We start from the raw sequence: 41925 nt of genomic DNA on the forward strand, positions 1-41925 counted from the left end.
GGCAAGCAAATCGTGTGTGCTGCCATGCGTAAGCTCCTGCACCTCGCCTACGGCGTCCTCAAATCGGGCACCGCGTTCGACCCGAAAAGGGCCCTTGCCTGCTAGGGGGTAAGACGGTATCTACGGGCAGCACGATGTGCGGCGATAGCGGATTAGAGGTGCGTCAAGCCGCTTCTGCATGTGAGCCCATCGCACGTCTTGCGTCCAGCGCTGGGCCGCGCCGCCGATGCCGCGATTCAGTGACGCTGCATGCCGCGCGGCCGTCCCTGCGCATCGAAGTCGATGCCCACGGTGACGCGATCGCCTTGCACGCCGTCCGGCATCCAGCGCAGGCGCCCGCGTCGGCCCACCAGCACGTACACGTGATCCACCTTGTCCGGCGTGGCCTGCAGCGCCTCGCCCTGTTCCTTCAGGGCCGTGGCCACCCGGTAAGCGCCCTCGAAATCGATGTCCTGCAGTGCGGCGGTGTCGGTGGCCGGCTTGAGGAACGGCCCGAACACGCGCGGATTGACCGGTGCGTCCTTGTGCCAGACCTCGTCGTGGAAGCTGTATTCGTCCACGTGGTCCGGCTGTGCGGGGTCCAGCAGCTCGAGTCCGATGCGGTTGTCGTAGAAATGCACGGCATGGAAGACGCGCAGGTCGTGGCCCTGCAGGGCGGGCAGGTCCGCCAGCGCCTGCCGCGCCGCGCGCAGCCGCTCGGGGTCGAACAGCAGGTTGCCGCGTGGTGCCGGCGTCGGCTGCGGTTCGGTGTCGGCAGCAGGGGCGGCCGGGGACGCCGCCAGCGACTGCGGCTTGGAGGGGGCCCGCAGGGCGGTCGCCGGGTCCGTCGCCTGCAGGCGCGATCCCGTCTGCAGGGTGGCGCGGATGGTGTCCCAGGCGCCGCCGGCGAAGGCGAGGCCGCCGAGCAGCAGGACCACGCCGGCGAAGACCACTGGGGTAGGCGGTGTCTTCATGGCAGCTCCAGGTCGGCGCGGGTGGGGTGTTGCGGGTCGTACAGTACCGACACCGTGTCGCGCGGCAGCTGCCCGACGTCGATCAGCGACACGAATCGCCGCAGCGTCGCCTCGTGCTTGTTGCCCGACGCGTCCTCGAACGCCACGCGGAACTCCACCTGCGGCTGTTCGTTGAGGGTGGTGCCGGTCTGGCGCACGTCCAGCACCCGTGCCCGCGCGCGCAGGCCGCGGTACTTCAAGGTCTCGTCGGTGGAGTTGCTGCGAATCACGCGCAGGATCACGCGCAGCGCCAGCACGTAGCCGTTGAGCACCAGCGCACTCATCAGCAGCGGGTGGTTGAAGGACAGGAAGGTCCAGCCCAGCCCGCGGTTCTGCAGGCGCCAGGCCACGACGTAGGCGGCGCCGACCAGGACCACCAGCAGCACCGCGCCGGCCGCGCGGCGCCACAGGCTGGCGCGGTCCAGGGCCGGCTCGGCGTCCTCCAGCACCAGGTTCGGGGTGGCGCCCGGCGTGGTGCTCAGCCGCAGCGGCACGCTGCGCCCGCTCTCGAAACGGCGTTGCGCCGGCTTGCGGTCCACGATCAGCAGGGTGTCGCGGATGGGCGTGCCGGACAGGTTGTCGAAGGCCAGGGTCAGCGACAGCTGCGGCCATCCTTTCACTTCGACCCCGGTCGGGGCGGCGCGCTCGATCAGCGCCTCGCGGCGCACACCGTGGGTGAGGAGGTGGCGCACGCGTTGCAGTGCGCGTCCGGGCATCAGCAGCAGCGTGTCCAGGTAGGCGTAGAGCAGGTGCAGCCACAGGCCCAACGACGGCGCCAGCAGGGTCAGCGCCCACCCGGGCGAACTGGGCTGGGCCAGCACGCGTGGCCAGTCGCTGGCGAAATAGAGGATGCAGGGGAAGGGGATGGCGAAGAACAGCAGAAACGCGAGCCAAAACCAGGCGAACAACTTCACGATGCGCGGGGGATGCGGACGACGGGGGCGGGAGGGTAACCCATCGATCGCTGCGCTCGCGCGAAGGCCCGGGCAGCGATTGACCCCGGCCCGGGCCGACGCCTAGAATTGCCAGTTCCGCCGGAATAGCTCAGTCGGTAGAGCGGCGCATTCGTAATGCGTAGGTCGCAGGTTCGACTCCTGTTTCCGGCACCAGTTGCACCCAGAAGGCAGCCGCGAGGCTGCCTTCCTGGTTTCTGCGATGCCGCTTTCTGCGACGCAGGTCCGTGCGTGCGACCGCCTGCGACGCCGTGTCGCAGCCGGGTGCGGCAATGTGTCGCACATAAAAACGCGGCCTGGCGCCCGCCCGGGCTTGTCAATGACTTCCGGAGTTGCGGCACGGCAGCATAAAATGCGTCGTTGATCGCGCATGCCGGCCCGGATGCCGCGGCGGACGCGGGACAGCCCCCTCTACGGCGCCCCGCCTCCCGCTCCCGCGCGGTTCGCATCCCCTACGCAATTGGATCGTTCGATGATTCCGTTGAAACAACTCCGGCGCTCGCTGCGCTCCGGTCTGTCGCTCCTGCCTGTGCTGTTGCTGGCCGGCTGCGACGCGGCCATCCTCAACCCCAAGGGTCAGATCGGCCACGACGAGAAGACGCTGCTGATCACCTCGGTGGTGTTGATGCTGCTGGTGGTGATCCCGGTCATCGTGATGACCCTGGCCTTCGCCTGGCGCTACCGCGCGTCCAACACCAAGGCCCGCTACGAGCCGAACTGGTCGCACTCCACCGCGATCGAGGTGGTGGTGTGGTCGATCCCGTGCATGATCATCCTGGTCCTGGCGGTGCTGACCTGGCGCTCCTCGCATGCGCTGGATCCGTACAAGCCGCTGGATTCGGACGTCAAGCCGATCACCATCGAGGCGGTGGCGCTGGACTGGAAGTGGATGTTCATCTATCCGGAGCAGGGCATCGCCACGGTCAACGAGATCGCGTTCCCGGTCGACACGCCGCTGAACTTCAAGATCACCTCCGACACGGTGATGAACTCGTTCTTCATCCCGCACCTGGGCACGCAGATCTATGCGATGGCCGGCATGGAGACCAAGCTGCACCTGATCGCCAACGAGCCGGGCGAGATGTTCGGCCTGTCGGCGAACTACAGCGGCCACGGCTTCTCGAAGATGGGCTTCGCCGCGCATGCCACCGACCGCGCCGGCTTCGACGCGTGGGTGGCCAAGGTCAAGGCGTCGCAGAAGACCCTGGACCAGGCCGAGTTCCAGGTGCTGGCGGCCAACCGCAACGACAAGGCCGCTTACCCGGTGACGTACTACGCCTCGGTGCAGGACGGTCTGTTCAAGTCGTTGATCGACAAATACATGATGGGCAAGGGCCACAAGATGGAAGGCCACGACGCTCATCCGGCATCGGCTGCTGAGCCGGTCGCCATGTGCACTTCTGGAGACAAGTGATGCTAGGCAAACTCACGCTCGAGGCGGTTCCGTACCACGAGCCGATCATCATGGCGGCCCTCGGCGGCGCCGGCCTGCTCGGCCTGCTGGTGGTGGCCGCGGTCACCAAGTACAAGCTGTGGGGCTACCTCTGGAAGGAGTGGTTCACCTCGGTCGACCACAAGCGCATCGGCGTCATGTACATCGTGGTGGCGCTGGTCATGCTGCTGCGCGGCTTCGCCGACGCGGCGATGATGCGCACCCAGCAGGCGATCGCGCACGGCGGCAACGAAGGCATCTTCCCGCCGCACCACTACGATCAGATCTTCACCGCGCACGGCGTGATCATGATCTTCTTCATGGCCATGCCGTTCATGACCGGCCTGTTGAACCTGATCGTGCCGCTGCAGATCGGCGCGCGCGACGTGGCGTTCCCGTTCCTGAACTCGCTGAGCTTCTGGCTGTTCGTGGCCGGCGCGGCGCTGGTCAACATCTCCCTGGGCGTGGGCGAGTTCGCGCAGACCGGCTGGCTGGCCTACCCGCCGCTGTCCGGGCTGGAATACAGTCCAGGCGTCGGTGTCGACTACTACATCTGGGCGTTGCAGATATCAGGCCTGGGCACATTGCTCACCGGCATCAACTTCTTCGTGACGATCATGCGCATGCGCGCGCCGGGCATGACCCTGATGCGTATGCCGATCTTCACCTGGACCGCGCTGATCACCAACATCCTGATCATCGCCGCGTTCCCGATCCTGACCGTGGCGCTGGCGCTGCTGGGTGCGGACCGCTACCTGGGCACGCACTTCTTCACCAACGACGGTGGCGGCAACGCCATGATGTACGTCAACCTGATCTGGATCTGGGGCCACCCGGAGGTCTACATCCTGATCCTGCCGGCGTTCGGCATCTTCTCCGAGCTGATCGCCACCTTCAGCCGCAAGCGCCTGTTCGGCTACACCTCGATGGTGTACGCGACCTCGTGCATCGGCGTGCTGTCGTTCATCGTATGGCTGCACCACTTCTTCACCATGGGCTCGGGCGCCAACGTCAATGCCTTCTTCGGCATCACGACGATGATCATCTCGATCCCCACCGGCGTGAAGATCTTCAACTGGCTGTTCACCATGTTCCGCGGCCGCGTGCACATGACCGCACCGGTCCTGTGGACCATCGGCTTCATCATCACCTTCGTCATCGGCGGCATGACCGGCGTGATGCTGGCGATCCCGGCGGTGGACTTCGTGCTGCACAACAGCCTGTTCCTGATCGCGCACTTCCATAACGTGATCATCGGCGGCGTGGTGTTCGGTTACCTGGCGGGCCTGACCTACTGGTTCCCGAAGGCGTTCGGCTTCAAGCTCAACGAGACGCTGGGCAAGGCCTCGTTCTGGTGCTGGATCATCGGCTTCTTCGTCGCCTTCATGCCGCTGTACGTGCTCGGCTTCATGGGCATGACCCGGCGCATGAACAGTTACAACCATCCGGAGTGGGCGCCATGGCTGATGGTGGCCGCGGCGGGTGCGGCGATCATCGGCACCGGCATCTTCCTGAACCTGGTGCAGATCGGTTACAGCATCTGGAAGCGCAAGGACAACATGGACCTGACCGGCGATCCGTGGGACGGCCGGACCCTGGAGTGGGCGACCTCCTCGCCGCCGCCGTTCTACAACTTCGCGGTGCTGCCGCACATCGACGACCGCGATCAGTTCTGGGAAGACAAGCTCAAGGGCAAGGGCTGGCCGCGTCCGGCCAAGTACGAACCGATCCACATGCCGCGCAATACGGCGGCGGGCTTCTGGATCGGCGCCTTCAGCATCGTCCTGGGTTTCGGTCTGACCTGGCACATCTGGTGGATGGCGGTGATCGGCCTGGTCGGCATGATCGGCAGCTTCATCGCGCGCACCTTCGATGACGACATCGATTACTGGGTCCCGGCGGAGGAAGTGGAACGCATCGAGAACGCGCGTTTCGCCCTGCTGGAACAGCAACACGCGGCCAACGCCGCAAAGGCGGTCTGAACCATGGCTTCCACGACGCTCGATCCCCACGCCGCCCAAGCGGGCGGCCACGACCACGACCACGAACACCATGACGCGGGCGGCAACACCGTCTTCGGGTTCTGGGTCTACCTGATGAGCGACTGCCTCATCTTCGCCGGCCTGTTCGCCACCTACGCGGTGCTGGCCGGCGCGACGGTGGACGGCCCGACCGCCAAGGAACTGTTCGACCTGAAGTTCGTGCTGGTGGAAACCTTCCTGCTGCTGTTCAGCAGCCTGGGCTTCGGCCTGGCGATGATCTCGGCGAACAAGCGCAGCATGGGCGGCCTGTACGGCTGGCTGGCGGTCACCGCGGCGCTGGGCCTGGGCTTCCTGGGCATGGAACTCTACGAGTTCCATCACCTGATCGAAGAGGGCGCCGGCCCCGGCCGCAGCGCGTTCCTGTCGGCCTTCTTCACCCTGGTCGGCACCCACGGTCTGCACGTGGCCTCGGGCCTGCTGTGGATGACCGTGCTGGTGATCCAGATCGCCAGGAACGGCCTGACCCCGCGCAACATGACCCGCCTGGCGTGCCTGAGCCTGTTCTGGCACTTCCTGGACGTGATCTGGATCGGCGTGTTCACCATCGTCTACCTGCTGGGAGCGCTGTAATGGCCAACCATCATTCCTCCGACGCGCACGCCGAGCACGGCCATGGCGGCGGCCTGAAGTCCTACCTGGTCGGCTTCGTGCTGGCGGTGATCCTGACCGTGATCCCGTTCGGCATGGTGATGAGCGGGGCGTTCCCGCGCGGCGTCACCGTCATCGTCATCGCGGTGCTGGCCGCGGTGCAGATGCTGGTGCACCTGATCTACTTCCTGCACATGGACCGTTCGGCCGAACAGCGCTCCAACGTGCACGTGGGCCTGTTCTCGCTGCTGATCATCGGCATCGTGGTGGTCGGCTCGCTGTGGGTGATGCACAACCTCAACGTCAACATGATGCACTGAGCGGGCATTCCTGCCGCGCAACGCAACGGGCCGCCAGGCGACTGGCGGCCCGTTGCGTTTGCGGCGATGCAGTCGCACTGGCGATGTCCGCAGGAATGCGCCGGGATCACGCCAGGCAGGGCGTCTCGGCGAGTTCGCACAACGGCAGCCAGGTCAGCACGCCGTCGCGGTTGCGGATCAGCAGCCCCAGTTGGCCGTGTTGCTGGAGTGGCTGGGCGTAGACCGGCGCGGGGCTGGGCGCGTCACCGTATGCCGAGGCCGACACCGAGAAGGCGCTGGCCAGCAGGGTCTGCGGCCGCGCCGCGCGCAAGGTGGCGACCAGCCCGGCCGGATCGCCGTGTCGCAAGGCATGGCGGCACAGCGCCAGCAGGCAGGCATCGTCGTCGTGCGGATCGGCAGTCGCCGGCGCGGGGGCGTCCTCCATCGCCGCACGTGCGCGCTGCAACAGGCGCCGCAGGTGTTGGCGCGAGGCGCTTTCGCTGCGCGCCGACAACGCCGCCAGGTCGGCATGGCTGAAGTCGAAGGCCTCGGCGAGCAGCAGCATCGCCATGTCGCCGGCCGGCAGCGTGCGCACCAGCGTCGCCACAGCCTGCGCCACGTCCGCGCTGTGGAGGGCGTGGCGCTCCGGCCCTTCCGGGTCGTCGGTGACGGACAGCGCGTGTTCCTGTGCGATGCGCTCCAGCAAGGCCCGGTGGCGGCCGCGGCGGCGCAGGCGGTCGATGCACAGATGGCGCAGCACGGTGGTCAGCCAGGCGTCGCGGCCGCCGGCAGGCAGCGGTCCCCGCGCGGCGCGCAGATAGGCCTCCTGTACCAGGTCCTCGGCGTCCTTGCCCTGGCCGAGCCAGCGGTGTGCCAGGGCCAGCAACTGGCGGCGCAGCGCGTCGTCGCTGCGCGCCGCCTGCGCGTCGGTCGGGAATGTCACGTCGCGGCCCCGTCGTTCGTTGGGAGGGAAACCCACCATACATGGAGACAGGCCGATGCTGCGTTCCGACGAGACCTCCCCCGCCGCGCCCGCCGCGCTAGCGCCGTCCGGCGCCTTCCTCGAGGAAAAGGCGTTCCGCGCGCGGACCTTGCTGCTGTTCGGCACCATCACCGACGCCAGCGCCTACCAGACGGTGCGCCACCTGCTGGCGCTGGATGCCGAGTCCGATGCGCCGATCGCGATGATCGTGTCCTCGCCGGGCGGTCATCTCGAATCCGGCGACGCCATCCACGATGCGCTGCGCTTCATTTCCGCGCCGGTCGACATGATCGGCTCGGGTTGGGTCGGCAGCGCGGCCACGCACGTGTTCCTCGGGGTGCCGCGCGAGCGCCGGGTGTGCCTGCCGCAGACCCGGTTCCTGATCCATCAGCCCAGCGGCGGCGCCGGCGGCCCGGCCAGCGACATCGCCATCCAGGCCAGCGAGATCCTCAAGGCGCGTGCCCGCATCGCCAAGGTCATTGCCCGCGAGACCGGCCAGCCGCTGGAGCGCGTTGAGGCCGACATCGAGCGCGACTGCTGGATGTCGGCGCAGGAGGCGATGGACTACGGCCTGGTATCGCGCATCGTCGAGCGGCGCAGCCAACTGGCCGGGCGCTGAGCGCGCTCTCCGCCACGTGCCACAGGCGCCGTGCGCCGGGCATGACCTATGGCATGGCACGCGGCGGCGGCGCAGGCATAGCATGGGGGTTTGCCTGTCCGCTGTCGTTCGCCCCCCTGGAGACCCCATGAACAAGTCCACCGCCTGGATGGCGCCGTTGCTGCTGGCCGCCACTGTCGCGTTCCAGGCCTCGGCGCAGACCGCCCCGCCGCGCGATGTGCCGTTCGCCGGCACGCTGAAGATCGAGGTCGATGCCACCGATCTGGCCCATCGCATCTTCCGCGTGCGCAGCACCATCCCGGCCACGCCGGGGCCGATGACCCTGCTGTACCCGCAGTGGATCCCCGGCAACCATTCGCCGACCGGCCCGATCGACAAGATCGCCGGGCTGGTGATCAAGGCCAACGGCAAGGTGCTGCCGTGGACGCGCGACCAGTACGACGTCTATGCGTTCAAGATCGACGTGCCCGCCGGCGTCAGCGAAATCGTCGCCGAGTATCAGTTCCTGTCCTCGCAGGGCGACGGCCAGGGCCGGGTGATGATGACCCCGGAGATGCTCAACCTGCAGTGGAACACCACCGCGCTGTATCCGGCCGGGGTGTACGCGCGCAACATCAAGGCGCAGGCCAGCGTGACCCTGCCGGCCGGCTGGAGCTATGCCACCGCGCTGGAGACCGCCACGCGCAGCGGCGACACGGTGACCTTCAAGCCGATCGATTTCGACGACCTGGTCGACTCGCCGATGTTCGCCGGCAAGTATTACAAGCGCATCGTGCTGGACGCCAAGGACAAGGCGCCGGTGGCGTTGAACGTGTTCGCCGACAAGCCCAAGTCGCTGGAGGCCAAGCCCGCGCAGGTGCAGGCGCACGTGGCCCTGGTGCAGCAGATGGACAAGCTGTACGGCGCGCGCCACTTCGACCACTACGAGTTCCTGCTGGCGCTGACCGACAAGCTCGGCGGCATCGGCCTGGAGCACCACCGCTCCAGCGAGAACAGCGGCCCGCTCGACTACTTCACCGACTGGGATCAGAGCTGGGAGATGCGCGACTTGCTCGCGCACGAGTTCAACCACTCCTGGAACGGCAAGTACCGCCGCGGCGCCGACCTGGCCACGCCCAACTTCAATGTGCCGATGGGCGACAGCCTGCTGTGGCTGTACGAGGGCCAGACCCAGTTCTGGGGCGAGGTGATCGCGGCGCGCGCGGGGCTGTGGACGCAGGACCAGGCCCGCGACATGCTGGCCAACGTCGCCGCGGTCTACCAGCGGGGCCGTCCCGGCCTGGCCTGGCGCGCACTGCAGGACACCACCAACGATCCGACCATGTCGATGCGCCGGCCACGCGCCTACCGCAGCTACCAGTTGAGCGAGGACTATTACTCCGGCGGGCAGATGCTGTGGCTGGAGGTCAACGCGAAGCTGCGCGAGCTCAGCGGCGGCAAGCGCTCGCTGGACGATTTCGCCAAGGCGTTCTTCGGCATGCACGATGGCGCCTGGGACGTGAACACCTACACCTTCGACGACATCGTCGCCACGCTCGATGGGATCGCCAAGTACGACTGGGCGAGCCTGCTGCGCAGCCGTCTCGACGACCATGGCTCGCTGGTGGGCGGCATCGAGGCCAGCGGCTGGAAGCTGGTCTATACCGATCAGCCGAACGCGGCCAGCAAGACCTCCGAGGCGCGCAGCAAGAACCTGGACCTGAGCTATTCGCTGGGACTGAGCCTGGACGAGCAGGGCCGGGTGCAGGCCGTGCTGTGGGACAGCCCGACGTTCAACGCCGGCCTCATCGCCGGCAACCGCGTGGTCGCAGTCGGCGGCCGCGAGTACAGCGCCGAGGCGCTCAAGGATGCGATCACCGCGGCCAAGGGCGGCAGCACGCCGATCGAACTGCTGGTCAAACGCGGCGACCGCTACGACACCTTGCGCATCGCTTACTACGGCGGCCTGCAGTATCCGCACCTGGAGCGCATCGCCGGCACCCCCGATCGCCTGAGCGAGCTGTACAAGGCGCGTTGAGTCGGCAAATGCCCCCGCCCGGCGTCGTCACGCCGGGTGGCGGGGAACGGCGTTTGCGTTGTGCTGTGCGATAAGTGATCGATCGCAGTCGCTGCGTTGAGGAAGCATGCGGTGTATCTGTCGTAGGAGCGGCTTCAGCCGCGACGGGGCATGACCGGTAACGCCCGTTCGCGGCTGAAGCCGCTCCTACGGAAATGCGGGGTTTACCGGCTCGCCGAGGCCGCTGGGCGAGCGCGGCGCACCGCCGTCGCGGACGCTGAGACCGCCAGCCACTATGCTGATGCATTGTCTGAGCGGACCAGAAGCAGATGGCGAAAGCGAAAACGGCCTATGTCTGCGGCGAGTGCGGCGCCGAATACACCAAATGGCAGGGCCAGTGCGCCGAGTGCGGTGCCTGGAACTCGCTGAGCGAGATCGTGCTGGAGAGCGCGGCCACGGCCAAGGCGCCGGCTGCGGCGCGGCGCAGTGGCTGGGCCGGCAAGGCCGAGACGCCGAAGATCACCGCGCTCAAGGACGTCGAGCATCGCGACCAGGCACGCGTGTCCACCGGCATCGGCGAGTTCGACCGGGTGCTCGGCGGCGGCCTGGTCGAGGGCGCGGTGGTGCTGATCGGCGGCGACCCGGGCATCGGCAAGTCGACCCTGCTGCTGCAGGCGCTGGCGAAGATGGCCGGCACCCTGCCGGTGCTGTACGTGACCGGCGAGGAATCGCTGGGCCAGGTCGCCGGGCGCGCGGTGCGCCTGGACCTGCCGCTGGACGGCCTCAACGCGCTGGCCGAGACCGGCATCGAGCACATCCTGCAGCACGCCAGCGCGGCGCGGCCCAAGCTGATCGTCGCCGACTCGGTGCAGACCCTGTGGACCGAGGCGCTGACCGCCGCGCCCGGCTCGGTGAGCCAGGTGCGCGAGAGCGCGGCGCGGCTGGTCCGCTATGCCAAGGAGACCGGCACCGCCGTGTTCCTGGTCGGCCACGTCACCAAGGAGGGCGGTATCGCCGGCCCGCGCGTGCTCGAGCACATGGTTGATGCGGTGCTGTATTTCGAGGGCGAGAGCGGCAGCCGCTTCCGCCTGCTGCGCGCGTTCAAGAACCGCTTCGGCGCGGTCAACGAACTGGGCGTGTTCGCGATGGGCGAGAAGGGGCTGAAGGAAGTCTCCAACCCCTCGGCGATCTTTCTGTCCGGCGGCAGTGCGCACCAGCCCGGCAGTTGCGTGATGGTGACCCGCGAGGGCACCCGGCCGCTGATGGTGGAGGTGCAGGCGCTGGTCGATGCCTCGCCGCTGTCCAATCCGCGGCGCGTGGCGGTGGGCCTGGAGCAGAACCGGCTGGCGATGCTGCTGGCGGTGCTGCACCGCCATGGCGGCATCGTGGTCGGCGACCAGGACGTGTTCGTCAACGTGGTCGGCGGCATCCGCGTGCAGGAAACCGCAGCCGACCTGCCGGTGCTGTTGGCGGTGCTGTCGTCGCTGCGCGACCGGCCGCTGGCGGAGAAGACCATTGCCTTCGGCGAGGTCGGCCTGTCCGGCGAGATCCGCCCGGTGCCCAATGGCGAGGACCGGTTGCGCGAAGCCGCCACGCACGGCTTCAAGCGCGCCATCGTGCCCAAGGCCAATGCGCCCAAGACCGGCACGGTCAAGGGCATGGAGGTGATCGCGGTGGAGCGCCTGGCGCAGGCGCTGGAAGCGGCCAGCGAATAGGCCGCAGGCGTCGGCAGGCAGCGGCTCGCCGTCCTCGTGTGCTGTGTTACTTCGAATCGTGGCGTGGTGGCGTGGTGGCGTGTGCGCTAGTGCTGCCCACGTAGACTCGCCCGCCGCATCGCGCGGCCTGGTGTGGAGATTTTCTCTCCGTACCGTCAGCCACGCTGCATCCGCTCGTTGCACGTCGATGCGCGCGCCCCGCGACGGGCCGCAGCCGGCGCATCATCTTCGGTAAGGCGAACGGCGCGCGTCGCTACGCGCGCCGTTGCCGTTGCCGTTGCATTGCCGAGGGCGCGATGGCGCCGCGGTTCCGTCAATCCTTGCGGTAGATCGCGCCGAGCTTGTCGATCTCGTCGCCGTCGCGGCCGGTGAAGCCGGCGATGTGCCAGCCGCTGGGCGCCGTGAGCGTGTAGGTCTCGCTGGTCGGCGTGCCGGCGCTGAGCCTGCGGCCCTGGTTGGTGCGCAGGCTCAGCGAGAACAGCCGGGTGTGGCCGTTGTACTGGCCCACGCTCAGCGTGGCCGAGGTCAGCCGCTCGTTGCTGCCCAGGCGCAGCGTGACCGCGTCACCGCCGCTGCCACCGTGGGCCAGGGTGCTGCCGTTGTCCAGGCCCAGCGCGATGCCGTCCAGGCGCGAGGCGCCACGCAGGGTCACGCTGGCGATTGTGCGCTGCTCGGCGCCCTTGGTGATGTCGTTGAACGGCGTGCCGTGCGGGCCGCCGTACTGGTCGCTGGTGCGCACGGTGGTACCGACCGCCCAGCCGAACTGCGCGGCCAGCGGGTAGTGGTCGGACAGCGGCTTGCCGGCGCTGTCGTAGAAGTTGCCGTCGTCGAGCTTGTAACGGTTGGCGACCAGGGTCAGTTGCGGCGCGTCGCGGTACAGGATCTTGTCCACCACTTCGCAGTCGTTGGTCGGCGGAGTGCCGCACAGCAGCGGCGCGGCGCCGGCGGCCGGCACGCTGCCCTTGACCAGTTCCACCCACGCATCGGTCAGGCCATTGGCGGAAATCAGCGTGCGGATGTTGTCGTCGGCGCGGGTGTAGCGGGTGTTGGAGTCCATCATCACCAGCACCGCGTTGCCGGCCGACCAGGTCTGGATGAACTGCGAGAGCTGGCTGATGTTGGCGCGCCGCGCGGCCAGGTCGGCGCTCTCGGTGCCGGCGTTGGGGTGCGCGTTGTACACGTCCAGCAGCACGCCGTCGTCCAGGCGCACGCGCATGTAGCTGAAGCCCTTGGGGGTGAGGCAGTCGGTGCCGTTGCACTTGTCCCACTTGATGCGGGTGAAATCGTCGAAGCGGTAGTTGCTCAGCGTGTTGAGGCCGTCGCCGATCGCCGCGCCACCGCTGGTGGGCGTACGGTAGGGGTGCTGGTCGCCCGCGTACAACGTGGCGTGGTAGTTGAAGTCTTCCTGCACGTTGATCAGGCCGTACGGCGCCAGCTTCGGTGCGATCTGGGCGGTGTTGGCGGCCGGGTTGCTGCTGGAGATGCCCTGCGGCAGGCCGGCGACGTTGTAGGTGAGCACGTCGAGCACGCCGACGTCCGATTGCGCGTGGACCACGCCGGCGCAGGCCAGGCTCAATCCGATGCCGTAGCTCACGAGGGTGCGTAGATGCTGGATCATGAATCGCCTCTTGCGGGTTGGGAGGAACAGCGGGTGGCGCGAGCGCCAGGGGGCGGTGCCGGAAAGCACCGATGCCGCCGCGCGACCGGCCGGGGCCGGCGCACGTGGCGTCATGGGGTCAGGAACTGCGGATCGAGCGCGGCCTCGACCGCGGCGGCGAAGGCGGGTAGCGGGCAGTCGTAGGCGGTGTCGGCGCGGCTGCACTGCGGGATGAACACCGCCGACGCCAGCGGCGGTGCCTGCACGGTCAGCGCGCGGCGTTCGCGCAGTTGCGCCAGGCTCTGCGCGGTGTAGCGCAGACGGATCACCCGTTCGCCGTCGGCACGGCGCCAGCGCTCGAACACCAGCGCGCCGCCGGGCACGGTCTGGTCGGGCTGGTAGCCGGGCAGTTGCCAGTGCAGGTCGAGCATGCCGGCCAGCAGGGTCAGGGTGCCGTCGTGACCGGACAGCACCACCAGCCGTGCCGCGCCGCCGATCGGCGCGGCGTGCGTGGCCTGGCCGCTGCCGTCCAGCAGCGTCGCCAGCAGCCGCGCCGCCAGCGGCGAGGCGGCCATGCGCGCCACGGTGGGCGCGCGCAGGCGCAGCGCGAATTCGGCCTGGTGCGGGGCGAAGGCGCGCAGCAGGCTGGCTTCGTCGACGCCGCGCCAGCCCAGTGCGGCGAAGTCCTGGCCGTCGGCCCAGGCCATCAGCAGGCTTTCGCTGATACCGGAGGCCGCCGCGGCCGGGCCTTCGATGCCGGGGATCGCGTCGTCGGCGTCGCCCAGCCGCGCCGGCACCGCATCCAGGCGCAGCTTGCCGCCGCCGGCGTCGGCCGGGCAGGGCCGCTGCGCGCACTGCAACAGCAGGTGCTGCAGGCTGTCGATGGCATCGGCCTGTGCCGCGTTCCAGGCCTGCGCATCGCCGCCGATGCGGCCGGCGATGGCCGCGCGCATCTGCGCCACCGCGGCGGGAGTGCGCAGGGCGGGTACACCGTCGAACAGCGGGTCGGAGGCACCGTCGGCGACGCTGTGCACCGGGTTGGCGCAGCCCGGGGTCAGCGTGCTGGCCAGCGCCTGCGCCGAGGCGAGGGTGCGCTGGGTGCGGTTGGCCCAGTAGTACGCGGCCGCGCAGCCGTCGCCGGCGAACAGCCCCAGCGGTGCATAGCGGGCGCGGTAATAGGCGCCGAACAGCCGTTCCAGCGCGGCGCCGTTTGCGGTGAGATTCCCGGCGGGCACCGCAAAGCGCGGCCATGGGCGCGCCGAATAGCGCTCCAGTTGCTCCGCACTGGACATCGCCGCACGCACGCCGTGGCGCTTGAGGATGAGGACTTTTTCCAGGGTCTCCGTCGTGGCCGGTTGCGCGCGTGCCGCGGTGCAGGCCAGCGATGCGAAGGCGAACAGGACGAGAGTGGCGAGGCGCGGCAGCGATGGCATCGGCAAACTCCAGGCAGAGGCGGTACGCCGCGCGCGGCGGTGCGCGCACGGTGCGATGGCCGGCGTCCGCGGCGATGCAGGCCGCGGGGCGGGCTGGCTGCCGCGCGTGGGCGGCAGCGCGGCTGATCAGAAACGTGCGCGCAAGCCGACCGACCAGGTGCGGCCGTAGTCGGTGTAGCCGCCGAACAGGCGGTCGCCGACGTACTGGCGCTGCACGGCGCCGGTGAGATTGATCGCGTTGACGAACACCGACAGGGTGTCGTTGACCTTCCAGGCCACGTTCGCGTCGAGGCTGCCGAATTTGTCGCTGTTGAGCGTGGCGACGTTGGCGGTGCCGACCGCGTTGACGATGTCGTCGCTCCAGCCATAGCTCACCCGCGCCATCAGCGGCCCCTTCTCGTAGAACAACACGGCGTTGTAGGTGTTCTTGGCTACGCCTTCGAGGCTGTCGGTGAAGGTGCGGGCGCCGTCGCGGTAGGTGGCCTCGCTGTCGGTCCAGGTGTAGTTGAGCTGCATGCCGAGTCCGTCCAGCGGCGCCGGCAGGCCGGCGAAGACCTGCTGGTAGGCCACTTCCACGCCCTTGACGCTGGCCTGGCTGCCGTTGGTCTTGGACGAGAGCAGGTAGGTCTGGCCCTGGTACTGCAGGTTCGACATCTGGGTCTGGATGAAGCGCGAGATGTCCTTGTAGAACACGCCGCCGGTCAGTGCCGAGGTGCCGTCGATGTACCACTCGAAGGTCAGGTCGTACTGCCAGGCCTCGAACGGACGCAGCGACGGGTTGCCGCCGCTGGCGGTGAGGATCTCGCCGCTGGAATTGAAGGTGAGCTTGGAGGACAGGTCGGTGAGGTCGGGACGGGTGATCACCTTGGCCGCGGAGCTGCGCAGCACCATGTCCTCGCGCACGTCCCAGGCGGCGTTGAACGAGGGCAAGGCGTTGCTGTAGCTGCGCGCGAAGTGCACCGGTTGCGCACTGCCGTTGACGTCGGCGTGGCCGTCGGTGGTCTGCTCGGTGCGCACCAGGCGCACGCCGATGTTGCCGCGCAGTTCCCGTCCGGCCAGTTCGCTGCCGAAGTCGGCCATCGCATAGGCCGAGCCGATCTTTTCCTTCACCTCGTAGGAGTTCTGCAGGTCGGCGCTGTTCGGCGTGTTGACCAGGTCCGCGGCGGTCGGCCAGGTGCCGAAGAAGCGCGATTCGATCGGCGCCAGCCACTGCCGCGGCAGGGTGCCGTTGGCGTCGGTCAGCATGTCGTCCACCGGTAGCGCGGTGAAGTTGCCGGCCGGGAAACGCACGCCGGCGATGCTGGTCAGCAGCAGGTCGGCGCGGTCGTAGGTGCGCGAGCGCTGCCGGTACTTGGCGCCGAACTTGAGCTCACGAAAGAAGCCGCCGCCGAGCGTGCGCTTGGCGTCGAACTGCAGCGCGTCCTCCTTGTCGCGCGCATCGATCTCGCGCCATTCCAGGCGCCGGCCAGCCACGCTGGCCGGATTGGTCGGGTCGAAGCCGTTGCTGAAGCGCCAGTCGGGCACGTCGTCGCCATCGGCCTGCGGCATGTCCACGCGCATGGACAGGTTGGTGCCGCTGCGCAGGCGCGTGCGCCGGATCGGATCGGAATCGTAGCTGTGCGCCTGCGAGTGGAACGCCACTGCGCCCAGCGTCCACGCATCGCCGCTCCAGGTGCTGGACAGGCGCGCGCTACGATTGTCGTCGGTGATGCCGGAGGTCTCGCGCGAGATCTGCACCTGGCCGTTGCGGTAGTCGAAGCCGGCGATACCGTCATGCGCCACGCGCAGGTTGCTGAGCTTGGCCAGGCTGTCGAAGCCCACGCCCAGGCTGTATTCGTCGTAGTGCACGGTCTGCTTGGCGTAGAGCAGGTCCAGGTTGGTTTCCCACGCCGCGCTCGGTTTCCACTGCAGCGAGGCGGCGATGCCGGTGCGCTCGCGCTGCTCCAGTTCCAGCGTCGGGCGCAGGCCGGTGGGCACGTAGTGGGCGCCGGGCACGCCCGGCACGCCGTCGCGGTAGTAGTCCCAGCTCACTTCGTTGACCCGGTCCTGGCGCAGGCTGCGCTGCGCGTAGGCACCGGACAGCAGCAGGCCGAAGGTGCCGTCGGCGTTGACCCAGTTGAACAGGCCGGACACGCGCGGGTCGTTGGCGTGGGTGCGCTGCGCCTGGCTCGACTCCAGCGACACGTTGGTGAGCGTTTTACCCAGTTCCAGCGGGCGGAAGGTGCGCACGTTGACGATGCCGCCGATCGCGCCTTCGTCCAGGTCGGCGGTGGGGCTCTTGATCACCTCCAGGCCGGCGACCAGCTCTGCCGGCAGCGTGTCGTAGCGGAACTGGCGGCCGGTCTGGCCGGAGGTGCGCACGTTCTCGTTGACCGCCATGGTCTGGCCGTTGAGCGTGGTCACCTGGAAGTTGGGGCCGAGGCCGCGCACGCGCACGTATACGCCTTCGCCGCGGTCGCGCACGATCGACACGCCGGGCACGCGCTGCAGCGCTTCGGCCACGTTCTGCGCCGGCAGCTTGCCGATGTCCTCGGCGGCGATCACATCGACCACGCTGTCGGCGTAGCGCTTCTCGCGCAGCGCGGCGCTGAGGCTGCCGGCGTAGCTGCCGAGCACCTGGATGCTGTCCAGTTGCTTGACCGGCGCATCCGCCGGCGTCACCGGTGCCGGCGTCGGTGCGGCCGTCATCGCCGCCGGTGCAGTGGTCGCTGTTTCCGCCGGCGCGCTCGCTGACTCGATCGTCACCGTGGTCGGGGTGAGGAAGCGGTAGCGCAGGCCGGTGCCGTCGAGCAGTTGCTGCAGCGCCTGGTCCGGCGCGGCGCCAGCGCGGCTGCCATGCGTCTGCGGGTTGCCGGTGCTGCCGGCGGCATAGACGAACTGCAGGCCGGTCTGTCGCGACAGCGCATTGAGCGCGCGCGCCAGCGGCTGCGCGGGAATCGCATCGACCGCGACGGGCGCGGGTTGCGCGCCAGCGGCGCCGGCGTGCAGGGCGAGGGCGATGGAAAGGAACAGGGTGCGGCGCATCGTCGGGTCCTGTGAGAGCGGGGGTGGTGTGGTGCGCGCGGCATCGCCAATGGGCGTTTGCCTGCGCTGTCCCCGGACTACGAGGCGCGACGGCGACGATCGGGCACCGTTTTTCGATGAATTTTCTGTGACACGTGCGTGGGGGCTGGCGTCGCGTACGCGCGACTGCGCGCGTGCACGATGCGTGTGACGCGCTGATGGCGCGCGACTGCGCGCCGGCCGCTCGTTCTGGACGATGCGTGCGCGATGCATGCGTCGCGCATTGCGCACGACGCACCTGTCGCGTTACTGCAGGCGTGCCTGCGTGGGTATGCGGCTGCGCACGTGGATGCCGTCGGCACCGGTGTGCACCTGCAGCGTCGGCTGCGCATCGAGGAAGGCGCGAAGGGCGGCGACATCGTCACCGCGCAGGTTGCCGGTCAGCCGCATCGCACCGGCGTCGGCGTCGTCGATCAGCAGGCGCGTGCGATTGAGCCGGTTGAAATCCTCGGCGACGTTGGCCAACGGTTCGTCGCGGAACACGATGCGGTGTTGCCACCACGCGTGCATGGCCGCGACGTCCTCGTTGCCCAGTTCGACCCGGCCATCGGTGGTGTCGATGCGCGCGCTCTGGCCTGCGCCGAGATCGGCCAGCATCGGCTGTTGCGGCTGGTCCTGGCGCCATACGTGTACGCGGCCGGCGGAGACTTCGATGCGTGCCTGGTCCGGGTGCAGCGCGATGTCGAAGGTGGTGCCGATGTCCTCCACGCGCAGGCCGCTGGCCTGCACCTGCAGCGGGCGCCGGTCGGCGGCGACCACGAAGCTGGCCTGGCCCTGTAGCAACTGCAGCGTGCGACTCCATGGGGTCAGCGTGGCCTGCACCCGGGTCTGCGCGTTGAGCCGCACCACGCTGCCGTCGGCCAGCTGCACGCTGCGTTGTTCGCCGAGCGCGGTGGTGTAGGTCTGGCTGCGCGGCCAGGCCCAGCCGACCAGCACCGCCACCGCGCACATCGCGGCGGCCGCGGCCAGGCGCCAGCGCGGCGCGGCGTTCGTGCGCGCCGCGCGCGCCGGCGTTGCCGCTGTCGCGCGCTGCGGCACGGGCAGGGCGATCACGTTGCCGGCTGCTGTGGCGTCGGCGTCGTCGCTGGCGAGCAAGGCGTCCACGTCCAGGTCCATGCCGCGCAGCGCCTCGCCGAGGTCGCCGGCCACGCGCTGCATCGCCAGATACTCGCGAAGGTGCTGCGGCGAGGCGGTCAGCCAGTCCAGCAACTGCTGTTCCTGTTTTGTGTCCAGCGGCTGCATGCGCTGCACCGCATGCCAGTGCGCGGCATCGGCGATGGCGCTGCGCGACGAGAAGGTGCTGTCGTTCACCAGCGTTCTCCGCTGTCGGCCAGCGCGCGTCGGCAGGCCGACAGCCCACGCACCACGTGCTTCTTGACCATGTGCGGCGATACGCCCATGCGTTCAGCGATCTGCTTGTAGCTCAGCCCGTCGCGGTACTGCATCACCAGCACCGCGCGGGTGCGCGCGGGCAGTTCGGCGAGCAGGGCCTGCAGGTGCTGCTGGCGCTGCCGCCGGTGTGCGCTGTCTTCCACGTCGTCTCCCGCCGCCAGCAATTGCGAGAACTGCTCCATCTCCTCGATGCGCAGCGGCGCCTGGCGGCGACGCGCGGCCTGTTCGCGCGCCAGGTTCTGCGCGACGGTGTACAGATAGGCTTCGGGATTGGCGATGGCTTCGCCCTGCTGCCGATGCGCGCGCAACAGCCGCAGATAGGTCTCCTGCACCATGTCCTCGGCGTCTTCGCGTGCGCCGCGGCGCACGAAGAACCCGCGCAGCACCGGGCCGTGTTCCGCGAACATGCGCGCCCATGCGCGTTTGGGGTGAGCCGCCACCGAGCCTGCCTTGTCCCTGGGGTGCGGGGCAGGCTAGAAGCTGCAGATGACGGTTCGGTGACGTGGGCGCGGTGCGCCCCGAAAAGGCGGTCTGTTTCGCGACACGTGCGGGTGGCCTCGCGCGGCTTCCAATCGCCAGAAGAGCTGCACTTGTAGGAGCGGCTTCAGCCGCGACCACGCGTTACCGATGGCGCCTGTCGCGGCTGAAGCCGCTCCTACGAAATCACGGTGATGCGTGGCGAATGTGGCGGTTGGAAGTGGCTTGCAGTCGCGACGAGGCGCTATCGGTAACGCCTGTCGCGGCTGAAGCCGCTCCTACGAAACTCGTGGAAGCCTCTCGCTGCGGGCGCTAATGCGAATCGCGCGCCACCGCGTCGCCGCTGCCGCCGACCAGGAAGTCCAGGTCCGCGCCCAGGTGCGCCTGCTGCACATGCTCCACGTACAGCTTGCTCCAGCCGCGCGTCGGCGCCGGTGGCGGTGTCCATTCGCTGCGCCGGCGCAGCAGTTCCTCGTCGCTGACTTCCAGGTGCAGCGCGCGGCCCGGCACGTCGAGTTCGATGATGTCGCCGTCGCGCACCAGCGCCAGGGTGCCGCCGGCGGCGGCCTCGGGCGAGGCGTGCAGCACCACCGTGCCGTAGGCGGTGCCGCTCATGCGCGCGTCGGAGATGCGCACCATGTCGGTGATGCCGGCGCGCAGCAGCTTCGGCGGCAGCGGCATGTTGCCGACTTCGGCCATGCCCGGGTAGCCGCGTGGACCGCAGTGCTTGAGCACCATGACGCAGTCGGCGTCGATGTCCAGCGCCTCGTCGTCGATGCGTGCCTTGAAGTCCTCGATGCTCTCGAACACCACCGCGCGGCCGCGATGCCGCAGCAGGTGCGGCGAGGCGGCCGAGGGCTTGATCACCGCGCCGTCCGGCGCCAGGTTGCCGCGCAGCACGGCGATGCCGGCCTCCGCGCGGACCGGCGCGTCCAGTGGGTGGATCACCTCGCGGTTCCAGCACGGCGCCTGGGCCACGTTCTCGCCCAGGGTGCGGCCATTGACGGTGCGCACGTCCAGCGCCAGTTCGCTGCCGAGTTCGCGCATCACCGCGGGCAGCCCGCCGGCATAGTAGAAATCTTCCATCAGATACTGGCCGGACGGTTTGAGATTCACCAGGCACGGCAGCCGCGAGCCGAGCCGGTCCCAGTCGTCCAGCTGCAGCGGCACGCCCACGCGGCCGGCCAGGGCGAGCAGGTGCAGCACCGCATTGGTCGAGCCGCCGATCGCCGCATTGACCTTGATCGCGTTGGCGAAGGCGTCGGCGGTGAGGATCTGCGACATGCGCAGGTCCTCTTCCACCATCTGCACGATGCGCCGCCCGCTGAGCCGCGCCAGCCGCGCGCGGCGTGCGTCCACCGCCGGGATCGCCGCGTTCTCCGGCAGCGACATGCCCAGCGCCTCGACCATGCTGGCCATGGTCGAGGCCGTGCCCATGGTCATGCAGCTGCCCTTGGAGCGCTGCATGCAGGCTTCTGCCTCGACGAACTCGTCCTGGCCCAGCGTGCTGGCGCGGACCATCTCCGACATCTCGATCACCCCGGTGCCCGAGCCCAGCGGCTGCCCGCGCCAGTTGCCCGACAGCGACGGCCCGCCGGACACGCCGATGGTCGGCAGGTCCACGCTGGCCGCGCCCATCAGCAAGGACGGGGTGGTCTTGTCGCAGCCCATCAGCAGCACCACACCATCCAGCGGATTGGCGCGGATCGATTCCTCCACGTCCATGCTGGCCAGGTTGCGGAACAACATCGCGGTGGGGCGCATCTGCGTCTCGCCCAGCGACATCACCGGGAACTCCAGCGGGAACCCGCCGGCCTCGTACACGCCTTTTTTGACGTGCTCGGCCAGCTCGCGCAGGTGGCCGTTGCACGGGGTCAGCTCCGACCAGGTGTTGCAGATGCCGATCACCGGGCGGCCATCGAACATGTCGTGCGGATGGCCGGCGCTCTTGAGCCAGCTGCGGTAGTAGAAGCCCTGCTTGCCTTCGCGCCCGAACCACGCCTGGCTGCGGCGCGGCGGTTTGCTGGGTGAGCCCATGTCGGCGGATTCCTCGAGTCCAGGACGCCGGGATCCGCCTTGAACGCAAGCCGCCCCCGGATGCTTTACGCCGGGCATGCTAGCGGGCATATTGATACGTGAAAAATAGCAAATATCTTCAAATGGATATTTGTTTTCATATATCAAAAACCTATCCACCTAGAGCGAAATGGCATGGACAACTCGGCAAGCGCGGCTCCTTCCCCCCTCGGCAACGCAACCTACGGCAGCCTGCGCGGGCGCCGCGTCTTCATCACCGGCGGTGGCTCCGGCATCGGCGCCGCGCTGGTGGAGGCCTTTGCCGCCCAAGGTGCGCAGGTGGCCTTCGTCGATGTCGCGGCCGAACCCAGTGCCGCGCTGGCCGAGCGGCTAGCCGCGGGCGGCCTGACCGCGCCGTGGTGGCGCCGCTGCGACGTCACCGACGTGGCCGCGCTGCAGGCGGCGATCGGCGCAGCGGCGGCCGAACTGGGCGATTTCCACGTACTGCTCAACAACGTCGGCAGCGACGACCGCCACGCCTTGGAGGCGGTGACCCCCGACTATTGGGAGCGCTGTGTGTCGATCAACCAGCGTGCGGCGTTCTTCGCCATCCAGGCGGTGGTGCCGGGCATGCGGCGGCTGGGTGGCGGTTCCATCGTCAACCTCGGCTCCACCGGCTGGCAGAGCAAGACCGGCGGCTATCCGGTTTATGCCACCGCCAAGTCCTCGGTGAACGGCCTGACCCGCGGCCTGGCGCGCGACCTGGGCGCGGCGCGGATCCGCATCAACGTGCTGACCCCGGGCTGGGTGATGACCGAACGCCAGGTCACCCTGTGGCTGGACGAGGCCGGCGAGCGCGAACTGGCGCGCAACCAGTGCCTGCCGGACAAGGTGATGCCGGAGGACATCGCGCGCATGGCGCTGTTCCTGGCCTCGGACGAGGCGCGCGCGATCACCGCCCAGGAGTTCGTGGTGGATGGCGGCTGGACTTGAGGGCAGTCGGGCGTCTGGCCTCGTGGGAGGGCTTAGGTTCGGATAGGGCACCAGTGGGGGAGGTGTCCCGCTTCGCTTGTCGGGGCTGAAGCCCCTCCCACAAGAAGCTGAGCGCTGCTGCTGGGCAGCGACGTTGTGGGAGGGACTTCAGTCCCGACGCGACCGGCTGTGTTCTGAGAGTGACGGGTGGTTTCCACGTTACGAGGCGCGGCTGAAGGGCACCTCCAGAAATCTGCTTGCCGCGGCACACCCGTGCTTGTCGTAGGAGCGGCTTCAGCCGCGACGGGCATTCCCGATACCACTTGGTCGCGGCTGAAGCCGCTCCTACGAAAGACGCGATCCACTGTCCGTCGGCGGTGATGCATCTGTCGCTGGCACCGCGACGCCGTAGACCGTGGCCGCAGCCTCCTGCAGCGCCTGCAGCACGATCCGTGCGCCCGGCGACAGCAGCCAGTCGCGGCGGGTGATCAGGCCGAAGGCGTCCATGCGGCAGGACAGCGCCACCGGCACGATCGCCACGCTGCCGTGGTCGGCGAAATGCCGGGCCACGTCCTCCGGCACCACCGCCAGCGCGTCGCCATGGCGCAGCAACTGCGGCAGCACCACCAGCGCCGAGGTCTCGATCACCCGCTTGGGCGCCTCCAGCCCGGCGTTCTGGAACATCAGTTCGAAACGGTGGCGCAGCACGCTGCCGTCCGGCGGCACGATCCAGGGCGCATCGGCCAACACGGCCAGCGTCGGCGCCGGCGCCGCCAGCAGCGGATGGCCGGGGCGGGCGATGGCGCAGACCTTTTCCTCGGCCAGCGCCTGGTAGTGCAGGTGGCGCTTGTCGTGCCGCGCGAACAGCCGCGCCACCACGATGTCGAGCTTGTTCTGCGCCAGTTGCTCGAGCAGCACATCGCTGCCGTCCACGCGCAGGCCCACCCGCAGCAGCGGATGCTGCGCGCCGACCTGGGCCAGCGCGGACGGCAGCAGGCTCATCGCCGGGCCGGCGATCGCGCCGACGCCGACGCTGCCGGCATAGCCGGCCTTCAGCGCGGCGATCTCGGCGCCAGCCTCGCCGAGGCTGGCCAGGGCGATGCGCGCGTGGCGGATCATCGCCTCGCCGTACCAGGTCGCGCGCATGCCGCGCGGCAGGCGCTCGAACAGCGGCACCGCCAGCATGTCCTCCAGGTCCTTGAGCAGCTTGGACGCGGCCGGCTGCGACATGTTCAAGGTCTCGGCGGCGCGGTGGATGTTGCCTTCCTCCTCGATCGCCAGCAGCAGCATCAATTGCCGGGTCTTCAGGCGGGCGCGGACGAACCAGGGCGGGGAAGCGGACATGGCGCTCGGAAAGATACGAATGTTCGTATACCTTAAGCCAAAACCGATATTTGTTGCATATAGGTCGTGCGGCCAGAATAGGACGGGCGCATCGCGTCGCGCGTGTCCCGCGCCGCGCGCTGCGCGCCCGCATTCCGACAGGCGACCGATTCATGCGATTGATCCAGTTGCTCGATGACGCCGGCACGCCCGGCGTCGGCGTGGTGGAAGACGACGGCCGCCAAGTGCGGCTGCTGCGCGAGGTGGCGTCGACCTACGCGCTGGCCAACGCGGCGCTGGCCGCTGGCGACAGCCTGGAGGCGCATGCGCAGCACCTGCGTGGCGAGCGGGTGCTCGACTATGCCGCCTTGCTGGCCGACGGCCGCGTGCTGCCGCCGTTGACCCATCCGGACCCGGCGCATTGTCGCGTCACCGGCACCGGCCTGACCCACCTGGGCAGCGCGGCGACCCGCGATGCCATGCACCAGAACCTGCAGCAGCAGGCGGCGCAGGGCACGCTCACCGATTCGATGAAGATCTTCCAGCTTGGCGTGGACGGCGGCATCCCGCGCGACGGCCAGCCCGGCGCGCAGCCGGAATGGTTCTACAAAGGCGACGGCAGCACTCTGGTCGCGCCGGGCGCGCCGCTGCCGTCGCCGGACTTCGCCCTGGACGGCGGCGAGGAGCCGGAACTGGTCGGGTTGTACGTGATCGGCGCCGACGGTGTGCCGTACCGGCTCGGCTTCGCGCTGGGCAACGAATTCTCCGACCACGTCACCGAGCGCCAGAACTACCTGTACCTGGCCCATTCCAAGCTGCGCGCCTGCGCGGTCGGCCCGGAGCTGCGCTGCGGCGACCTGCCGCGCGACCTGCGCGGCCACAGCCGCATCCGCCGCGGCGATGCGGTGATCTGGGAGAAACCCTTCGTTACCGGCGAGGCCAACATGTGCCACTCGCTGGCCAATCTCGAGTACCACCATTTCAAGTACGCCACGCACCGCGTGCCCGGCGACGTACACCTGCATTTCTTCGGCACCGCCACGCTGAGCTTCGCCGACGGCGTGCAGGCGCAGCCCGGCGACCGCTTCGAGATCGAACTGCCCGAGTTCGGCGCGGCGCTGGTCAATCCCTTGCAGCGCGTCGACAGCGGATTCGCCCTGGGCGGCGTGCGCGCGCTGTAGACCGCACGGAGGTAGGCATGACCCGACGTTTCCAGAGCTACATCGACGGCCGCTGGGTGGCCGGCGATGCCATCGCCCCCGACGAGAATCCGTCGGACCTGACGGCACCGGTCGGCGAAGCCGGCGGCGTCGATGCGGCCACGGTGCGCGAGGCGATCGCCGCGGCCAACGCGGCGCAGTCGGCATGGGCCGCGAGCACCCCACAGCAGCGCGCCGACGCGCTGGACGCGGTCGGCAGCGAGATCCTGGCGCGCAAGCAGGAACTGGGCGCGCTGCTGGCATCGGAAGAGGGCAAGACCCTGCCGGAGAGCATCGGCGAGGCGGCGCGCGCCGGGCAGATCTTCAAGTTCTTCGCCGGCGAGGCCTTGCGCATTCCCGGCGAGACGCTGGCCTCTACGCGGCCCGGGGTCAACGTCGAGATCACCCGCGAGCCGGTCGGCACGGTCGGCATCATCGCGCCGTGGAATTTCCCGCTGGCGATCCCGGCGTGGAAGATCGCGCCGGCATTGGCCTATGGCAACACCGTGGTGTTCAAGCCGGCGGAGATCGTGCCCGGCTGCGCCTGGGCGCTGGCCGAGATCCTCAGCCGCGCGGGCCTGCCCAACGGCGCATTCAACCTGGTGCTCGGCAGCGGCAGCACGGTCGGCCAGGCGCTGGTCGCCGAGCGCGGCATCGATGCGCTGAGCTTCACCGGCTCGGTGCCTACCGGCAACCGGCTGCTGAAGCAGGCCGCCGAGCGCGGGCTGAAGATCCAGTTGGAGATGGGCGGCAAGAATCCGTTGGTGGTGCTGGCCGATGCCGATCTGGACCTGGCGGTGGAGATCGCGGTCAACGGCGCGTACTTCTCCACCGGCCAGCGCTGCACCGCGTCGAGCCGGCTGATCGTCGAACGCGCGGTGCATGATGATTTCGTTGCGCGTGTGCGCACGCGCTTGACCTCACTGAAGATCGGCCACGCGCTGGAGCCGGGCGTGGACATCGGCCCGGTGGCCAGCGCCAGCCAGTTCGAGCAGGACCGCGACTACCTGCGCATCGCCCGCGAGGAAGGCGCCGAACTGCTGTACGGCGGTGAGGCGCTCGAGTGCGCGCATCGCGGCTACTACCTGCGCCCGGCGCTGGTCGCGGCGCAGCCACAGCATCGCATCGCCCGCGAGGAAGTGTTCGGCCCGGTCGCCGCGGTGCTGGTGGCCGACGACTACGACCACGCGCTGGCCCTGGCCAACGACACCGAGTTCGGCCTGTGCGCCGGCATCGCCACGCGCTCGTTGAAGTACGCCACGCATTTCAAGCGGCACGCGCAGGCGGGCATGGTGATGGTCAACCTGCCTACCGCCGGCGTCGACCCGCACGTGCCGTTCGGCGGGCGCAAGGCGTCCAGCTACGGCCCGCGCGAGCAGGGCCGGTATGCGGTGGAGTTCTACACCACGGTCAAGACCGCCTATACGTCCGCACCATGAACTGATCGAACCAGCGCACGCCGGGCCTGGGAGGGGGGGCGGCGCGTCGCGGCCTCAGGGCCGTGTCCGCCGCCAGCGTGCCATCAATGAGGAGGGGCTATGCAGAAGCACACGTCGGGAATGCGAGCGCTGGGAATCGTGGCACTGCTGGGCATGGCGCTGGCCGCCTGTTCCGGCGGCGGCAAGGACGCGAACACGGCGCCCGGGCAACTGACCGTCGGCTTCAGCCAGGTCGGCGCCGAGAGCGAATGGCGCACCGCCAACACCGCCTCGATCAAGCAGGCCGTCGCCGATGCCGGCATGAAGCTGAAGTTCTCCGACGCGCAGCAGAAGCAGGAGAACCAGATCAAGGCGCTGCGCTCGTTCATCGCCCAGCGCGTGGACGTGATCGCGTTTTCGCCGGTGGTGGAGTCGGGTTGGGAAACCGTGCTGCGCGAGGCCAAGGCCGCGCAGATCCCGGTGGTGCTCACCGACCGCGCGGTGAAGGTGTCCGACGACAGCCTCTACGTCACCCTGATCGGCTCGGATTTCGTCGAGGAAGGGCGCAAGGCGGCGCGCTGGCTGGTCGAGCGCTCGCCGCTGAAGGACGGCGACAAGCCGGTGCGCATCGTCGAGTTGCAGGGCACTGTCGGCTCGGCGCCGGCGATCGACCGCATGCAGGGCTTCAAGGAAATCCTCGCCACGCACCCGCGCTTCCAGATCGTGCGCTCGCAGAGCGGCGACTTCACCCGCGCCAAGGGCAAGGAAGTGATGGAGGCGTTCCTGAAAGCGGAAGGGCGCAACATCGACGTGCTCTACGCGCACAACGACGACATGGCGATCGGTGCGATCCAGGCGATCGAGGAAGCCGGCCTGAAGCCCGGCAAGGACATCCTGGTGATCTCGGTGGACGGGGTGAAGGGCGCGTTCGAGGCGATGCAGGCCGGCAAGCTCAACGTCACCGTCGAATGCAATCCGCTGCTTGGCCCGCAACTGGTGCAGGCCATCCGCGACCTCAAGGCCGGCAAGCCGCTGCCCAAGCGCATCGTGGTGGAGGAGTCGGTGTACACCCAGGACCAGGCCGCGGCCGAACTGCCCAAGCGCAAGTACTGAGGGCGCGCACATGCATCCGCTGGTGCTGGAGGCGCAGGGACTGAGCAAGGCCTACGCTGGCGTGGCCGCGCTGGAGGAGGTGGCGCTGCGCCTGCGCGGCGGCGAGATCCACGCGCTGATGGGCCAGAACGGCGCTGGCAAGTCGACCCTGATCAAGCTGCTGACCGGCGTGACCGCCGCCGACGCCGGACGCATCGTGCTGGACGGCGCGGTCGTCGCGCCGGCCTCGCCGCAGCAGGCGCAACGGCTCGGCATCAGCACCGTGTACCAGGAAGTGAACCTGTGCCCGAACCTGTCGGTGGCCGAGAACCTGTTCGCCGGCCGCTACCCGCTGCGCGGCTGGCCGCGGCGCATCGACTGGCGCCGGGTCGAACGCGAGGCCGAGGCAGGCTTGCAGCGCCTGGGCATCGCCATCGACGTGCGTCGCGCGCTGGGCGCCTATCCGGTGGCGGTGCAGCAGATGGTGGCGATCGCGCGTGCGGTCGGCGTATCGGCGCGGGTGCTGATCCTCGACGAGCCCACCTCCAGCCTCGATGAAGGCGAGGTGGCCGAGTTGTTCCGGGTGATGCGCACGCTGCGCGAGACCGGCATGGCGATCCTGTTCGTCACCCACTTCCTCGATCAGGTGTACGCAGTGGCCGACCGCATCAGCGTATTGCGCAACGGCCGCCTGGTCGGCGAGTACACCCCCGACGCGCTGCCCGCACCGCAACTGGTCGCGGCGATGGTCGGGCGCGCGCTCGACCCGGCCAGCGCCGCGGCCGCCACGGTGCGCGCCGCGGCGCCCGAGGACGCGGCGCCGCTGCTGCAGGCGCAGGGCCTGGGCCGGCGCGGCCAGTTGCAGCCGATCGACCTGCAACTGCGCCGCGGCCAGGTGCTGGGCCTGGCCGGCCTGCTCGGCGCCGGCCGCGCCGAACTGGCGCGGCTGTTGTTCGGGCTGGACCGCGCCGATTGCGGACGCGTTGCGATCGACGGCCGCGCCGTGGCCTTGCGCGGCCCGCCCGATGCGATCCGCCACGGCCTGGCGCTGTGCCCGGAAGAGCGCAAGACCGAGGGCATCGTCGCCGAGCTGTCGGTGCGCGAGAACATCGTGCTGGCCTTGCAGGCGCGCATGGGCCTGCGCCGGTTCCTGGCGCCGGCCGAGCAGCTGCGCATCGCGCAGGGCTATGTGGACGTGCTGGGCATCAAGACCGCCAGCCTGGAGACGCCGGTGGGGCTGCTGTCCGGCGGCAACCAGCAGAAGGTGGTGCTGGCGCGCTGGCTGGCGACGCGGCCGCGGCTGCTGATCCTCGACGAACCCACCCGCGGCATCGACATCGCCGCGAAGCAGGACATCATGACCCGGATCCTGGCGCTGGCCCGCGAGGGGATGGCGGTGCTGTTCATCTCCGCCGAGGTCGCCGAACTCGCGCGCATCGCCGACCGCATCGCGGTGCTGCGCGAACGCCGCCTGGTCGGCGAACTGCCCGGCGGCTGCGGCGAGCGCGCGATCTTCGAGCTGATCGCCGGGAGCGCCGCATGAGCGCCGCCGCCGCGCCCGATACGACCGCGCCGCGCTGGCCGGCGCGGCTGCGCGCGCATCCGCTGTTCTGGCCGCTGGCGACACTGGCCGCACTGCTGCTCGGCAATGGCGTGTTTGACCCCGGCTTCCTGAGCCTGCAATGGCGCGACGGCCACCTGTACGGCAGCCTGGTCGACATCGGCAACCGCGCCGCGCCGCTGGCGCTGGTGGCGATGGGCATGACCCTGGTGATCGCGGTGCGCGGCCTGGACATCTCGGTCGGTGCGGTGGTGGCGATCGCCGCGACGGTGGCCGCATGGATGATCGGCGGCGGCGAACACAGCCGCTTCCCGCTGTGGGCGGTGCTGCTGGCGCCGCTGCTGGTGGCGGCGCTGTGCGGGCTGTGGAACGGCCTGCTGGTGGTCAAGGTCGGCATGCAGCCGATCATCGCCACGCTGATCCTGATGGTGGCCGGGCGCGGCATCGCGCAATTGATCGGCGACGGGCAGATCCTGACCATCTACTACCCGCCGTATTTCTACCTCGGCAACGGCTTCCTGCTCGGCCTGCCGTTCGCCTTGTTCGTGGTCGCGACGGTGTTCGTGGCGTTGCAACTGCTGCTGGGGCGCACCGCGCTTGGCCTGTTCGTGCGCGCCATCGGCCACAACCCGCGCGCGGCGCGGGTGGCGGGCGTGCGTGCGCGGCTGATCGCGGTGCTGCTGTACGTGTTCTGCGCGTTCAGCGCCGGCCTCGCCGGGTTGCTGATCAGCTCCAACGTCAAGAGCGCCGACGCCAACAACGCCGGGCAGTTGATGGAACTCGACGCGATCCTCGCGGTCACCCTCGGCGGCACCCTGCTCGACGCCGGCCGCTTCAGCCTGGCCGGCAGCGTGATCGGCGCGCTGATCATCCAGACCCTGACCGCGACCATCTACGCCTTCGGCGTGCCGGCGCAGGTCACCATGCTGATCAAGGCGTTGCTGGTGTTCGCGGTGATGCTGCTGCAATCGCCGATCTTCCGCGCCCACCTGCGCGGCTGGATCCGGCGGCCGCCGCCTCAGGTGCGGCCATGAGTGCGGCGGCTCCACGCCCGGCGGTGTCCGGCCTGCGCAAGGCGACAGGGATGCTGCAGGGCGCGCGCCTGCCGTTGGCGATCACCGTGGCGCTGTTCGTGGCCATGCTCGCGGCCGGCGGCGTGCTCTACGACGGCTTCCTGGCGCCGCAGGTGCTGGCCAATCTGCTGATCGACAATGCCTTTCTGTGCATCGCCGCGGTTGGCATGAGCCTGGTGATCCTCAGCGGCGGCATCGACCTGTCGGTGGGCGCGGTGCTGGCCTTCAGCACAGTGCTGTCGGCGTCGCTGGTCGAGCGCCATGGCTGGTCGCCGCTGGCGGCGATCCCGCTGGTGCTGCTGCTCGGCAGCGTCTTCGGTGCCGGTATGGGCCTGCTGATCCAGCGCTACCGCCTGCAACCGTTCGTGGTCACCCTGGCCGGCATGTTCCTGGCGCGCGGCGCCAGTTACCTGATCAGCGTCGATTCGATCCCCATCACCGACCCGCTGTACACCGCGATCGCGCAGGCGCGGCTGCCGCTCGGCGGCGGCGCGTCGCTGTCGGTCGGCGCGCTGATCGCGCTGGCGATGGTGGCGCTGGGCATGTGGCTGACCCAGTGCACCCGCTTCGGCCGCTGCGTGTACGCGCTGGGCGGCAGCGAGGCTTCGGCGCGGTTGATGGGCCTGCCGGTGGAGGCGACGCAGGTGCGCGTCTACGCCTTCAGCGGCTTCTGCTCGGCGCTGGCCGGGGTGGTGTGCACGTTCTACATGCTGTCCGGCTACAGCCTGCACGCGCAGGGGCTGGAGCTGGATGCCATCGCCGCGGTGGTGATCGGCGGCACGCTGCTTGCTGGCGGCAGCGGCTACGTGATCGGCACCCTGTTCGGCGTGCTGATCCTGGGCGCGATCCAGACCCTGATCGTGTTCGACGGCACGCTCAGCTCATGGTGGACGCGCATCGTGATCGGCGGTCTGCTGCTGCTGTTCTGCCTGCTGCAGCGGTTGTTGAGCCGGCGCCTGCCGGCGATGGATGCGGTTGCCTGACGGATGGCAGCGCGTGGCGGTGAGCATCGCCACGCGCCACGGCGCGCTCGCTAGCGAGGTGCCGATGGCGCCGCATCGGCCTGCAGCGGGGTGACCGCGATCCAGTCGATGTCCGGTGCATACCGCGAGCGCAGCAGGATGTCCGGTGCACGTTGCGAGATGTAATGGACGCCGTCGGCGTCGGGGACTTCTTCGCCGGAGATCTGGATGCGATTGCGCCCGGCGTGCAATGCGACCGGCACGCTCAGTTCCCACCAGTTGTTGTGGTGGAAGCTGTGCGGGAAGGTCGCCAGTATCGGCGGCGCACCGTTGACGCGGATGCGCCCGATGCGCGCCAGCGGATCCGGATTGTAGTGGCTCGCCTTCGACTGCTCGTCGTTGGCGTAACGCAGGGTCAGCATGTAAGGACCGGCGCGCTCGACCATGACCGCGTCGAAGGTGAGCGTATTGCCGTTGCCGGGTTCGCCACCGATGCCGGTCACCGCGGCGCCGCCGCTGGCGAGGGTGGCCTGGGTGCGATGCGCGCTGCCGGCGATGTCCGCCTGCTCGGCTTCGTAGCGCGGACCGAGCACGGCGCCGGAGCCCACCCGCAGGCGATCCAGCAACGGGCGCCCGGCGCTGCCGCCGACCACGATCTTGTTGAGCCCGCCCATCAGGAACACCGCCTGCACGGGAAACTGCAGTGCTTGGCCGTTGACGGCGACCGACAGCGCGCCGGGCGTGGCCAGATCCACCGACAGCGGCGCCAATCCTTCCTGCGGCGCATACACCCAGAACGTGGCGGAGGCGCCGGCGGGCAGCGCCACTGCGCCGGCGCCGGAGACGTCGTCGCGGTCATAGCGCGCCTGCGCACCGCCCGCCAGCGTGGCGAGTTCGGCCTCGTAGACCTGCGTGTCGGCAGCGGGATCGGGCAGCGACAACGTGATGCGATCGATCAGTGCATTGCCGTGAGTGTGTCGGCGGTCATCCGCACTCGCACTCGCAATGCTGAGCACGTGGCGGCCCGCGGCCAACGCGATGCGCAGGTCGGCGTGATCCCACACCACCGGCTTGTAGCCCAGCGGTAGCATCACCTCGCGTTCGCTGGCCGCATCCCCGTCGACGCGCACGAAGACATTGGTCGGCCCGAGCGTGGCGACCAGCGGATCCTGGTTGAAACTGTTGGCGAGGATGCGCAGATCGTACAGACCGTCCTGTGGCACCTTGATGGCGAAGTCCAGGCGCACGTCGCGCGCGCTGGCGAATCCGCCGACGGCGTAGCGGCCGGAGGTGAAGAAGCGATCGAGCGCCTGCGGCGAGCCTTCCGGGCCGCGCCGTTCGTAGCCGCTGCCGTGATGCGCGGCGTCCTCTGCTTCGTACCGCTGCTGCCAGCGCAGTGCCGGCGGTTGTGCAGGGCCGCCGTGCATGCCGGGCATGACCACCAGGCTGTAGGCCGATTCGGCGCTCAGCGTCGGCAACGCGCCGCGGCCGAAGTCCAGATCGATGCGGCCCGCGACCACCGGCACCTGCACGTCCGCGATCAGGCGTGGCGCGGCGGCGTCGCCGAGCTGCCCGGTCCAGGGGATTTCGCGCACGACCACGCGCACCCGCTCGCCGAACGAGGCGTTCGGAATTCGGGTCAACGACAGCGTGGCAGGCCCGCTGCTGCCACCGAACAGGACACGCGCCTGCAGCTGCTGCGGGTCGAACGCGGCCACCGCCTGCAGGCTGTCGTCCTGCCCGGGATGCGGGGGCGTCACCGCCACGGTGTGCATGCCGCGCATCGCGGCGTAGGCGTTCAGTAGCCACCACTGGCCGTTGCCGCGATTGGCCTGAACGGCCGAGTCGCTCAGATTGCCGTCGATGTTCCAGTACGCCAGGTCGGCATCGACCTTGGCCGCTTCGATCGCTGCCGCCCACTGCACGATCTGTCCCGGCACGGAGGTGTGGTAGTTGAACGCGTACTCGTCGATGTTGATCGGCAGGTGCCGGCCGGCCAGCGCTGTCCCGGCGAAGAGTTCCTGTTCCCAGCCGCGGAAGCGGGCCACGCTGCGCGACAGCGAGGCCGGATCGGTCAGTTCGTGCCAGGTGACCACGTCGGGCAGGGTGCCCGCGCGCAGCGCATGCTGCAGGAAGCCCTTGTCCTGGTCGAACAGGATGCTGGTGTTGGGGCCGGCGATGCGCGCGTCGGGGAGGATGGCGTGGATGCGTCGCCACGCACGGTCCCAGGCGTCGAAATAGGCGCTCGGGTCGCTGCGCCAATCCACGCCGTTGCAGCTGTCCGGACCCGCATGCCCCGGCACGGCGGCCTTGGCGAACATGTTGCCTTCGGGCTCGTTGAACGGCACGAACACCACGTGCTGCCGGTACTGCGCGGGCAGCGCCTTGACCTGTTCGACCTGACGCGCGATCTCGTCCAGGTAATGCGCCACGGACTGCGCGCAGTCGCCCTGCGTCCAGCGGTAGGGGAAGCCGCGGTGGATGTCGGTCATGTAGATGTAGGTCTCGCCCCCGGAGCCGGTGGCGAGCGAACGGATCACTTCCAGCGCATCGGCGCCGGGATGTTGCAGCCCGTCCTGTGCCTTGGTCGCCACACTGCGCAGGCCCATGCCCTCGACCAGGTTCGGGGACGGCAGGCGCGCGTCGTAGAGGCCGTAGAGACTGCCGGATGCACCGCCATGGAACGGGCCGGTGTCCTGCCCCAGGTCGACGATGAGGCGATCGGCGGCGATCGCGGTGCCGGTGCAGGCGGCGAGAGAGAGGGACAGCAGCAGCCGCGAGGCCGGGGAACGAACGGATGCGTGCATGGGCGGGAGGTCGGCAATGGAGCGATGCGTCCGGTGCCCGGCGAACACATGCACGCCAGGCCGTAGCGGGCAGGATAGGGCCGCCGCGCAGCGCCGACCAATCACGTAAATCGGCCGTGCGATATCCGAATCGGAATGGGGCGGCGCGCACGTGGAGGACCGCCCACCCTTGATCGGTCGCCTGCTGTCGTCCGCCTGCAGTGGTTGCCGCCCCGGGGTCTGCACTGGGCGCTCGCGCGGCGGGCCGGCGTAGAATTCGGCAATCGCAACCGGAGCGCCGACATGCTGACCATCTGGGGCCGCCACAACTCGAGCAACGTACGCAAGGTGCTGTGGTGCGCCGAGGAAGCCGGGGTGGCGTACCAATCGATCGAGATCGGTGGCGCGTTCGGCGGCAACGACGCGCCGGCCTATCGCGCGCTCAATCCCAATGGCCTGGTGCCCGCGATCGAGGACGACGGCCTGGTGCTGTGGGAGTCCAATGCGATCGTGCGTTACCTCGCCGCGCGCTACGCACCGGGCACGCTCTATCCGCAGGACCCGGCGTTGCGGGCACAGGGCGACAAGTGGATGGACTGGACCACCTCGCGCTTCGCCGGCGCCTTCCGCGATCTGTTCTGGGGCGTGCTGCGCACGGCACCGGAACAGCGCGACGCCGCCAGGATCGCCGCCGCGCTGGGTCAATCGGCCGAACTGCTGCGCACCGCCGATGCCGCGCTGGCGCCGCAGCCGTGGCTGTCGGGCGAGCACTTCGCGATGGGCGACATCCCGCTCGGCAGCTTCGTCTATGCCTGGTTCGAGATGCCGATCGAACGCCCGGCGCTGCCGCACCTGCACGCCTGGTACCAACGCCTGCAGCAGCGTCCGGCCTACCGCAAGGGCGTGATGACGGCGCTGACCTGAGTGGCATCGCCCGCGGCCGGCGCGTCGTCGCGGCGGCAAGCCGGTGACGCATGCGCGTGCAAACCCCTTGATGGCAAGGAGCCATGACCCATGATCGAAACCCCCAGGATCGTGCTCTGCATTCCCGGCCCATGGCCGGATCGATCCGATCTGCTCGCGCGCATCGTCCAGGACAGCGGCGGCTACCTGTTCGCCGGGCAGGTGCTGATGCACATGGACAGCGGCGAGGCCTGCGAGCTGCAGTACGAGCCGCACGATGCACGCATGGCCGCCGCGTTCGCCGCGGCCGCGCCGCACTGGCGCGGCTCGGCGGACATGGCGCGCATCGGGACGCATGCGTCGGTCGTCTACCTGATCGGTGCCGGCGGCTCGCGGGTGCGCGCCGAGACGATGATGCGCGCGGCTGCGGCGTTGCTGGACGCCGGCGGTCTGGGGGTGAAGGTCGAGAGCAGTGGCGTCGCCCACAGTCCGGCCGACTGGCGGCAGTTGTGCGCGGACCTGTCGCTAGGCAGCGCCCACCGCGCCTATGTGCTGAACATCACCGGCGAGCAGGTCCATTCCTGCGGCATGCACCAGTTCGGCATGAAGGACGCGATCGTCGCGGCGCAGGCAGCATCCGATCCAGTCGGCCTGCTGCACACCTTCACTTCCTACCTGTTCAACGAAGCGCCCGACGTGCGCGAGGGCCATACCTTCTCGGTCGCGGCAGACGCGCCGCGCTACCGGATCCAGGCCGAGGCCAGCACCCAGTTCCAGCCCGGCGACCTGTTCGCCAATCCCTATGGACTGTGGCGGCTGACGCCGCTCTGACCGCGCGCTTATTCCCGTAGTCGTTTGCAGCGGGCCTGACCTGCGCGTCGTGAGCTGCGGCTGCAGTGCCTGCAGCCGTTTTGCGCAGTGAACCGGGTCTGCGCCGGATGCAGCGCTGCGGCGATGCCGCCGTCGAGCGCCTGCGTGCCTCAGGATCTCCCGCCAGCCACCGCCGGCAGCGCGTCGCCGCCCGCGCGGCGCATCACCCAGTTGAACAGCGGGGTCGCCATCAGCGTGGAGGTGATGGCCATCAGCACCAGGATCGAGAACAGGCCCTGTTCGATCACCCCGGCCTGCAGGCCGATGTTGATGATGATCAGCTCCATCAGGCCGCGCGCGTTCATCAGCGCGCCGATCGCCATCGCATTGCGGTTGTTCTCGCCGCTGATCCGTGCCGCGGCCCAGCAGGCGATGCCCTTGCCCAGGAACGAGGCCAGCAGCACCACGCCGGCGGCCAGCAGGATCTGCGGGTCCAGCAGCACGCTCAACTCGGTCTTGAGCCCGGAGAAGGTGAAGAACATCGGCAGCAGGAACACCACCACGAACGGCTGCAACTGCTCGCGCAGCTTCTCGGTCAGCGCGCCCTTGGGCAGGCAGGCGCCGAGTAGGAAGCCGCCGAATACCGCGTGGATGCCGATCGCGTCCATCGCCCAGGCGCTGACGCAGAACAGCATCAGCACCACCGCCAGCACGCCGGCGCTCAGCGGCTGGTCGGGGCGCACGTGGTCGGCCAGGCGGCGCAGCCAGTGGCGGCCGACCAGCATCATGAACAGTGCGTAGCCCACGCCGCCACCGATCGCCAGATAGGCGCTGCCCCAACTGCCGCCGAAGCTGGCCAGCACCACTGCGAGGATGCACCAGGCCGCGGCGTCGTCGACCGCGCCGGCGGTGAGCGCCAGTGTGCCCAGCGGACTGCCGGTGAGGCCGCGCTCGTGGATGATCCGCGCCAACATCGGGAACGCGGTGATGGCGATGGCCGCGCCCAGGAACAGCGAGGCCTCCAGCAGTTTGGCCTTGGCCGAGAACAGCCCCGGCACGTGCAGCAGCCACGGCGCCAGCACGAAGGCCAGCACGAACGGCACGGCGATGCCGGCCAGCGACACGCCCATCGCGCTGCGGTAGCGCGTGCGGAAGTGCTCGCCGCGGAAATCGGTGCCGACCAGGAACATGTACAGGCCCACGCCGAGCTGCGCGGCCACGTACAGCATGTCCAGGGTCGGCTTCGGGAACAGCGCCTGCTGCAGGTCCGGCAGCAGCGCGCCGAACAGCGACGGCCCCAGCGCGACGCCGGCGATCATCTCGCCGACCACCTGCGGCTGGCCCAGGCGCTTGGCCAGCAGGCCGACCAGGCGGCACGCCAGCAGGATCGCCGCCGCCTGCAGGAAGAAATACACCGACATCTGCGGGGTGGTCATGGGCGGCCGTCCTGGAAGTGTCGGCGGATGATAGGAGGCCGGCGCCACGAAATCCATGCGGGCGCCGCGCCACGTGGTGGGGTGGGGTGCGTTTGCGGTATGGTGCCTCGCGCGCGCCGCATCGCGCGCGCGGCACGCATGTAGGCCGACACCGCAGGACGCACCGGGGAACGAGGCGATGAGCAAGGGATGGACGCGACGGCAATGCCTGGGCGCCGCTGCCGCGGGCGCCGTGGCCGGCCTGCTGCCAGGGGCCGCCATCGCGGACGCGGCCGATGCGAGCGGCGCCGCTGTGCTGTACCGGCGCGCATTGGTGCTGGATGCCAATGCCCTGGCGTCGATCGGGGAGGTGTTCGCTGGCGCGGATGCGCCGCAGCTGTTGCAGCAACTGCGCGACTCCGGCGTGTCTGTGCTGAAGACCACGCTGGGCGGTGCGTCCGGCGGCTTCGAGACCGCCGTCCAGGACATCGCCGCCGCGCAGGCACTGGTCGAGCGCTATCCGCAGCACTTCCTCAAGGTGCTGCAGCCGGCCGACCTGCGCCGAGCCAAGCGCGAGGGGCGCGTCGCGTTGATCTTCTCCTTCGAGTCGGCGGCGATGCTGGAGGACAAGCCCGCGCGTATCGAGCTGTTCCGCCAGCTCGGGGTGCGGGTCATGCAACTGACCTACAACCGCACCACGCCGTTCGGCGTCGGTTGCCTGGACGGCGACACGGGCGGCGTCACCGCGCTCGGCCGCGATGCGATCGCGCACATGAACCGGCTAGGGGTGGCGCTGGATCTGAGCCATTGCAACCTGCAGACCACCCGCGACGGCATCGCCCTGTCGCAGCGCCCGCCGGTCATCACCCATGCCGGTTGCGCCGCGGTGTTCGCGCATCCGCGCAACAAGCCGGATGCCGAACTGCGCGCGCTGGCCGACAAGGGCGGGGTGATGGGCGTGTACATGTTGCCGTTCCTGACCGAGGACAGCCGTCAACCGCAGCTGGCCGACTACATGCGCCACCTGCAGCACGCCCTGGACGTGTGCGGCGAGGACCATGTCGGCATCGGCACCGATTCGTTGTTCTTCCCGATCACCGCGCAGGACCGGCGCGCCTTCGAGGCGGACCTGGTGCAGCGCCGTCGCGACGGCATCGGCGCCCCGGGCGAGAACCGCTTGCCCTATCTGCCCGACGCCAATACCCCGCGCAAGCTCGAACGCGTCGCCGACGCGTTGCTGCGCCAGGGTTACGGTGCCCGCGTCGCCGAAAAAGTGCTGGGCCTGAACTTCGAACGGGTGTTCGGCGAGATCTGGAGCGTGTGACGCTGCGCCGTGCGCAATGGACCTGGCATGACGCCGCGATAGGTCGCACGTTGCACGCAGCATCTCTCACCGTTCCAGCAGCGCTGCGCTGGCCACATTGACCAGGCCAGCGCGCAGGTTCAGACTTGCGGCCCAGTTTCCACCCGAACGTCCACGCCGCCATGGCCCACGCACCGCTGCTGATATTGCCCAACGCCCTGCGCGTCAGCGCAGGCCGGGTGCGCCTGCCTGAAGGAGTGGTCGACGCCGTGCGCTAACGCCGGCCATCGCCGATCCGACGCAGACAAGCACCCGACGGGTGCTTTTTTATTGCCTGTTTTTCGCTGTTCCACCGTTCCGACACGCCAAGGAGAACGTGCCATGCACTACGCCGCCGAACCCGAAACCTAGCCGCATGCCCGCCTCGCCAACCGGGGCATGCGGCTTCCCCAGTGTTGGCAATGTGGAACCTCTCTCATGAACACCCAAACCCTATCCCGCTGGCGCAACCTCGGCATCATTGCCCACATCGACGCCGGCAAGACCACCCTCACCGAACGCCTGCTGTGGGCCGGCGGTGCGATTCACCGTCTCGGCGAAGTCCACGACGGTGCCGCCACCACCGACTTCTCGGACATCGAACGCGCGCGCGGCATCAGCATCGGCGCGGCCGCGGTGCAGGTGCAGTGGGCGCCGGCCGGACAGCCGACGCATCGCCTGACCCTGATCGATACCCCCGGACACATCGATTTCGCGATCGAGGTGGAACGTTCCTTGCGCGTGCTCGACGGCGCGGTCGCAGTGTTCTCCGCGGTCGACGGCGTACAGCCGCAATCCGAAGCCGTATGGCGGCAGGCGCGTCGCCACGGCGTGCCGATGCTCGCGTTCGTCAACAAGATGGACCGGGCCGGCGCGTCCTTCGACGGCGTACTGGCGCAGTTGCGCAGCAAGCTCGACGCGACGGTCTGGGCGGTCGGCGTGCCGGTGCCGGGCGATTCCGGCTTCGACGGCTGGAGCGACCTGGTTGGCGGCCGCATGCTGACCTGGGACGACGATGGGCAACTGCACACGCGCGCCTGGCATGCCGAGGAGGTAGCCGGTTTCGCGGACGCACGCGAGCAATTGATCGCCGCGGTGGCCGAACACGACGAGGCGCTGGCGCAGGCCTATCTCGAGGAGCGCGCGATCGACGCCGACCTGCTGCGCGCCGCGTTGCGCCGGGCCACCCTGGCCGGCGCCGGCGTGCCGGTGCTGGCCGGATCGGCGTTCAAGCGCAAGGGCATCGAGCCGTTGCTGGACGCGATCGTCGACTGGTTGCCGTCGCCGCTGGACCGCCCGCCGGTCGCCGCCCGCGCCGACGCGGACACCGATGCCGAGGACGGGCACGACATGCTGCTGGCGCCGGATCCATCCGGCCCGCTGGCGGCGCTGGTGTTCAAGTTCGCGCATACCGCGCAGGGCCCGTTGGCCTTCGTGCGTGTGTATTCGGGCACCATGCGCGTCGGCCACACGGTGTGGACCTCGCATGCGCGGCGGCCGCGCCGGGTCGGGCGGCTGGCGGTGGTGCAGGCGCAGCGGACCCACGACGTGGCGCAGGCGCAGGCCGGCGAGATCGTCGCCGTGCTCGGCTGGAAGGACGCGGTCAGCGGCGAGACGCTCAGCGGCGTGGATGCGCGGTGGGTGCTGGAACGCATCCGCACGCAGCCGCCGGTGCTGGCGTGGCGGCTCGGTGCGGCCAACGCGGCCGAGCTGGTGCGGCTGGGACAGGGCCTGGCGCGGCTGGCGCAGGAGGACCCCTCGTTCCGCGTCGACAGCGATCCGGAGACCGGCGAGGCGGTGATCTGGGGCATGGGCGAGCTGCACCTGGAGGTGATGGTGGAGCGGCTGCGCAGCGAGTGGCACGTGGACGTGCGCACCGGTGCGCCGCGCGTGGCCTACCAGGAAACGCCGCGTGCGGCCGCGCTGGGCGTGGCCGCACGGTTGTCCAAGCAGAACGGCGGCCAGGGCCAGTTCGCGCAGGTGGTGCTGGATGTGCTGCCGCGCGCGGACGGTGCGGTGAGCTTCGTCGACCGCAGCCGTGGCGGCGTGGTGCCCAAGGCCTTTGTTGCCGCCACCGAGAAGGGGGCGCGGGCGGCGCTGGCGCAAGGCCCGCTCGGCCATCCAGTGGTCGGCGTGGAGGTGGTGCTGGTCGATGGCCAGGCGCATGCGGTGGATTCGTCGGACCTGGCGTTCCAGCGCGCGGCGTCCGAAGCGGTGAAGGCGGCGCTGGCGCAGGCCAGCACGCTGCTGCTGGAGCCGGTGATGGCCTTGGCGATCGAGACGCCGGCGAGCAGCGTCGGCGACGTGCTCGGCGATCTGCAGCGGCGCGAGGGACGCGTCGTGGCGATCGAAGAGCGCGGAGCCCATGCCGAGGTCGTCGCGCAGGCGCCGTTGGCGCAACTGCAGGCCTATGCCACCGCGTTGCGCTCGCTGACCCAGGGACGGGCATCGGCGAGCATGACCTTCGACGGCTATGCGCCAGTCAAGGCCGCGTGAGCCGGATTGCCATCTGGCAATGCGGCAGGAGGACGAGGAGCCGGTTCGCCGGCTCCTCTTTTTTTGCGCGGCAAGCAATAGCGCGACGCAGTTCAGGCGGGCGTGGGGGGCGCGCGCAATCCTCACGGATCACGCGTCCACTGCGGGTCCTGTATAGCGTCCGTGCCGACTTGGCGACGGCGCGCGATGTTTGTTCGCCATGTAGATGCCCGGCGCTTGCGTCGACGCCGCGAACAGGGCTTCATAGCCGGCCCCGATCGCCGGAGCCGCCCATGCATCGCCGTTTAGCCCTTCTGACCCTGCTTGCCTTGTCGCCGGCGCTCGCCGCGGCGCAGCCGCCGGCATGCGCGACGCCGCTGCAGATGGCCGAGCGTCTGTACAAGGCGCGCGATTTCTACTGGCAGCCGCAGAACCTGGACGGGTTGCTGACGCCGTCCTTCGCGCACGCGCTGCAGGCCGACCAGCGTTGCGCCGCGCGCGAGGGCGTGTGTCGCCTGGACTTCGATCCGTGGACCAGCGCGCAGGACGGCGACATCCAGGGCGCGCCGACCTTCACCCTGGTCGCGGGCGGTTCGCAGGCCACCGAGGTGGAGGTGCGGATGGACTACCGGCTCGCGCTCGGCGGCCGTGCCGCGCGGGCGCGCTCGGTCAAGATCGAACTGCAGCGCCGCGGCAACGGCTGCTGGGCGGTCAGCGACCTGATCGCACCGGACGGGCAGTCGCTGTTCGCGCTGCTGACCGATCCGCAGGACTAGGCGCGCAGAAGGTCGCAACGCACAGGAAATCCCAACCCCTCTTCTGGGGATGGGGCAGTGTGCCGTGCGCATGGACGCATTGCGCCCTCGCTGGGTGGCAGGGAGGGAGGCGCTGGCGGGCAGGTCTCCTTCGTACACGCGCACACGCCGTCGAGCGTGGGTTCGGGATTGGGAGGAGTAGTGCTGTGTGGCGCGGACCGACCCTCACCCCAACCCCCGCTC

Annotated in this window: 31 protein-coding genes, 1 tRNA gene and 1 pseudogene; 21 read left to right on the plus strand and 12 right to left on the minus strand. The window is 69.5% G+C overall.

The features are described from left to right. Nucleotides 1-105 (plus strand): annotated as a pseudogene (locus tag ACP93_RS22370) (IS110 family transposase); the annotation flags it as partial. A 131-nt stretch (nucleotides 106-236) separates the two neighbouring features. On the opposite strand, the gene ACP93_RS18405 reads toward ACP93_RS22370, so the two are convergent. Then, on the minus strand, nucleotides 237-953 hold the full coding sequence (locus ACP93_RS18405) for a hypothetical protein (RefSeq protein WP_048492113.1): 717 nt from the start codon (nucleotides 951-953) through the stop codon (nucleotides 237-239). Continuing rightward, nucleotides 950-1906: a hypothetical protein gene (locus ACP93_RS18410; protein ID WP_048492114.1), complete on the minus strand. Its 957-nt coding sequence runs from the start codon at nucleotides 1904-1906 to the stop codon at nucleotides 950-952. Before ACP93_RS18410 ends, ACP93_RS18405 begins: the two co-directional genes overlap by 4 nt. Before the next feature lie 119 nt (nucleotides 1907-2025). Here ACP93_RS18410 and ACP93_RS18415 point away from each other — a divergent pair. From ACP93_RS18415 to cyoD, 5 genes are all read left to right on the plus strand, one after another. Beyond that, a tRNA-Thr gene (locus ACP93_RS18415) sits at nucleotides 2026-2101 on the plus strand. Nucleotides 2102-2417: 316 nt separating this feature from the next. Continuing rightward, entirely contained in the window at nucleotides 2418-3359 is a 942-nt protein-coding gene (gene cyoA / locus ACP93_RS18420; RefSeq protein WP_048492115.1) for a ubiquinol oxidase subunit II, read from the plus strand. Next, complete coding sequence (gene cyoB, locus ACP93_RS18425; RefSeq protein ID WP_048492116.1) at nucleotides 3359-5359, plus strand: cytochrome o ubiquinol oxidase subunit I; 2001 nt, start codon at nucleotides 3359-3361, stop codon at nucleotides 5357-5359. Before cyoA ends, cyoB begins: the two co-directional genes overlap by 1 nt. Before the next feature lie 3 nt (nucleotides 5360-5362). After that, on the plus strand, nucleotides 5363-5989 hold the full coding sequence (gene cyoC, locus ACP93_RS18430) for a cytochrome o ubiquinol oxidase subunit III (protein ID WP_048492117.1): 627 nt from the start codon (nucleotides 5363-5365) through the stop codon (nucleotides 5987-5989). Continuing rightward, nucleotides 5989-6327, plus strand: coding sequence for a cytochrome o ubiquinol oxidase subunit IV (gene cyoD, locus ACP93_RS18435; protein WP_048492118.1), 339 nt, complete (start codon nucleotides 5989-5991; stop codon nucleotides 6325-6327). The genes cyoC and cyoD overlap by 1 nt, the downstream gene beginning before the upstream one ends. 106 nt (nucleotides 6328-6433) lie before the next feature. Here cyoD and ACP93_RS18440 read toward each other — a convergent pair whose 3' ends face one another. Beyond that, complete coding sequence (locus tag ACP93_RS18440; RefSeq protein ID WP_048492143.1) at nucleotides 6434-7249, minus strand: RNA polymerase sigma factor; 816 nt, start codon at nucleotides 7247-7249, stop codon at nucleotides 6434-6436. 55 nt (nucleotides 7250-7304) lie between these two features. Between ACP93_RS18440 and ACP93_RS18445 the strand changes: the two genes are divergently transcribed. The 3 genes from ACP93_RS18445 (at nucleotide 7305) to radA (ending at nucleotide 11618) form a co-directional block, all read left to right on the plus strand. Beyond that, nucleotides 7305-7907: an ATP-dependent Clp protease proteolytic subunit gene (locus ACP93_RS18445; RefSeq protein ID WP_048492119.1), complete on the plus strand. Its 603-nt coding sequence runs from the start codon at nucleotides 7305-7307 to the stop codon at nucleotides 7905-7907. Nucleotides 7908-8034: 127 nt separating this feature from the next. Further along, the gene (locus ACP93_RS18450; RefSeq protein ID WP_048492120.1) at nucleotides 8035-9924 is read left to right on the plus strand and encodes a M61 family metallopeptidase; all 1890 of its coding nucleotides are present in this window, start codon (nucleotides 8035-8037) and stop codon (nucleotides 9922-9924) included. A gap of 308 nt (nucleotides 9925-10232) precedes the next feature. Continuing rightward, complete coding sequence (gene radA, locus ACP93_RS18455; RefSeq protein ID WP_048492121.1) at nucleotides 10233-11618, plus strand: DNA repair protein RadA; 1386 nt, start codon at nucleotides 10233-10235, stop codon at nucleotides 11616-11618. Nucleotides 11619-11931: 313 nt separating this feature from the next. Here radA and ACP93_RS18460 read toward each other — a convergent pair whose 3' ends face one another. From ACP93_RS18460 to ACP93_RS18490, 6 genes are all read right to left on the minus strand, one after another. Continuing rightward, entirely contained in the window at nucleotides 11932-13236 is a 1305-nt protein-coding gene (locus tag ACP93_RS18460; protein ID WP_048492122.1) for a jacalin-like lectin, read from the minus strand. 110 nt (nucleotides 13237-13346) lie between these two features. Beyond that, nucleotides 13347-14648 carry a histidine-type phosphatase gene (locus ACP93_RS18465; protein WP_131721677.1) on the minus strand — a complete coding sequence of 434 codons (1302 nt, stop codon included), beginning with the start codon at nucleotides 14646-14648 and terminating at the stop codon, nucleotides 13347-13349. A gap of 126 nt (nucleotides 14649-14774) precedes the next feature. Continuing rightward, nucleotides 14775-17672 carry a TonB-dependent receptor gene (locus ACP93_RS18475; RefSeq protein WP_048492124.1) on the minus strand — a complete coding sequence of 966 codons (2898 nt, stop codon included), beginning with the start codon at nucleotides 17670-17672 and terminating at the stop codon, nucleotides 14775-14777. 285 nt (nucleotides 17673-17957) lie between these two features. Beyond that, nucleotides 17958-18953 (minus strand): FecR family protein, encoded by a 996-nt coding sequence (locus ACP93_RS18480; protein ID WP_082143533.1) that lies wholly within the window; start codon nucleotides 18951-18953, stop codon nucleotides 17958-17960. A gap of 65 nt (nucleotides 18954-19018) precedes the next feature. Next, nucleotides 19019-19543, minus strand: a complete 525-nt coding sequence (locus tag ACP93_RS18485) for an RNA polymerase sigma factor (protein ID WP_048492126.1) — start codon at nucleotides 19541-19543, stop codon at nucleotides 19019-19021. Between the two features lie 349 nt (nucleotides 19544-19892). Next, nucleotides 19893-21617, minus strand: a complete 1725-nt coding sequence (locus ACP93_RS18490; protein WP_048492127.1) for an IlvD/Edd family dehydratase — start codon at nucleotides 21615-21617, stop codon at nucleotides 19893-19895. Nucleotides 21618-21791: 174 nt separating this feature from the next. Here ACP93_RS18490 and ACP93_RS18495 point away from each other — a divergent pair, with 174 nt between their 5' ends. Further along, nucleotides 21792-22589: an SDR family NAD(P)-dependent oxidoreductase gene (locus ACP93_RS18495; protein WP_048492128.1), complete on the plus strand. Its 798-nt coding sequence runs from the start codon at nucleotides 21792-21794 to the stop codon at nucleotides 22587-22589. Between the two features lie 324 nt (nucleotides 22590-22913). Here the strand turns inward: ACP93_RS18495 and ACP93_RS18500 are convergent, their stop codons facing one another. Beyond that, on the minus strand, nucleotides 22914-23912 hold the full coding sequence (locus ACP93_RS18500; RefSeq protein WP_048492129.1) for a LysR family transcriptional regulator: 999 nt from the start codon (nucleotides 23910-23912) through the stop codon (nucleotides 22914-22916). 152 nt (nucleotides 23913-24064) lie between these two features. On the opposite strand from ACP93_RS18500, the gene araD1 reads away from it, so the two are divergent. The 6 genes from araD1 (at nucleotide 24065) to yjfF (ending at nucleotide 31217) form a co-directional block, all read left to right on the plus strand. Further along, the gene (gene araD1, locus ACP93_RS18505) at nucleotides 24065-25072 is read left to right on the plus strand and encodes an AraD1 family protein (RefSeq protein ID WP_048492130.1); all 1008 of its coding nucleotides are present in this window, start codon (nucleotides 24065-24067) and stop codon (nucleotides 25070-25072) included. A gap of 17 nt (nucleotides 25073-25089) precedes the next feature. Next, a complete protein-coding gene (locus tag ACP93_RS18510; RefSeq protein WP_048492131.1) occupies nucleotides 25090-26529 on the plus strand; it encodes an aldehyde dehydrogenase family protein in 1440 nt (479 codons plus the stop codon). Nucleotides 26530-26649: 120 nt separating this feature from the next. Next, nucleotides 26650-27621, plus strand: coding sequence for an ABC transporter substrate-binding protein (locus ACP93_RS18515; RefSeq protein ID WP_204243722.1), 972 nt, complete (start codon nucleotides 26650-26652; stop codon nucleotides 27619-27621). A 10-nt stretch (nucleotides 27622-27631) separates the two neighbouring features. After that, a complete protein-coding gene (locus ACP93_RS18520; protein ID WP_048492133.1) occupies nucleotides 27632-29143 on the plus strand; it encodes a sugar ABC transporter ATP-binding protein in 1512 nt (503 codons plus the stop codon). Continuing rightward, nucleotides 29140-30195 carry an ABC transporter permease gene (locus ACP93_RS18525; protein ID WP_048492134.1) on the plus strand — a complete coding sequence of 352 codons (1056 nt, stop codon included), beginning with the start codon at nucleotides 29140-29142 and terminating at the stop codon, nucleotides 30193-30195. The genes ACP93_RS18520 and ACP93_RS18525 overlap by 4 nt, the downstream gene beginning before the upstream one ends. After that, nucleotides 30192-31217, plus strand: a complete 1026-nt coding sequence (yjfF, locus tag ACP93_RS18530; protein WP_048492135.1) for a galactofuranose ABC transporter, permease protein YjfF — start codon at nucleotides 30192-30194, stop codon at nucleotides 31215-31217. The genes ACP93_RS18525 and yjfF overlap by 4 nt, the downstream gene beginning before the upstream one ends. Nucleotides 31218-31267: 50 nt before the next feature. On the opposite strand, the gene ACP93_RS18535 is transcribed toward yjfF, so the two are convergent. Then, complete coding sequence (locus ACP93_RS18535; RefSeq protein WP_048492136.1) at nucleotides 31268-34003, minus strand: carbohydrate-binding protein; 2736 nt, start codon at nucleotides 34001-34003, stop codon at nucleotides 31268-31270. Between the two features lie 282 nt (nucleotides 34004-34285). Here ACP93_RS18535 and ACP93_RS18540 point away from each other — a divergent pair, with 282 nt between their 5' ends. Both ACP93_RS18540 and ACP93_RS18545 read left to right on the plus strand, forming a co-directional pair. Continuing rightward, nucleotides 34286-34906 (plus strand): glutathione S-transferase family protein, encoded by a 621-nt coding sequence (locus ACP93_RS18540; protein ID WP_048492137.1) that lies wholly within the window; start codon nucleotides 34286-34288, stop codon nucleotides 34904-34906. A 90-nt stretch (nucleotides 34907-34996) separates the two neighbouring features. Next, nucleotides 34997-35716 (plus strand): DUF4261 domain-containing protein, encoded by a 720-nt coding sequence (locus ACP93_RS18545; protein WP_048492138.1) that lies wholly within the window; start codon nucleotides 34997-34999, stop codon nucleotides 35714-35716. A gap of 149 nt (nucleotides 35717-35865) precedes the next feature. On the opposite strand, the gene ACP93_RS18550 is transcribed toward ACP93_RS18545, so the two are convergent. Next, nucleotides 35866-37131, minus strand: coding sequence for a cation:proton antiporter (locus ACP93_RS18550; RefSeq protein ID WP_048492139.1), 1266 nt, complete (start codon nucleotides 37129-37131; stop codon nucleotides 35866-35868). A 178-nt stretch (nucleotides 37132-37309) separates the two neighbouring features. Between ACP93_RS18550 and ACP93_RS18555 the strand changes: the two genes are divergently transcribed. The 3 genes from ACP93_RS18555 (at nucleotide 37310) to ACP93_RS18565 (ending at nucleotide 41703) form a co-directional block, all read left to right on the plus strand. Beyond that, a complete protein-coding gene (locus ACP93_RS18555; protein WP_048492140.1) occupies nucleotides 37310-38434 on the plus strand; it encodes a dipeptidase in 1125 nt (374 codons plus the stop codon). Nucleotides 38435-38890: 456 nt separating this feature from the next. Continuing rightward, nucleotides 38891-40948, plus strand: coding sequence for an elongation factor G (fusA, locus tag ACP93_RS18560; protein WP_048492141.1), 2058 nt, complete (start codon nucleotides 38891-38893; stop codon nucleotides 40946-40948). A 272-nt stretch (nucleotides 40949-41220) separates the two neighbouring features. Continuing rightward, on the plus strand, nucleotides 41221-41703 hold the full coding sequence (locus ACP93_RS18565) for a hypothetical protein (protein WP_048492142.1): 483 nt from the start codon (nucleotides 41221-41223) through the stop codon (nucleotides 41701-41703). The last annotated feature ends 222 nt before the right edge of the window (nucleotides 41704-41925 follow it).

Origin of the sequence: Xanthomonas sp. NCPPB 1128, from assembly GCF_001043115.1 — a bacterium.
In the GTDB taxonomy this organism is placed as follows: domain Bacteria; phylum Pseudomonadota; class Gammaproteobacteria; order Xanthomonadales; family Xanthomonadaceae; genus Xanthomonas_A.

Coding starts and splice junctions, on each gene's coding strand:
- ACP93_RS18565 (WP_048492142.1), top strand. CDS start 41,221: ATGCATCGCCGTTTAGCCCTTCTGACCCTGCTTGCCTTGTCGCCGGCG.
- ACP93_RS18525 (WP_048492134.1), top strand. CDS start 29,140: ATGAGCGCCGCCGCCGCGCCCGATACGACCGCGCCGCGCTGGCCGGCG.
- ACP93_RS18405 (WP_048492113.1), bottom strand. CDS start 953: ATGAAGACACCGCCTACCCCAGTGGTCTTCGCCGGCGTGGTCCTGCTG.
- ACP93_RS18490 (WP_048492127.1), bottom strand. CDS start 21,617: ATGGGCTCACCCAGCAAACCGCCGCGCCGCAGCCAGGCGTGGTTCGGG.
- ACP93_RS18515 (WP_204243722.1), top strand. CDS start 26,650: ATGCGAGCGCTGGGAATCGTGGCACTGCTGGGCATGGCGCTGGCCGCC.
- yjfF (WP_048492135.1), top strand. CDS start 30,192: ATGAGTGCGGCGGCTCCACGCCCGGCGGTGTCCGGCCTGCGCAAGGCG.
- ACP93_RS18540 (WP_048492137.1), top strand. CDS start 34,286: ATGCTGACCATCTGGGGCCGCCACAACTCGAGCAACGTACGCAAGGTG.
- ACP93_RS18450 (WP_048492120.1), top strand. CDS start 8,035: ATGAACAAGTCCACCGCCTGGATGGCGCCGTTGCTGCTGGCCGCCACT.
- ACP93_RS18495 (WP_048492128.1), top strand. CDS start 21,792: ATGGACAACTCGGCAAGCGCGGCTCCTTCCCCCCTCGGCAACGCAACC.
- ACP93_RS18550 (WP_048492139.1), bottom strand. CDS start 37,131: ATGACCACCCCGCAGATGTCGGTGTATTTCTTCCTGCAGGCGGCGGCG.
- ACP93_RS18460 (WP_048492122.1), bottom strand. CDS start 13,236: ATGATCCAGCATCTACGCACCCTCGTGAGCTACGGCATCGGATTGAGC.
- cyoA (WP_048492115.1), top strand. CDS start 2,418: ATGATTCCGTTGAAACAACTCCGGCGCTCGCTGCGCTCCGGTCTGTCG.
- fusA (WP_048492141.1), top strand. CDS start 38,891: ATGAACACCCAAACCCTATCCCGCTGGCGCAACCTCGGCATCATTGCC.
- cyoC (WP_048492117.1), top strand. CDS start 5,363: ATGGCTTCCACGACGCTCGATCCCCACGCCGCCCAAGCGGGCGGCCAC.
- ACP93_RS18555 (WP_048492140.1), top strand. CDS start 37,310: ATGAGCAAGGGATGGACGCGACGGCAATGCCTGGGCGCCGCTGCCGCG.
- ACP93_RS18535 (WP_048492136.1), bottom strand. CDS start 34,003: ATGCACGCATCCGTTCGTTCCCCGGCCTCGCGGCTGCTGCTGTCCCTC.
- ACP93_RS18545 (WP_048492138.1), top strand. CDS start 34,997: ATGATCGAAACCCCCAGGATCGTGCTCTGCATTCCCGGCCCATGGCCG.
- cyoD (WP_048492118.1), top strand. CDS start 5,989: ATGGCCAACCATCATTCCTCCGACGCGCACGCCGAGCACGGCCATGGC.
- radA (WP_048492121.1), top strand. CDS start 10,233: ATGGCGAAAGCGAAAACGGCCTATGTCTGCGGCGAGTGCGGCGCCGAA.
- ACP93_RS18445 (WP_048492119.1), top strand. CDS start 7,305: ATGCTGCGTTCCGACGAGACCTCCCCCGCCGCGCCCGCCGCGCTAGCG.
- ACP93_RS18480 (WP_082143533.1), bottom strand. CDS start 18,953: ATGCAGCCGCTGGACACAAAACAGGAACAGCAGTTGCTGGACTGGCTG.
- ACP93_RS18520 (WP_048492133.1), top strand. CDS start 27,632: ATGCATCCGCTGGTGCTGGAGGCGCAGGGACTGAGCAAGGCCTACGCT.
- ACP93_RS18465 (WP_131721677.1), bottom strand. CDS start 14,648: ATGCCATCGCTGCCGCGCCTCGCCACTCTCGTCCTGTTCGCCTTCGCA.
- cyoB (WP_048492116.1), top strand. CDS start 3,359: ATGCTAGGCAAACTCACGCTCGAGGCGGTTCCGTACCACGAGCCGATC.
- araD1 (WP_048492130.1), top strand. CDS start 24,065: ATGCGATTGATCCAGTTGCTCGATGACGCCGGCACGCCCGGCGTCGGC.
- ACP93_RS18475 (WP_048492124.1), bottom strand. CDS start 17,672: ATGCGCCGCACCCTGTTCCTTTCCATCGCCCTCGCCCTGCACGCCGGC.
- ACP93_RS18500 (WP_048492129.1), bottom strand. CDS start 23,912: ATGTCCGCTTCCCCGCCCTGGTTCGTCCGCGCCCGCCTGAAGACCCGG.
- ACP93_RS18510 (WP_048492131.1), top strand. CDS start 25,090: ATGACCCGACGTTTCCAGAGCTACATCGACGGCCGCTGGGTGGCCGGC.